Here is a 56,866-nt window from a genome sequence, read left to right on the forward strand (position 1 = left end):
CGCATCCGTTATTGTCCGCCGCTGGCCCGCTCGGGCGCGCCGCCGGTGGGGGGGCGGGCCGCTCCGTCGTGTCGGCGCCTACTTGACGCGCGCCTCCGCCTGCACGGGCGGCAGCGTGCCCTTGGGCTCGAAGAGCGCGCGGTGCAGGACGCCGGCGAGGAGACCTCCGACGATCGGGAAGACGATGAACACCCACAGCTGGAGCAGCGCATCCGGGCCGCCGTAGATCGCCGAGGCGATCGAGCGGGCCGGGTTCACCGACGTGTTGTCGATGGGGATCGAGATGAGGTGGATCAGGGTGAGCGTGAGGCCGATGGCGAGGGGTGCGAGCGGCGCCGTTCCGCGCGTGGGATTGGTGACCCCGAGGATGATGAGCACGAAGATCGCCGTCAGCACGATCTCCGCGACGATCGCCGCCCCCATGCCGAACCCGCCGGGCGAGCCGAACTCACCGGTGCCGAACCCATTGGCGGCGAAGCCGCCGTCCTGCGCGTTCGCCAGCCAGTCGTCTGTGCCGAACAGGCCGATCAGCACGATGACGGTGGTGCCCAGCGCGCCTCCGATCAGCTGCGCGACGATGTAGCCGATCGTCTTGTTCCATTCGAACCGCCCGGCCGCCGCGAGGCCGAGCGTGATGGCCGGGTTGAAGTGGCCGCCCGAGATCGGGCCCCACGCGTAGGCGCCCGCCACGACGGTGAGTCCGAACGCGAGGGAGACGCCGACGAAGGCGATGCCCAGCGGGTTGCTCTCCGACCCGGCCGGGAAGCTCGCCGCGAACAGCGCCGCGCCGACGCCGCCGAAGACGAGCAGAAACGTTCCCAGAGCCTCCGCGACGAGCCTGTTCACCGTGGTCGGCGGGATGGTGGTATCCGACATCTGCGGACTCCTTTCCTCGCCGCGAGGGTATCGGCATCCTCAGCGGATTCCCAGGATCGGTGCGGAGTTTCCGCTCAGAGGCGCCCCGCCGCCTTGAGGGCGAGGTAGCGGTCGGCGATCCGCGGCGGCAGGTCCTCGGGCGTCGCGGCGATGGCCTCGCCGCCGGCGCGCGCGACGGCGGCCGCGACGACGGCGGCGTCGTGCGCGCTCCGCTCGACCGCGGCGGCGCGGTACACGTCGGCGGCGTCCGGCCGCTCGGGAAGCTCGTCGGGCTCGTCCGTCACGGTGCCGACCAGCACGTGGGCTGCTCGCGAGAGTGCGGGCAGCGACCCGAGGAAGCCGCGGGCGGCCTCGGGGGCGTCCTGCGCGGTCAGGAGCACGACGAGCGACGGGCGCGAGGTGAGCGCGCGCACGTGTGCGAACGCCGCATCCCAGTCGGTGTCGATCAGCTGCGGCTCGACCGGCGCCATCGCGTCGACCATCGCGGGCAGGAGGGAGGGGCCGTCGACCCGCGTGACGCGGGCGCGGACGGTGCGGTCGAACATGAGCAGATGCACGTGGTCGCCCGCCCGCGTGGCGAGGGCGGCCAGCAGGAGAGCGGACTCCATCGCGGCGTCCATCCGCACGCCGTCCCCGACACGTGCGGCGGCGGTGCGTCCGGTGTCGATCACGATGACGACGTGGCGATCGCGCTCGGGTCGCCACGTGCGCAGCATCGTGGTGCTGGACCTCGCGGTCGCCCGCCAGTCGATCGATCGCACGTCGTCGCCGCGGACGTACTCCCTCAGGCTGTCGAACTCCGTGCCCTGTCCGCGCACCTGCACGCTGGTGTTGCCGTCGAGCTCGCGCAGCCGCGCGAGCCGTGACGGCAGGTGGCGCCTCGCGGTGAACGGCGGCAGCACGCGCACCGCGCCCGCGGAGTCCAGCCGCGTCTGACGCCCTGCGAGCCGCAGCGGACCGTCCGAGCGCACGACGACGAAGCGCGACCTCAGCTCGCCGCGCCGACGGGGGAGGAGCGGGATGCCGACGGTGCGGGCCTCGCCGGGAGGGATGGCGATCGTCGGTCGCTCGGGCGGTGCCCCCGCGGTCGGCTGCCACGCGTCACGCACGCGGCCCCGCACGGCTCGATCGCCGGTGTTGCGCAGCACCAGCTCCGAGAGCACCGGCTGCCCGAGCAGCACGCGTCGCGGCAGCAGCCTGGTCACGGCGATCCGGCGCGGATCGGGCGCGGCGGCGGCGTCGCCGAGGGCCGCTGCCAGGCACAGCACCACCCAGCCCGCCGCCGCGAGCCACGCGTCCATCCCCGCCGCCGAGAGCAGCACGACGGGCACGGCTCCGAGGGCTACGAGCAGCGGAAGGCGACCGGTGACGTACATCGGCGTCAGATCGGCACGCGCGTCTGCTGGACCACCGAGCCCAGCACCGCGTCGACCGAGACGCCCTCGAGCTCGGCGTCGGGGCGCAGGCGGATGCGGTGGCGCCACGTCGGCAGGAGCATCGTCTGCACGTGATCGGGCGTGATCGCGGGGTAGCCGCCGAGCCACGCCCACGCCTTGGCCGCCGCGAGCAGCGCGGTGGCGGCGCGCGGGCTCACGCCCAGCTGCACCGACGGGCTGCTCCGCGTGGCCTGGGCGAGGTCGACGACGTAGCCGAGGACGTCGTCCGAGACGGTGACGGATGCCGCGGCCCGCTGCGCTGCGCGGAGCTCGTCGGCCGTGGCGGCCCGTCGCAGGCCGGCGGCGGCGAGATCGCGCGGATCGAAGCCGCCGGCGTGCCGACGGAGGACTGCCAGCTCGGCCTCACGCGCCGGCACGTCCACGATGAGCTTGAGCAGGAACCGGTCCAGCTGCGCCTCGGGCAGCGTGTACGTGCCCTCGTGCTCGATCGGGTTCTGCGTCGCGGCGACGAGGAACGGATCGGGGAGGCGGCGCGTCACTCCGTCGGTCGAGACCTGACGCTCCTCCATCGCCTCCAGCAGCGCGGCCTGCGTCTTCGGCGGCGTCCGGTTGATCTCGTCGGCGAGCACGACATGAGTGAACACCGGCCCCTCGCGGAACTCGAACTCTCCCGTCCGCGCGTCGTACACCAGCGAGCCCGACACGTCTCCGGGCATGAGGTCGGGGGTGAACTGGATGCGCTTGGTGTCCAGGCCCAGCGCGGTCGAGAACGCCCGCACGAGGAGCGTCTTCGCGACGCCGGGCACCCCCTCCAGCAGCACGTGCCCGCGCGCGAGGAGCGCGATGAGCAGACCGGTGACGGTGCCGTCCTGGCCGACCACCGCCTTGCCGACCTCGAGGCGCACGCGGTTCATCGCCTCCCGCAGTGCGGCGTCGTCGAAGCCTGCAGGCTCGGGCGACGTGGGCCGCGTCTCGGCGGCGGTGTCGGCGGCGGGCGGCCGGGGGTGTGCGGGGGTGTCCGTCATCGGGGGCTCCTTTCGGGGCGGACGGCCGCGCGGACGGCGTCCTCGAGTTGTCGCAGTCGTGAGCTCAGCGCGACGAGCTCGGCGTCGCTGCGGGGGATGTCGTCGATCAGGATGCCGCGCACCGCCGCACGGTCCAGCCCCACGCGGCCCGCGGCCGCGTCGGCGATCTCGGGCGCGGCCGCGCTCGCCGCGAGGCCCAGCAGCCCGGCGAGGCGCCGCAGCGCCCCGATCCGGAGCCGGTCCGCGGCGTGCAGCGGGTCCCGGGCCCGCGCGTACAGGCGGGCGCGGCCCTCGGTGGTCTCGGAGGCGCGCACCGTCACGGGCAGCCGCTCGGCCACGAGCGGGCCGAAGCGCCGGCCCCGCCAGACGCCGGCCGCGATCCCTGCCACCAGCAGCAGCACGATGACGGGACTGACCCAGGGGGGCGTGAGCTCGCCGAGCGACGGATCGGCATCCGCGATGTCGGTGTCGCCGAGTCCCGGCACGTACCAGACGACGAGCGCATGCCGCCCCATCAGGTTCACGGCGAGGGCGGCGTTGCCGTCGTCGGCGAGCCGCTCGTTGGTGAAGAGCGCGCGGCCGTCGACGGCGGCGACGCGGCCGCGGTCGGTCTCGTGCACGAGCAGGCCGTAGCCGCCGGCGGACGGGTAGCAGGACGCCGTGTCCGCGCCCGGCGTGTACACGCCCCAGGGCCGCACGGCGCCGGCACGGACGGCGTCCTCGACGTCGCAGTCCGGGCGCGCGGTCTCGTCGGACGCGACGCCGGCGGGAGCCGACCCCGGCAGCAGCAGATCCAGCGTGCGGGCGCGCGGCTCGATCAGCACCACGTCGCCGGCGGCGCCCGCGAGGGTGTTCACCGCTTCGTCCGAGAGCGCCGGCGTGTCGGGGAGCACGAGCGTCCCGGCGGACCGCTCGAGCGCCTGGACGGCCGCCTCGCGGTTGCGCGCGACCTCGACCTCGACCCCGTGGGCGCGCAGGATCTGCACGAGTGCGCGCGCGCCGGTCGGGCCGGCCGAGGAGGGGTCGAGCGCGCCGCGCTGGGCCCACTGGTTCGCGGCCGAGACGGCCGCGCCCACCCCGCCGACGACGAGCAGCGCCAGGGCGATGGCGACCCACGCGCCCACGCGACGGCCGGGGCGGTGCCCGCCCGGGCTCTCGGCGTCCGCCGGGGGAGCGGCATCCGTCGTCCCCGGGCCGTCCGCGGCGCGGGCGGTGAGGGTCGCACTCACGCGGGGACCTCCTCGCGCAGCGCGGGACGTGCCGCGGTCACGGCGTCGTCGACGGACGCGACGAGACGGTAGAGGTCACCGGTCCCCGGCCGCCGGAGATAGCGGACGTCGTCGAACGCCGTCGCGGCGTCCTCGAGGCGATCGGCGAGCGAGGGGAACGCTCCCGCCGCCGCCCGCGCGAACGCGTGGACGGTCGCACCGGGCGGCGGGTCGACGACGCCGCGCTCGAGGCAGCCCCGTGCCAGCGCGCGGAAGCGCAGCACGATCGCGGCGTCCCAATCCGACGCGCGGGCGCGCTCCTCGGCGGCGGCCCGCAGCTCCGCGGCGCTGCGCTGCTCGCGCTCGCCGAACAGCATCGGCGCGCGCGGCGCTGCGCGGCGGGAGACGCGGGGCATGCCCCACACCAGGAATGCGGCGACGATGACGATCACGACGATCACCGCTGCCACGAGCGCGAAGGTCGTGCCCAGACCCCCCGTGAGGTCCGGGTTCAGCAGCGAGGCGATGAAGTCCCCGACGGCCCGCGCGATGCGGTCGATCGGCGTGGGTTCCGCGATGTCGTAGGCGGGGTCGGCGAGCTCGTCCTCGGCCCAGCGCCGCGCCTCGTCGCCGTCGGGGGTCAGCGGCGGCACGGCGTCGGCGAGGCGTGCGGACACGCGGAGCATCCCGGCGTTCAGGACCACGGCGACCCGCGGTCGGCGCCGTCCGGGGCGGCGCCGGGTGCGGTCCAGGTGGTCGGCGAGGCCTCCGGCTCGGCGGGCGTCCCGGGTCGTGCGGGATCCTGCCCGCCCGCACCGTCGGCGTCCGCGTCGGCGGGGCTCGCGGGAGCGTCGGAGAGCGCCACGGGCGGCGCCGGCTGCACGGGAGCCGCGGCGTACCCCGCGGGCTGCCCGTAGCCCGCGGGGGGCCCGTATACCGGGTGCGCCGGTGGGGGACCGTAGCCGGCGGGCGGGCCGTAGCCGGGCGCCGCGGCCCCGCGTGGTCCGAACACCGGCTGCGCGTAGCCGGGCGGGTATGCGGCGTAGCCGGGCGCGCCGTACGGTCCGGGCGCGATGCGCGGGGCGACGGTGCGCCCGACGTTCTCGCGGTAGGGATCCGGCAGACCGGCGGCCCCGGCATCCCGTCGCTCCACGTACGCCAGCAGATCGAGGTCGAGGCCCTCGCGGCGCATGCGGCAGTCGATGTAGATGAGCGCCGTCGCGGTGGACTGCACCACCACGGCGACGGACTGCAGCAGCAGGGTCAGCACCTGGGTCAGCAGCGTCGCCGCGAGGAAGCCGACGATGGCGGTCGGCTCGGGGTCGCCGGTCGGCGCGATGATCGTCGTGAGCCCCAGCGAGAGGAAGCTCATCGGGATGCTCACCACCTGCGCGACCGTGGCGAAGATGACGCTGATGACGAGGATGATCCCCAGCGCCGGCCAGAACCGGCCGCGCGTCAGCGTCCACGAGCGCGACAGCGCCTGCGGGATCGTGGCGTGCTCGACGATGATGGCGGCGGGCACGAGCAGCAGCTTGATCATGAGCCACCACGTGAGGGGGATCGCGGCGACGATCACGACGATCGTGAGCGCGATGGCCGCAGGCGGGGCCACGATCGCGACGCCGACGACCGCCAGCACCACGGCGGCGACGAGTGCGGCGACGGCCAGGACCACGAGCAGCGAGTAGCCGATGAGGCGCCACGCGATCGGCTTCACCTGCCGCCACAGCGCACCGAGGGTGAGCTTCTCGGCCACCGCCGCGTGCGTGACCTCCACCACGACGATGCCCTGCACGATCACGCTCAGCGCCCCGGCCGCCAGCGAGAGGACGATGCCCGCGACCGCGGTGAGCGCGATCGAGCCGGCCATCACGGTGTCGTACTCGTCGGTGCCCTCCTGCAGGGTGTCCAGGCGCGAGAACGACGCCCACATCACCAGCAGGACCCCGCCGAGCACCACGAGGTACGCGAGGGTCTGCACGACCAGTGCGAACCCGAGCAGCACCCGGGGATTCTGGCGCAGCGCGGCGAACGAGCGGCCCAGGATCGTCCCGAACGTCAGCGGGTGCAGCGGGATGATGCCGGGGCGGGACGCCGGCGTCCAAGCCGGGTACGCGGTCACGGTGGTCCTCTCTGGCATGGGCGCCGCGCCGAGGGCGGTGCGGGTCGCCGTTGCCCCTATCGTTCCACATCACCCGGACGCCGCATCCGCTCCCACGGCCGGCGCGGCGAGGGGTCCCGCAGCGGCTCTCGGCGGGCGCTCAGGCGAGGTTCGGGCGGTCCGCGGTCGCTGTCGACTACTCTGTGGGGAGCGCATGGGGTCGGCGCTCGCCGTGGCCCGTGCCTGGACAGAAGGAACGAACCCGCGCGATGACTTCACGCATCCTGGTGGTCGACGATGACACCGCCCTCGCCGAGATGATCGGCATCGTGCTGCGCACGGAAGGATTCGAGACGGTCTTCTGCGCAGACGGCGCCCAGGCCGTCGAGGCCTGGCGGACCGAGCGTCCCGAGCTCATCCTGCTCGACCTCATGCTCCCGGGCATGGACGGCATCGAGATCTGCACGCGCATCCGTGCCGAGTCCGGCATCCCGATCATCATGCTGACCGCGCGGACCGACACCGCCGACGTCGTGAAGGGGCTCGAGTCGGGCGCGGACGACTACATCGTCAAGCCCTTCAACCCCAAGGAGCTCGTCGCGCGCATCCGCACGCGCCTGCGTCCCGCGTCCCAGCCCGCGAACGACATGCTGCGCATCGGCGACCTCACCGTCGACGTGGCCGCGCACGAGGTGCGCCGCGGCGACGGGCCCATCGCGCTGACGCCGCTCGAGTTCGAGCTGCTGGTCGCGCTCGCCTCGAAGCCGCAGCAGGTGTTCTCGCGCGAGATGCTGCTGGAGCAGGTGTGGGGCTATCACTACAAGGCCGACACGCGCCTGGTGAACGTGCACGTGCAGCGACTGCGCGCGAAGGTCGAGAAGGACCCCGACAACCCCAAGATCGTCACGACGGTGCGCGGCGTCGGCTACCGCGCCGGTGCCGTCGTCTGAGGTTCCCGTGACAGCGCCGACGACGGGCGTGACGGCCACGATGGCCCCCCTGACAGGGTGGCGCCTGTGGCGCGCATGGCCGGGGAACATCGCGGCGCTGTGGCGGCGCTCGCTGCGCTTCCGGACGATCCTGGTCACCATCGGCCTCACCGCGCTGGCGGTGGTCGTGGCGTGCGTCTGGATGGCACTGGCCATCCAGAACGACCTCTTCGCCTCCCGCAGGGATCAGGTGCTCATCGACGCGGAGCAGGCCCGCGCGGCCGCGCAGCGGACCCTGGACGCCGCGGTGCAGAGCGACGCGGTGCAGATGCAGAACGTCATGACGCTGGCGTTCACCGCGCTGCGCGACCAGTCCTCCGCGGACATGGTCGCCGCCTATCGCATCGGCCCGCCCGTGCCCAACGCCCCCCAGGACTTCTCCACCGCCGAAGGCGTGATCGACGAGCTGCTGACGGTGCCGATGCGCACCCTCGTGCGCACCACCCCCGACCGGCAGATCTGGCAGCCGGTCTCGCTGCCCGACGGCGCCGAGACGAGTGCGCCCGGCATCGTCGTGGGGCAGCAGCTGAACATCGAGGGCGTCGCCTCGTACGAGCTCTACCTCGCCTACGACCTCGCCAACGCCCCGCAGACGCTCTCGTTCGTGCAGCGCACGCTGTGGATCGTCGGGATCGGCCTCGTGCTGCTCATCAGCGGCATCGCCTGGTTCGTCCTGCGCTCGGTCACGACCCCGATCAGCGAGGCGGCCGACACCAGCGCCAAGCTGGCCGCCGGTCAGCTGGACGTGAGGCTCGAGGTGCACGGCGAGGATGAGCTGGCCACGCTCGGCCGGTCGTTCAACGCGATGGCCGACAGCCTCGAGTCGCAGATCAAGGAGCTCGCCGAGCTGTCCCTCGTGCAGCAGCGGTTCGTCTCGGACGTGTCGCACGAGCTGCGCACGCCGATGACCACCATCCGGCTCGCGGCCGACATGATCAACGACCAGCGCGACGAGTTCGACCCCGCCACGGCCCGCGCGGCCGAGCTGCTGAACGCGCAGGTGCAGCGCTTCGAGACGCTCCTGACCGATCTCCTGGAGATCAGCCGCTACGACGCCGGCTCGGTGCAGCTCGAGCTCGAGCCGACGAGCCTGGCGCACCTCGCCGAGGACGTCATCGGCTCGATGCACCAGCTGGCCGAGCAGCACGGCAGCGACGTCCGACTGGTCGCGCCGGGCGGCTACTCGCCGGTCGACATGGATCCGCGCCGGGTGCGGCGCGTGGTGCGCAACCTGCTGGGCAACGCCATCGAGCACGGCGAGGGCCGCCCCATCGTCGTGACCGTCGACAGCAACCAGCAGGCGGTGGCCATCGGCGTGCGCGACTACGGGATGGGCATGAACCCCCAGGATGCCGAGCGGGTGTTCGACCGGTTCTGGCGCGCAGACCCGTCGCGCAAGCGGACGATCGGCGGAACGGGCCTCGGGCTGTCGATCGCGCTCGGTGACGCGAAGCTGCACGGCGGCGAGCTGGCGGTGTGGTCCGAGCCCGGCAAGGGCACTCACTTCGTGCTGACGCTGCCACGGAAGGACGCGGTGCTCGACGGGTCTTCGCCCATCCCCGTGGAGCCCGGCGACGACGCTGCGGCGCCCTTCGAGGACCTCGGCCTGACCGAGCCGATCGACCTGCCGCGGGCGGCGTCGCCGCGGCGCGCCGGCAGTGAAGCGGATGCCGCGACAACGGGAGGTCCGGCATGACCCGGGCACGCGGCATCCTGTCGCTGCTCCTCGCCGCCTGCGCGCTCGTCGTCACCGGCTGCGCGGGCTTCCCGATGAGCGGGCCGGTCGAGTACGGGCTGGAGACCGGCGACACCGGCGCCGGGTCGCAGAACGTGACCTTCATCCCCAACCGGCCGCAGCCCGGTGCGTCCCCGGCGCAGATCGTGGAGGGCTTCATCGACGCCGGCTCCGGTCCCGGCGTGGGGGGCAACTGGGCGGTCGCCCGCGAGTTCCTCGCGCCGGCGCTCCGGGACACCTGGAAGCCCGAGGCGGGCGTCATCGTCGACGAGCGCGCGGAGCGCGACTACGTCGAGACGGGCGAGGGCGTCGTGGGCTTCGCCTTCGACGTCGTGGCCACCGTCGACAACATCGGCGCCTACGAGCGGGCGGAGCTCGCCCCGGGCGAGCAGGTCTTCCGTCTCGCGCAGCGCAGCGACGGCGAGTGGCGCATCACCGAGGCGCCGGACGGCATCTGGCTCGACGAGGCGCAGTTCCCCACCGTGTTCCACCGCTATCCGCTGATGTACTTCGATCCGGCCTGGGAGTACCTCGTGCCCGACGTGCGCTGGTTCCCCGTCACGACGGCCGCCAGCAGCATCGCCGGGGCGCTCGTGAACGGGCCCCCGAGCGAGTGGCTCGCCGCTTCGGTGACGACGGCGTTCCCCGACGACGTCACGGCGGTGCCGTCGGTGCCGATCGACGAGAACGGCGTGGCCGAGGTCGAGCTCAGCGAAGGAATCGTCGGCGCGAGCACCACGGCCCTTGACCGCATGCTGACGCAGCTCGAGGCGAGCCTGAGCGCGGCCGGGGCATCCGATGTCGTCATGAGCGTCGATTCGACCCCTGTCGACGCGCAGCCCGTCGCGGTGCGCTCGACGCGCGTCCCGGCCGCACCGCTGGTGCTCACCGAGGACGGCTTCGGCTTCCTCACCGGCGACGAGCTCGACAAGATCCCGGGTCTGTCGGCAGCCGTCGAGAACGCGGCGCCGACGAGCGTCCAGGTGGACCCCGAGCGCAGCCTCGCGGCGGCGAAGCTGTCCTCGGGCGCCGTGGTGCGGCTCAGCGCGGCAGTGCCCGAGCCGGAGGTGCTCGACACGCGCGCCGACCTCGTCGACCCGACCATCGACCGGCTGGGGATCGTGTGGAGCGTGCCGCGCAGCGCGCCGGGTAAGGTGCGCGCCCACCTGCCCGGCGGCGACGTCGTCGAGGTCGCCGACGCCTGGGCCGAGGCGACCTCGATCGCCGGCATGGCCCTGTCCCGCGACGGCACGCGGATCGCTGCCACGGTGACCTCGGGCGGCCGCTCCATGCTGTGGGTGGCCGGGGTCCTGCGCAACGCGGACGGCGTGCCGGAAGCGCTCGGAACCCCGGTGCGGCTCGTCAGCGTGGGCGGCACGGGGCTCGGAGTCACCTGGATCGACGACGTCACGGTCGGCGTGCTGGGCGGCGGCGAGACGGAGTCCGTGGTGGTGGAGCAGGTCGTCGGTGCGCCGACCACGACCTCCACGGCGGCTGCGGGGATGAAGTCGATCGCCGGCGGCAGCGGGATCTCCAGCCTGCGCCTGCTCGCACTGGACGGCACGCTGTTCGTCAAGCGCGGCACGACCTGGCAGCCGACGGCGACCGGCATCCGCGTGCTCGCGACCCAGCAGGGCGCCCCCCAGTAGGGCTCCTCCCCAGGGCGCGGCTCGTGCGCGCCCTCCACCGGCCCCGGGATGGGCCGGTCGGGCCCGGCGCCGGCCCGCGAGGCTGATGCGGTGATGCGAGAGCTCTGGGTGCCGGTGCGGGCGGCATGCGCCGACGCGCTCGCCCTCGTGCTGCCGCTGTCGTGCGCCGGGTGCGACGAGCCCGACGTCGCGCTGTGCGAGCGCTGCCTCCTCGCCCTGACCCCCGACCCCCGCCGGCGCGTCGTCGAGGCGGACGGGGGCGACGTGCTCGTCTGGAGCGGATTGGCCTTCGAGGGCGTCGCGGCGCGCGTGCTGCGCGCGATCAAGGAGGACGGCCGCACCGGCCTCGCCCGGGCGCTGGTCCCCGCGCTGCAGGCGGCGCTGGTGCGCACCGGCGCTCCCGACGCCGTGCTCGTCCCCATGCCGACGTCGCGGGCGGCGTACCGCCGTCGCGGATTCCGGATGCCCGACGTCGTGGTCCGCCGCACCGGGCGGCGCGTGCGCAGGCTGCTCCGGGCGGTGCGCCGGACGGCCGATCAGCGCGGGCTCGATCGCGACCTGCGACGCCGCAACGTCGCGCACAGTCTGGCCGCGCACGACGCCGCCGGGCTGCGGGTGATCGTGGTCGACGACGTCGTGACGACGGGTGCGAGCGTGGCCGAAGCCGTGCGCGCACTGCGCGCGGCGGGCGCCGACGTGGTCGGTGCGGTGACCATCGCGGCGACCCCGCGGCGCCACCGCACGGGCGGATGAACGCGGCGTGGACGCATTCGAAACTCACAGGTGACAGACCCCCGACACCGGGATACCGTGGGGGCACAAGGCGACTGATGGTCCGCCCTTGGCCGGGTGGACCGGAACAAGGAGGTCAGGGATGGAAACCAGCATCGTCGGCGTGGGAGTGGGTATCACCGATCGCTTCCGCAGTGTCGTCGAAGAGAAGGCGGCCCGTATCCAGAACCTCGCGCCGCGCGCACAGCGCGTGGACGTCAAGGTCACCCACCGCGCCTACCACAACGGGCGCATGGAAGACGAGACCGTCGAGCTCACCGTCAACGGCAAAGGACCGGTGATCCGGGCCGAGGCGACGGACGGCGACAAGTTCACCGCTCTCGACCTCGCTGTCGACAAGCTGTGCGAGCAGCTCCGGCGGGCGAAGGACAAGCGCGTCGACGCACGCAACCACCCCCGCGGCGCCAAGTTCGAGAAGGGGAGCGGCGCCATCCAGGGAATCGATGTGCAGCCGGCATCCGTCGACGTGCTCCGCGCCGTCGCAACCGGCGAGATCCCGATCGTCACGGGCAACGAGGAGGAGGAGGGCTACACGCCCGTCGTCATCCGCACCAAGGAGTTCCACCCCGAATGGATGTCGGTCGAGGAGGCCGTCGACCGCATGGAGCTGGTCGGCCACGACTTCTTCCTCTTCATCGACGCGCGCACGGACCACCCGAGCGTGGTGTATCGGCGCAAGGGCTGGGACTACGGCGTGATCTCGCTGACAACGCAGGCGCAGCCGGAGGAGCTCGCCTCCTGACCGGCTGACGGACAATGGGGTGCGGCCTTCTCGGCCGCACCCCTTCTGCTGTCCCGGGTCGGACGCACTCGGCCCGGCGCGTCCGCAGCCGTTCCTCCGGAAGGACCACCGTGATCATCCGCAACGCCCGTCCGTGGGGCGCCGACGCCGCCGACGTCGTCATCGAAGGCGCCCGCATCGCCGCCATCCGACCGCACGACTCAGCCGCCGCGCCCGGTCCGCAGGACGTCGCCGGGCGCGGCCGACTGCTGCTGCCGTCGTTCAGCGACGTGCACGTGCACCTCGACTCGTCGCGTATCGGGCTGCCGTTCCGTCCGCACACGGGCGCGCCCGGGGTGTGGGGCATGATGCTCAACGATCGGCGGAACTGGCGGAACACCGACGTGCCGCACGCGGCGATCGTCGCGGGGACCCTCGAGCGGATGATCGCCAGGGGCACCACGCGGGTGCGCACGTACGCGCAGGTCGACGTGGACTGCAGGCTCGAGAAGTTCGACTCGGTGCTCGCGGCGAAGGAGAGGTTCCGCGACCACGCCGACGTCCAGATCATGACCTTCCCCCAGGCGGGGATCCTGCGTGAGGCCGGCACCGTGGAGTACCTCGAGGAGTCGCTCCGGCAGGGTGCCGACGTGATCGGCGGGATCGATCCGTGCCAGCTGGACCGCGACCCGGTCCGGCACCTCGACATCGTGTTCGGCCTGGCCGAGAGATACCAGGTCGAGGTCGACATCCACCTGCACGAGCCCGGCGAGCTCGGCGTGTTCAGCACCGAGCTGATCCTCGAGCGCACGCGCGCGCTGGGCATGCAGGGCAAGGTCACGCTCTCGCACGCCTACGGTCTCGGCTCGGTCTCGGAGGCGGTGAGCCGGCGCCTCATCGACGAGTTCGCCGAGCTCGACATCGCGATGGCGACGGTCGCACCGTCGACCACGGGGCACCTGTCGCTCGTGGACCTCGTCGAGGCGGGCGTGCGCGTGGGGCTCGGCGAGGACGGCCAGCGCGACTACTGGAGCCCGTACGGGAACTGCGACATGCTGGACCGCACGTGGCAGCTCGCGTTCGTCAACGGCTTCCGGCGCGACGATCTCATCGAGCTGGCGCTCGCCGTGGGCACGATGGGCGGCGCGTCGATCATGCGCGGCTCCTCACCCCGTGTGGCGGGCGTCGGCGACCGGCCGGGCGTCGCGCCCGGCGACCGCGCCGACCTCGTGCTGGTCGACGGCGAGACGCCGACGAGCGCCGTGATGGACCGCGGAGCGGACCGCACGGTGATCCACGACGGTCGCGTCGTCGCGGACGGGCTCGAGCTCGCCGCCTGAGAATCCGCGGGCCGTCGCCAGGGGGCGGCGTCAGTCGATGAAGCCGTCCAGGATGCTGCCGATGACGAGGCCGCCCAGGATGCCGCCCATGAGGTCGCCTCCGCCGCTGCGGCGGCCGCCGCCCCAGCCCTGCTGGCCGTACCCCGGCGCACCCCACTGCTCGGGCTGGGGCCTCGCGGAATCGATGTCGCGCTGAGCGAGCTGCAGTGCTTCACTGGCCAGGAACGCCGCACGGCGCGCCATCGCGAACGCCTGCTCCCGGTGGTCCTCGTCGATGGTCGTCACCGCCGACGCGGATGCGCCCAGGAGGCGATCGAGATCGAGGCGGATGCGCTCCGCCTCGGCGAACCGGGTGCGCGCGTCGGCGCCGATCCATCCGCGGTGCCCGGCGATGACGTCGCGGGAGACGGCGATCTGGCGGTCCGCGTCATCGATGGCGTGCCGCACGTGCTCGAGCGGCGGGATCGGGCGCGCGGCGCGCTCCCGCGCTGCGGCGATCGCGGCGTCGAGCCCGGCGTTCGCCTCCCGCAGTCGAGACAGCTGCTCGAACGGATCGGTGTTGACGCCTGCCGCCGGCAGTGCGGCCAGGGCGGCCTGCAGCTGGGCGATCGCGGCCTCCACGGCAGGCGAGTGCGGCTCCTTGAGCGCGGCGACGATGTCGCCCCGCGAGTCCTCGACGATCGCGGCGAGAGTGGACTCGGCGCGCAGCGCCTCCACCTCGAACGTCTCCACCGCGTCCAGCAGCGTCTCAGCGCGACGCACCGACTCGGTCGACGCCTCCAGGGCCATGTTGGCCTGCTCGCGCTGACCCGCCTCGCGGCGCCGCTCGGCGACGCTCGCGCTGTGCTCCGCGAACCCCAGCAGCTGCTCGGCCTCCGCCGGATTCGCCTCGATCTGGGCGAGTGCGTGCGAGGAGTACCGCACGGCGAGGCGCTCGACCGTCGACCGGGCGTCGGGGAGTCGCAGCCGCAGGCGCGCGGCATCCGCGCGCACCCGCGCGATGATCTCGGGTGCGCGGCGGGCGCGCTCGATGGACCCGGCGAGGGCTTCGGTGCGGTCGTCGAGCAGGTCTTCGGCCCACTCGCAGAGCTGCACGATGCGCGCATTGCGCGTGCGGAGCTCCTCCGGGGTGTCGGGGATCTCGTCGTGGTTCAGCTGGTGCAGATGGAAGGCCTCCTGCAGGTGCGTGCGCACCGACTCCAGCGCGTCGCGGAGCTCCTTGGTGGGGCCGGGGCCGAGCTCGGCATCGGCGAAGGCCAGCTCGTCCGTCGTCAGGCGGATGCGCTCGTCGGCGGCCACGAGGGCCTGCTGGGCGCGCCGCGCCAGATCGGCGTCCTGCGTGCTCAGTTCTTCCTGCTCGCGCTTGCGTCTGCCCCAGAATCCGGCCATGCAACGATCCTACGGGGGCGGCTGAGAGCGGGCCGAGGCGAGCGGCGCACGCGGGGGCATGTTCGCGCACAGCGTGCCGAACGGGGCCCGCCGCGGAGGGGCATCCGCTCACATTCTTGTATCACCGTCGCGGTGCCCGGCTCCAGCACTGCGGAGGGGTGCGTCCCTGCGCCCCCGGGGAAGGAAGAAACAGCATGATCCGCAAGATCTTCGGGGCCACCGCCCTGACCGCAGCACTCGTCTTCACCGGTGCGGGCGTCGCGTCCGCACACGAGTGCTACATCCCGGACAGGTCCGCGCAGGGCGACGCCGGAGCGACCCATTCGCAGAACTGGGTGGCCCTCGACATCTCCGAGCTGTACATGAGCGCGCACGAGTTCCTCGGCGGCGACCCGCTCACGCCCGAGCAGGTGCAGCAGGCCGTCGCGATGACGGCCGAGCGGGGCATCCCGACCACGCTGACGACATTCACCCGCGACACGCTGCCCAAGGGCAAGGCGCCTGAGGGGCACTCGACCGACGGGAAGGGCATCGACCACTACTTCCACGCCTACGAGGCGGACCTCGTCGAGATCTTCTTCACGGTGCAGGCCGGCGGCTGAGTCGCTGCGACGACGACGACGGCGGGCGGGGCGCAATCGCCCCGCCCGCCGTCACGTGCCGGATGCCGCTCCCACCCCGGGGGACGGCGCGTCGAAGATCAGTCGTCGCTGCGCTTGTGGCGCGGCTTGCGCTCCGGGCGGTCGCCGTACCCGCGGCCGGCGCCGCGCTCGCCGAAGCCGCGGTCGCCCGCACCCCGGTCGTCGCGACGGGGTCGGGACGCGGCATCCGTCCGCCGCTGAGGGCGCCCGGCGTCGGGGCGCAGCTCGATGAGCTGACCCGAGATGCGGGTGTCGGCGAGACGGTCGAGGGTCTCGCGTGAGAGGTTCGCCGGCAGCTCGACCAGCGAGAAGTCGGGCATGATCTTGATCGCGCCGAAGTCGTCGCGGCGCAGGCCGCCCTCGTTCGCCAGGGCGCCGACGATCTGGCGCGGCTCCACACGGTGGCGCTTGCCGACGGCGATGCGGTAGGTCGAGAGGCCCTCGCGGGGAGTCCGGCGCTCGCCGCGCTCGGGACGGTCGCCGAAGGCGGGCCGATCGCCGCGATCCGGGCGGTCGGCGCGTTCGCGGCGCGGCGCCGGCTCGGGGTCGGGCTCGAGCAGGAGCGGGGTCTCGCCCTGCGCGACCACCGCGAGCGCGGCGGCCACGTCGACCTCGGGCACGTCGTGGTTGCGGACGTAGTGGGCGACGATGTCGCGGAAGCGCTCGATCCGGTCGGCCTCGTCGAGCGCGGCGGTGATGCGGTCGTCGAAGCGCGACAGCCGGGTGACGTTCACCTCGTCGACGCTGGGGAGCGGCATCTCGGTGAGCTCCTGGCGGGTCGCGCGCTCGATCATCTTGACCAGGCCGCGCTCGCGCGGGGTGACGAAGCTGATCGCGTCGCCGGTGCGCCCGGCGCGGCCGGTGCGGCCGATGCGGTGGACGTAGGACTCGGCGTCCGTCGGGATGTCGTAGTTCACGACGTGCGAGACGCGCTCGACGTCGAGGCCGCGGGCCGCCACGTCCGTCGCCACGAGGATGTCCAGCTTGCCCGACTTCAGCTGGTTGACCGTCTTCTCGCGCTGCGGCTGCGCGATGTCGCCGTTGATCGCGGCGGCGGAGTAGCCGCGGGCGCGCAGCTTCTCGGCGATCTCCTCGGTGACGCTCCGGGTGCGGCCGAAGACGATCATGCCGTCGAAGTTCTCGACCTCGAGGATGCGGGTGAGCGCGTCCATCTTCTGCTGCCAGGCGGTGATCAGGTAGCGCTGCGAGATGTTCGCCGACGTCTGGGTCTTGGACTTGACCGTGATCTCTTCGGGGTCGTTCAGGTACTGCTTCGACATCCGGCGGATCTGCGGCGGCATGGTCGCCGAGAAGAGAGCGACCTGCTTGGTCTTGGGCGTCTCGGCGAGGATCGTCTCGACATCCTCGGCGAAGCCCATCTTGAGCATCTCGTCGGCCTCGTCGAGCACGAGATACTGCAGAGCCGAGAGGTCGAGCGTCCCCTTCTCGAGGTGGTCGATGATGCGGCCGGGCGTTCCGACGACGATGTGCACGCCGCGTCGGAGTGCCGAGAGCTGCACGCCGTACCCCTGGCCGCCGTAGACGGGAAGCACGTGCACGTCCTTCAGGTGGCCCGCGTACTTCTCGAACGCCTCGCACACCTGCAGCGCGAGCTCGCGCGTGGGGGCGAGCACGAGTGCCTGGGGACTCTTCTGCGAGAGGTCGAGCCGGTCGACGATCGGCAGCGCGAACGCGGCGGTCTTGCCGGTTCCGGTCTGCGCCATGCCGACGACGTCACGGCCCGCCAGCAGGGTCGGGATGGTCGCCGCCTGGATCGCCGAGGGGGTCTCGTAGCCGATCCCGCGCAGCGCCTTGAGGACGGGCTGACTCAGCCCGAGGTCGGAGAACGTCATCGCGGCGGGCTCGGTCTGAGCCTCGTCTTCGATCTGATCGGCGTCGGTGTGCACAGTTCAGCGTACCGGGGCGCTCCTGGGAGGGGCCAGCGAGAGGGATGCCGCGCCCGCGGCTCGCCGGCCGCCTCGGTCCACACGACGGCGGCAGGTCGCGGCATCCGCTGCGTCATCTCACGCGATCGCCGTGCGGCGGGTGAGATCCGGCTGCCGCGGCGGCACGAGCCACGCCGCGAGGGTGATGCCCACCGGCAGTCCGATGCCGAGCACGGCGAGCCACAGCCAGGGTGTGTCTGCCACATCGAACGCCGAGGCGTTCGCGGTCGCGAGTCCCCACACCGACAGGTAGCCCGTCGCTGTGCCCACCGCCGAGCCGATCCCCACGATCACGGCCGCCTGCCATGCGTTGACATTGCGGCGCAGCATCCGTCCCCCGCCGATCGCGGTGAGGGTGGCGTCGTCGGGGCGGCGCTCGAAGCGAGCGAGCCCGAGCGTCACCGCCGAGGCTCCGAGCACGAGCACGACCGTCACGCCGACGATGAGCCAGAGCCACGGCTCGACCGGGTCCGGCCCGTCCTCGACGGAGACCGACAGGCCGGCACTCGCCGACACGCGCAGGTCGCGGCTCTCGCCCGTGAGCTCGTCCACCGTGACCTGGTCGAGGGGCTCGTCGTAGACCGCGACGAGCTGTCCGGGCACGGTGACGATCCCCAGAGCAGCGGCCGTCTCGGGCGTGACGATGAGCTCGAAGGCCTGCTGCCACCCCAGGTCCACCACCGCGGCATCGAGCCGGTGCTGGGCCGACGGAGCCGCTGCGCTCGGCGGCGAGCCGGGCTCCGACCCGTTCCACGCCATGAGTGCCTGATACCCCTCGGGTGTCCATTCGGTGACGACGACCTCGCCCGAGCCGTCGACGTAGTCGGGCTCGGTGACGAGAATCCCGCCGTCTCGCACGACCTCGAGCGCCTCGGCGTCGACGCTCGTCCCGAGAATGGTGCCCAGATCGTCCGCCGCCACGATCCACAGTGATCCCGATGCCGCATCGTACGGCTGCAGGCAGTCGCCGGTGCACCCGTCGTACCCCTGCCGGGCGACCGCGAACTGCCGGGCATCGGGATCGACCGTCTCGCCGGTCGAGGGATCGACCTCGGGCCAGACGGTGCTGAAGGCCCACGCGACGGACGACGGGTCCGTCGGCGCCACGAGCTCCTCCGCCGCGTCGACGAGGCGGTCGGAATCGTCGGTGCCGTCCTGCCAGGTGTGCACGACGACGGCCCCCTCGGGCGCCATGTACCAGTGCCACCGCGCGTTGGAGGCGGCTGTGAGCGCGGTCATGGAGAGGACGAAGGATGCCGCGAACACGCACGCGCCGATCACCGCGAACGCCGGGACGACGCGGGAGGGAGTGGCGGCCGCGTCGCGGCTGGCGAGCCGAGGGGCCAGGCCCAGGCGCGACAGCGCCCGCGAGATCTGCACGAGGATCCAGTGCGACGGGATGAGGACGCCGATCTGGAAGACCAGCGGACCCAGGACGACCGCGTACAGCGCCGCGAAGAAGAGCGGGCTCTGCTGGTCGCCGTCCTCGCCGAGGGCGACGGTCGCCGCCACGTACACCCCACCGAAGACGAGCCCGGCCAGTCCCGTCGCCATCACGAGGATTCCCCACAACGGTCGCCGGGGGCGCAGGAGCGCCGGTCGCCGCGCCCCGCGCAATGCCGACAGGGCGTCGCCCTTCGTCGCCGCTCGCGCGGGTGCGACCGCGGCGACCGTGCCGACCAGCACGGCGAAGAGGGCGATCGGGACGATGAGCAGCCACGGCACCTGCAGGCCGAAGTTGCCCCAGGACGTGCCACGCGCGCCCCGGTCGGTGAAGGCGAGGGCCGCGGCGGCGCCCGCCACACCCACTGCGACGCCGACCGCGCCCCCGATCACGCCGAGCACGGTGCCCTGGAACACCACGATGCGGAACACGTCGGCGCGCGACGCGCCGACGCTCGAGGCCATGGCGAGCGCCCGCTGCTGCCGGCGCGCGGCGACCGAGAACGCCGCTCCCGCGAGCAGCACCACGATGTAGCCGCTGAGGACGGCGCCGATGCCGCCGACGAGGATGATGCTCCACAGCTCGGCCCCACCCGGGCGCCACTCGCTGCGGCGTGCGTCGGCGGGCGGGTCCATCACCAAGTCGCGGGCATAGGCGACGAAGCCCGCGTGGTTCAGCTCCTCCAGCTCGGCGACATCCGGCTGCCACCCCTCGACGTACCAGCGCACGAACGGATCGTCGCCGGCGACCGCCGCCGCGGCGGCCGGGAGGAAGAGCACCTCCACCGACGCCTGCGCGCTCGCCGGACGCATCGTGCCGGTGATCTCCATCGTGCGCTCCGCGTCGACGAAGACGACGTCATCGCCGATCCGCGCGCCGAGTCTCTCCAGCGCTCCCGGGCTCACCATGATCTGGTCGGCGGATGCCGGTGCCCGGCCCTCGAGCGGGATGTACACGCCCTCGAACACCGGATCCCACACGTCGCCGACGACCGTCTCGAGCCATCCGACGCCTCCCGCGGTCTCGACGGCGACGGACGACGACGGGACGACTTCTCGCACCGTCGCAACCGCGGGGATGAAGGCGCCGGGGTCGGTGGCGTTCGGCAGCACCTCGTTCACCGGCATCCCGGTCTCGGGATCGGTCTCGACGGTGTGGTCCCAGGGGACGTCCACCGCCTGCGACCGGGTCGGGTCCGGCCCGCCGACCGCTTCGATCCAGGCGTCGTTGCCGCCGAGCTCGAGCTCCGCGCTCTGAGCGGGACTGGGGACGTGACTCTGCCAGAAGACCGCGCCGCCGGTGAGCCCGGCCACCGGAAGCGCGACGAGCAGCAGGACGAGCGTGCTCGACCCCCTCGTCCGGCGCACCTGGCGCCGCGCGAGACGCAGGTCGGCGCGAAGGCTCGACCATCCGCGGCGCCGCGGGGGAGCGGCATCGGGCCCCTGACGTGGTGCGGCCTGGGGCGGGGCCTCGAGCAGCGTCACCGCGCGGCCAGCAGGGTCTCGGCGCCGTCGCGGCGGGATTCGTCGACGATCCGCCCGTCGCGGAGGAACACGATGCGGTCCGCCCACGCGGCGTGCCGGGCCTCGTGCGTGACGAGGATGCCGGCCGCGCCGGCATCCACCCGCGCCCGCAGCATCCGCAGCACCATCTCGCCCGTCACCGAGTCGAGCGCACCCGTCGGCTCGTCGGCGAGGATCAGCCGTCGCCCGCCGACGACGGCGCGCGCGATCGCGACGCGCTGCTGCTGACCGCCCGACAGATCGTCGGGGTAGGAGTGCAGCTTGTCGTCGAGGCCGACCGAGGCGAGAGCATCCCGACCCGCACGGCGCGCCGCCCTGGCCCGGAAGCCGTCGAGCTCGAGCGGCAGCGTCACGTTCTCGAGCGCCGTGAGGGTCGGGATGAGATTGAAGTCCTGGAACACGAAGCCGAGCGAGCGGCGGCGGAGCGCGGCGAGGCTGCGGGGCGACTGCTGGCTGAGGTAGGCCCCGTCCACGACGACCTCGCCCGTGGTGGGAGTGGCAAGGCCTCCGGCGATGGACAGCAGCGTCGACTTGCCCGATCCGGACGCTCCCATGATCGCGACGAGCTCGCCCGCGGCGACCTCGAGATCCACCCCGGAGAGCGCCGAGACGGCCGTCTCACCCGCGCCGTACTGCTGCGTGACGCCGATGAGGCGCAGCACCGCGGTCATCGGTTGACCTCGGCCGCAACGGCGGGCGACCCGGCTCCGCGTGTCGGCTCGCCCTCGGCCCGGTCGACGACCCGATCTTTCGCGGGCCGCCCGCGCTTGGGCCGATCGGTGGACAGCGCGAGGGCCATCGCGTGATCCGGATGCAGCGCCAGCCGCTGCTCGGTGTGGTCGAGCCAGCGCACCTCGGCCTCGGCGGCGAAGATCATCGAGTCCACCACGAGCGACCAGGCGAGCTCCTCCGGCGTGAACGGGGATGCGCCGTCGGCGGATGCCCCGGCGTACTTCGCGCGGTTGAGCTCCTGCAGCTGGCGCAGCGACGCGCGTCGCTGCGTCTGGATGATCGCGCCCACGTCGACCCCCGGCAGGGTGGCGGCGACGGCGAGCTTGATCGCGAGCTCGTCCCGCGTGCCCTGCCCGCGCTCGACCGGCGAGGCGAGCCAGTCGGAGACCTCGGCGGATCCGGCATCCGTGATCTGCCAGTAGACGTGCCCCTGCTCGTCGACGTCGTCCTTCTCGACGAGCCCGTCACGCTCGAGGCGGTCGAGCGTGTTGTAGATCTGGCCGACGTTGAGCGGCCAGGTCGAGCCGGTGCGGCGGTCGAACTCCGCCCGCAGCTGGTAGCCGTAGCACGGCCCCTGGTCGAGGATCGCCAACAGGCTCTGTCGCACCGACACCATCGTCTCCGATCTGCATACCGAGTATGTACATGCTGAGTATATGCATACTCGGAATGTGCCACGCCGGATGCCGCGCCACCCAGCGCACACCAAGGTCACGGGTGGATAACATAGGCAGGTATGCCTGGGGCCATGCACCCCGGGCGGCAACGGCGCCTGTGCGCCGCACCCCGAAGCCTGAAGATGGAGACACTCCGTGGCCAACCCCCTCGAGAAACTGCTTCGCGCCGGTGAGGGTCGCATCCTCCGGCGGCTCCAGCAGGTCGTGAAGGCCGTCGGCGCCCTCGAAGAGGACTACGAGCACCTCACCGACGAAGAGCTGCGGGGAGAGACGGCGGAGCTGCGCGCTCGCCACGAGGCCGGCGAGACGCTGGACCAGCTCATGCCCGAGGCGTTCGCCGCGGTGCGCGAGGCCGCCAAGCGCACGCTGGGCCAGCGCGCCTACGACGTCCAGATCATGGGCGGCGCCGCCCTCCACCTCGGCAACATCGCCGAGATGAAGACCGGTGAGGGCAAGACGCTCACCGCCGCCTTCCCGGTGTACCTCAACGCCATCGCCGGCAAGGGCGTGCACGTGGTCACCGTCAACGACTTCCTCGCCTCGTACCAGTCGGAGCTCATGGGCCGCATCTACCGCGCGCTCGGCATGACCACGGGCACGATCGTCGCCGGGCAGACCCCCGAGGTGCGCCGCCAGCAGTACGGCTGCGACATCACCTACGGCACGAACAACGAGTTCGGGTTCGACTACCTCCGCGACAACATGGCGTGGCGCAAAGAGGACCTCGTGCAGCGGGGCCACTTCTTCGCCATCGTCGACGAGGTCGACTCGATCCTCATCGACGAGGCCCGCACGCCGCTCATCATCTCCGGCCCCTCGTCGGGCGAGGCGAACCGCTGGTTCGTCGAGTTCGCGAAGATCGCCAAGACCCTCGACCCGGGCGTGGACTACGAGGTCGACGAGAAGAAGCGCACGATCGGCGTGCTCGAGCCCGGCATCGAGAAGGTCGAGGACTACCTCGGCATCGACAACCTCTACGAGTCCGCGAACACGCCGCTCATCTCGTTCCTGAACAACTCGATCAAGGCGCTGGCGCTCTTCAAGCGCGACACCGACTACGTCGTGATGAACGACGAGGTCATGATCGTCGACGAGCACACCGGGCGCATCCTGGTTGGCCGTCGCTACAACGAGGGCATCCACCAGGCAATCGAGGCGAAGGAGGGCGTGCCGGTCAAGGCCGAGAACCAGACGCTCGCGACCGTCACGCTGCAGAACTACTTCCGCCTCTACGACAAGCTCGCCGGCATGACCGGCACGGCCGAGACCGAAGCGGCCGAGTTCATGTCGACCTACCAGCTCGGCGTCGTGCAGATCCCCACGAACAAGCCGATGATCCGCAAGGACCAGCCCGACCTCGTCTACAAGAACGAGACGGCCAAGTTCGCCCAGGTCGTCGAGGACATCGCCGCACGCCACGAGCTCGGACAGCCCGTGCTCGTGGGCACGGTGAGTGTCGAGAAGAGCGAGTACCTCTCGCGCCTGCTGGCCAAGAAGGGGATCAAGCACGAGGTCCTCAACGCCAAGAACCACGCACGCGAGGCCGAGATCGTCGCCCGCGCCGGGCGCCTGGGCGCCGTGACGGTGGCGACGAACATGGCCGGCCGCGGCACCGACATCATGCTCGGCGGCAACGCCGAGTTCCTGGCGGTGCAGGAGATGAGGGCGAAGGGCCTGGACCCGGTCGAGACGCCGGACGACTACGAAGCCGAGTGGGACGCCGTGTACGAGGCCACCCGCGACCGCGTCGCGGAGGAGGGCACGAAGGTCGTCGAGGCCGGCGGCCTGTATGTCCTCGGCACCGAGCGTCACGAGTCGCGCCGCATCGACAACCAGCTGCGCGGCCGCTCCGGGCGTCAGGGCGACCCCGGCGAGAGCCGCTTCTACCTGTCGCTGACCGACGACCTGATGCGCCTGTTCCAGTCCGGGGCCGCCGAGGCGATCATCGCGCGCACGAACTTCCCCGACGACGTGGCGATCGAGTCGGGCATGGTCACGCGCGCGATCAAGTCCGCCCAGAGCCAGGTCGAGGCGCGCAACGCCGAGATCCGCAAGAACGTCCTCAAGTACGACGACGTGCTGAACCGTCAGCGCGAGGCCATCTACTCCGACCGCCGGCACATCCTGCAGGGCGACGACATCGCCGACCGCGTGCAGCACTTCATCGAGGACGCGATCAACGCCGTCATCGAGGACCACACCGGGTCCGGTCACAGCGAGAACTGGGACTTCGACGCGCTGTGGACCGAGCTGAAGACGCTGTACCCGGTGGGGGTGACGATCGACGAGGTCGTCGCCGAGGCCGCCGGGCGCAAGGGCGGCATCACCGCGGAGGGGCTGAAGCGCGAGATCCTCTCCGACGCCCGCATCGCGTACGACAAGCGCGAGCAGACCCTCGGCGAGGCCGCGACGCGCGAGCTCGAGCGCCGCGTGGTGCTGCAGGTGCTCGACCGCCGCTGGCGCGACCACCTGTACGAGATGGACTACCTCAAGGACGGCATCGGCCTGCGGGCCATGGCCCAGCGCGACCCGCTGATCGAGTACCAGCGCGAGGGCTACCAGATGTTCCAGGCGATGATGGGCCAGATCAAGGAGGAGTCGGTCGGCTACCTCTACAACCTCGAGGTCGAGGTGCGGCGTCAGGGCGAGGCCGGCGCCGAGCAGGTCACGCAGGTCGAGGCCAAGGGCCTCGGTGCGCAGCCGGTCGACAACCAGCGCCTGCAGTACTCGGCATCCAACGACGCCGGCGAGGTCGAGGTGCGCAACGACCGCGGACAGGTGCAGCAGGCCGCGACCAGCCGCCTGCGTCAGGCGGCCGCGGCCGCCGGTGCGCCCGGTCAGCAGGAGGCTCCCGCGGAGGCCCCGCGCGGGGCGTTCGGCCAGCGCACGGATGCCGCGGCCGCCGCGCCGCAGCAGGCGCCGCAGAACCGCGCGCAGCGCCGCGCCGCCGAGCAGCGCAAGAAGTAGGACCCGTCACGACCGCCGCGTGGCCCGTGGACCCCGGGCCACGCGGCGTCGATTGGCCCTCGTCGGCCGCGGATATCCTGGGGCGATGAGTCCCCTCCGTCGCCTCGACCAGTCGAGCAAGCTCCAGAACGTCCTCTACGAGATCCGGGGACAGGCACTGGCAGAGGCCGACCGGCTCGAGAACGAGGGTCACACGATCCTGAAGCTCAACACGGGCAACCCCGCGGTGTTCGGCTTCGAGGCGCCGTTCCAGATCGTCCGCGACATGATCGAGGCGGTGCCCCACGCGCACGGCTACAGCGACTCGAAGGGCATCATGTCCGCGCGCCGCGCCGTGGTGTCGCGCTACGAGCAGGTGCCGGGCTTCCCGCAGTTCGACCCCGACGACGTGTACCTCGGCAACGGCGTGTCCGAGCTCATCACCATGACGATGCAGGCGCTCCTCGACGAGGGCGACGAGGTCCTGATCCCCGCTCCCGACTATCCGCTGTGGACGGCGATGACGAGTCTGGCCGACGGCACACCGGTGCACTACCGGTGCGATCCCGACGACGAGTGGCAGCCGGACCTCGACGACATCCGGGCGAAGGTGACGCCCCGCACCAAGGCGATCGTCGTGATCAACCCGAACAATCCCACGGGCGCCGTCTACTCCCGCGAGGTGCTCGAGGGCATCGTCGAGATCGCGCGCGAGAACTCGCTGCTGCTGCTCTCCGACGAGATCTACGACCGGATCCTGTTCGACGACGCGCAGCACATCCCGCTCGCGACGCTGGCGCCCGACCTGCTGTGCCTGACGTTCAACGGTCTCTCCAAGACCTACCGCGTCGCCGGCTACCGCTCGGGCTGGCTCGTGATCACCGGTCCCAAGAAGCACGCGGCCGGATTCCTCGAGGGCATCCAGCTGCTCGCGTCGACCCGCCTGTGCCCGAACGTCCCCGCGCAGCACGCCGTGCAGGCGGCGCTGTCGGGTGTGCAGTCCATCGACGCGCTCATCGCGCCGGAGGGACGCCTCCACGAGCAGCGCGACGCCGCGTGGGAGGGACTGGAGCGGATCCCCGGCGTCACCTGCCTCAAGCCCAAGGGGGCACTCTACGCGTTCCCGAGGCTGGACCCGAACGTGCACGAGATCCACGACGACGCGCGCCTGGTCTACGACTTCCTCGTCGCCGAGCACGTGCTGCTGGTGCAGGGGACCGGGTTCAACTGGCCCACGCCCGACCACCTGCGCATCGTCACGCTCCCGGAGGCGCGCGTGCTCACCGAGGCCGTCGAGCGGCTGGGTAACTTCCTCGCGTCGTACAAGCAGTGAGCGGGAGACGGATGCCGCGGCCCGCGGCATCCGTCAACCCCCTGACCCGTGGCCCGCTCGTGTCGTAGCGTCCTGGGCATGTCCATCGAACTGAACCAGCCGGCGCTGCGCCACGCGCGTGCGCTGATCCGGGACGGCAAGGTCGTGCGCGACGAGCGGGACGACTGGTCCGAGGCGGCCCCCAGCGCCGAGGAGGAGAACGCCTTCATCGAGAAGGAGGGGTGGACCGAGTACTCGCACTGGCACCTCGGGGTCGATCGAAGCGAGAACCACGACACCAAGAAGGCCTACTCGTTCCCGTTCGGCGACTTCGCCAAGGTGCACCGCTCCGGTGTGATCTCCGCGGAGAGCCGCGCGGGCCAGTACGACCACGACGAGATCCGCGATGCGCTGAAGTCGCTCCTCGACCTCATCGACAAGGACGCCGAGGACTGAGCAGCGACCGGCCGCCCGCGCTCTGCGGGGGCGTCCGGTCTCACAGCAGGGCGAGGGACGTCGCGCGCCAGCGGCCGTCCATGCCCTCCAGGCGCACGGCGAGGGCACGGGTGCGCGCCGGGCCGCGCACGACGAGGACCGCCTCGACGATCCCGTCGGCGGGAGAGGACTCGTGCACCGACATGATCGTGTGGACGGGCCGACGCGCGGGCACGCCGCGCGCGCTGCGCGCACGCGCGGCCAGGTTCGCGCGGGTCACCAGCTTGCGGTAGGCGTCCTCGGTGAGCCAGCGGGCGAGCTGGTCCACCTCGCGCACGCCGGCGAAGACCTCCAGGACGCCGACCGTCAGGTTGCGCAGGAACGGCTCGGGGGAGGGCAGTGCGGTGGAGGGCGTGCGCTGCGGAGCGAAGAACTCCGCGAGCTCGGTGGTGCGGGATGCGAGGGGGAGGCGGGCACGACCCGCGGGCGACATTGCCATCGGTGCCTATCTGACATGGGGGATGTGTCTTTGCGATTAGAACATACGGCGAACTCCCAGGAAAACCCGGAAAGCCCAGGTTGTGGATAACTCATCCCTCGTGCGGGCGGATCTGCCCTACTCTCGCGGAGTGCGCTGGGACCGGTTCTTCGACGACCTCGAGGATCAGCTCGCCTCCGAATGGGAGGCCGAGCGCCATGCCCTGGACACCGAGGCGGAGCGGCTGCGTCTGTCCCGTGTGGCGCTCGCCGAACGGCTGACACTGCTGGCCGCGGATGCCGCCTCGGCGTACGGGTTCGACCTCGTCGACGGGACGACCCTGCGGGCGGCTGTCACCGGCGTCGGCGCCGGCTGGGCCGCACTGCGGCCCGCCGAGGGCGGCGGAGCCGTCATCGTGCCGTTCGCATCCATCCTCGCGATCGGGGCGCCGCACGCCGACCTGCTCCGCTCCGCGCGGCCGGGCCCCGCCCGCTCGGCGCTGGCCGACCGGCTGACCTTCGGCTTCGTCCTGCGCGACCTCGTGCGCCGGCGTGGCGGGGTCGCGGTGCACCTGACGAGCGGGCGCGTCCTGACGGGCACCATCGACAGAGCGGGCGCCGATCACCTCGACCTGGCCCTGCACGAGCCGGGGACGCCACGGCGTGCCGACGAGGTCTCGGGCTACCGCCTGATTCCCTTCGCCGCCGTGGCGTGGATCCGGGCGGACACGACTCCGGCGCTGCCCTGATCCTCCCGGGATCAGTCGGGGTTGCGGACGATCCCGCCGCCCCACAGCTCGGGGAAGCTGGCTGTCTGGGATTGGTGCCACAGGGCGATGCGGCGCGCTTCTTCGGCCTGGTCGTCCAGGTAGTCTCCCACGCTCGCAGCCTCGATGCGCCAGCGGGCCGGCGCGCCCACCCGCACGCCCCGCAGCCGTCCCTCGAGCACGAGCGCCATGACCTCGTCGACGGAGACGCCGAGCACCTCGCCCACCTGTGCGGGGGCGAGAAGACGCACGGCGGACGTCGGGTCATCGGACATGCCCCCATTATCGCCCCGTGGTGTCCGGGAGGGCCGGAGCGGGAAGACCCTGTGGATAACGATCGACGCCGTTTCGCCGGCTCGGCGACGATGGACGCATGACCGCCGCAAGCGATCCCGTCCGCACCCCGCGTCGAGCCTTCTGGGGCGATGCCCGGTTCTTCCTCGGCGTGCTGCTGGTGGCCGCCTCCGTCGCCGGCGTCTGGCTCGTCGTGACGGCGGCGCGGCAGACCGTCCCCGTCTACGCCGCCGCCCACACCCTCGTCCCCGGGCAGGTCATCGAGCCCGGCGACCTCGAGGTCGTCGATGTCGCCCTCGGCGCGCTCGCCGGCGCGTACCTCCCGGCCGAGCACTCCGCCGGCGCCCTCGTGGCGACACGCACCGTCGAGGCCGGCGAGCTCGTGCCGGCGGCATCCGTCGGCGAGGCCCGGTCGGCCCGCACCACCAACATCGTCGTCCGCAGCGCCGTGGACGTGCCCGCCTCCGTCGGGGCCGGCGCCGTCGTCGAGGTCTGGGCCGCACCGATCCGCGAGGACGGCGGGTACGACGAGCCACGGGTGCTCGTGGCCGACGCCACGGTCGTCTCGGTGACGCGGGACGACTCCATGATCGGCGGGGGAGCGGCCGCGCTCGAGCTCGTCATCCCGCGTGCCGACGTGTCGGCGACGCTCGCCGCGATGGCCGACGAGTCCGCGCTCTCCATCGTCCCGGCTACGGGGGCGGGCTCGTGAAGGTCGTCGTGGCCGTCGAGGACGCCGCCGCGCTCGTCGCAGGACTGCGTCGCGAGGGCGTCGACGTGATCGCGGAGCTTCCCGAGGACGCGCCGCTGCTGGCCGCCGCCGACGGCTTGCGGGGAGCCGAGGCGGAGGGCGTGCTGCGCGCGCTCGCGGAGGCCGACGCGCTGATCCTGGCGGTCTCACGTCGCACCATGTCACCCACGGTCGTGGCGCTCTGCGACCGCGCGGGCACGCGCGTCGTGCCGCTCGTCGTCGACGCCGCCGGTGAGCGTCTGGCCGCGGCGTGCGGGCTCGAAGCGCCGCTGGAGCGGCACATCGAGCCGTGGCGCATCGCCGACGCGCTGTCGGCCGCGCCCGTGGGCGCTGCGCCGGAGGCGCCGGAGCGGCCGCGGGTGATCGTGGTCTGGGGCGCCGCGGGCGCACCCGGACGGTCCACCGTCGCCACCGAGCTCGCCGTCGAGCTGGCGCGGGGCGGCCGCCACGTCGCGCTCGTCGACGCCGACACGCACGCGCCGTCGCTGGCTCTCACGCTCGGGCTGGCCGACGAGGGGCCCGGCTTCGCGGCCGCGTGCCGCCAGGCGGAGCTCGGCGGGCTCGACGCGAGCGAGCTCGAGCGCATCGCGACACCGCTCGGACGCTCGGGCGTCGACGTGCTCACCGGCATCAACCGCCCGTCCCGCTGGCCCGAGCTGAGCGAGCGTCGCGTGGCGGCGGCGCTGGCCGCCTGCCGAGAGTGGGCGGACTACACGGTGGTCGACGTCGCCTCATCGCTCGAGCGCGACGAGGAGATCGTGAGCGACCTCGACGGCCCGCGCCGCAACGCCGCAGCGCTCGCCGCGCTGCGCGCGGCCGATCTCGTCGTCGCGGTCGCCGCGGCCGACCCGGTCGGGATCGCGCGCTTCCTCCGCGGTCACTCCGACCTGCGCGCGACCGTCGGCGCCACCCCGATCGCCGTCGTCGCGAACCGGCTGCGCCCGGGCACGCTCGGGATCGACGCGCGCGGCCAGGTCCGCCGCACGCTCGACCGCTTCGCCGGAATCCGCGACGTCTGGTTCCTGCCCCAGGATCCGCGCTCGGCGGACGCGGCGATCCTCGCGGGCCGGCCGATCGCCGAGGTCGCACCGAAGTCGCCGCTGGTCCTCGGCCTGCGGCGATTCGCCGGAGAGGCCGTCGTGCCCACTCCCGCGGCCGAAGCGCCCGAGAGGACGCCGGGGCGCGGCATCCGTCGCTCCCGCGGCGCCGGCTCGGCGCGAGCTGCCGCGGCGCACCGACGGTCCGACGCGCGCGCTCTAGGCTAGGTCCGTGTCGACCCTCAGCGATCTCGTCTACGCCCAGGGCCGCTCCAGCGAGGACGACGTGGAGTGGCTTCATCGTCTCGCGGGGGACGGCCAGCTCCTCGCCGACCTGGCGTCGGCCGACATCGTGCTGTGGGTGCCCACGTCGGACGACTCGTTCGTCGCCGTCGCCCACACCCGCCCGAGCGGCGCGGCGACCCTCTTCTACCGCGACATCGTGGGCGACCGCGTGCGCCCGCAGTGGCGCACGCAGGTGCGGGAGGCGTTCCACAGCGGCCGCATCGTCGACTCCGCCTCGCCGGACTGGTTCGAGGAGACCCCCACCCGCGTGCGCGCCGTGCCGGTGGCCCGCCAGCAGGGCGGTCAGCTGAGCGTGGTGGGAGTGCTGACCCGTCACACCAACCTGGGCGAGGCGCGCACGCCCTCCCGCCAGCAGATCACGTTCAACGAATGCGCCGACGACCTGTTCGGCATGATCGCCTCGGGTGACTTCCCGGACCTGTCGGCGCCGACGTCGCCGCGCCGCGGCGCTCCGCGCGCCTCCGACGGTCTGATCCGTCTCGACGTCGACGGGGTCACGACTTTCGCGAGCCCGAACGCCCTGTCGGCGTTCAACCGGCTGGGCTTCGAGGACGAGCTCGAAGGCGAGTCGCTCGTGGAGGTCGTGACGCAGATCCTCCCCGGCAAGCGTCAGTTCGACGAGTCGCTCCCGGTCGTGGTGACCGGGCGCGCGCCCTGGCGCACCGACCTCGAGGCGCGCGGCGTCACCGTGTCGCTGCGCACGATCCCGCTGCGCGATCACGGCAAGCGAATCGGCGCCATCGTGCTCTGCCGCGACGTGACCGAGATCCGCCACCAGGAGCAGGAGCTCATCACCAAGGACGCGACGATCCGCGAGATCCACCACCGCGTCAAGAACAACCTGCAGACCGTCGCCTCGCTGCTGCGCATCCAGGCGCGCCGCTCGCACTCCGAGGAGGCGCGCGAGGCGCTCACCCAGGCGATGCGCCGCGTGTCGGCGATCGCGGTGGTGCACGACACCCTCTCGGAGGGACTGGCGCAGAACGTCGACTTCGACGAGGTGTTCGCGCGGGTGCTCAAGCTCGTCGCCGAGGTGGCCGCCGCTCCCAACACCCGTGCCAAGACCCATTCGTCCGGCCGGTTCGGAACGCTGCCGAGCGAGTACGCGACGCCGCTCGCGCTGGCGCTGACCGAGCTGGTGACGAACGCGGTCGAGCACGGCCTGGCAGGTCAGGAGGGCGACGTCGAGATCGTCGCCGAGCGCGACGAGGAGCGGCTCGAGGTGCGGGTGCGCGACACCGGGTCGGGGCTGCCCGAAGGGCAGGTCGGACGGGGCCTGGGCACCCAGATCGTCCGCACCCTCATCCAGGGCGAGCTCGGCGGCACCATCGACTGGCACACCATCATGGGCAGCGGCACCGAGGTGACGATCGAGATCCCGCTGCGGTACATCGTCGACGCGGGCCGGAGCAGTACGGGCGCCGGCGAGCGCTGACGCGGCTCCGGTCGCGACGGGGGCAGCGAGGTAGGAGCCGGACCGCCGGGCTTGGATGACCGAGCGCGCAAAGGAGAGCGGATGCCGCGGCTGCGGCATCCGCTCGATTCGGGCGCTGTGTCAGCTGGCGCGGCGCGCGCGGGCGGCCCGGCGCTTCAGGGCGCGGCGCTCGTCCTCGGAGAGACCGCCCCACACGCCCGAGTCCTGTCCGGTCTCGAGGGCGTACTGCAGGCAGATCTCGGTGACGGTGCAGCGTGCGCACACCGACTTGGCCTTCTCGATCTGATCGACGGCAGGTCCGGTGTTCCCGACGGGGAAGAACAGCTCGGGGTCGACGGTCAGGCAGGCGGCCTTGTCGCGCCAGTCCATGGTGGTGCTCCTTGTGAGAGGGGGTGGGGCTTGGGATCCGTTCGGGTCGGATACCCTGTGGGATGTGCGAGATCACTCGCCCCACGTCGCTGTGGGAGCACACGGCTTCACCAATCGTCCCATAGCGGTTTACCTGAATCAAGGGTTGATCGGCGGGTTTATGTGGAACCGGCTGAGTGTTCCCCCTCTGACCTGGAGGTTTCGCACAAACGCCTGACGTGTGGAAGAGGAGTCGACGGAGAATGCGGACAAACCTGTCCGGAAGGATCGCGGCGGTGCTCGTGGGTCTGGAGGGTCTCGGCATCGCGGCGCTGACCGTCGGGGAGATCGCGGCGATCGTCGGCGGCGACACCGGCTCGATCGAGAGCGCGATCGCGCTCGTCGTGCTCACCCTCGTCGGCGCCGTGGCGGTGCTGGCGTTCGCGGCCGCCATCTGGCGGGGGCAGTCGTGGGGGCGCTCCGGCGGCATCGTCACGCAGCTGCTGATCCTCGCCGTCGCGCTCGGCGCCGCGACCGGGGGGTTCGCGGTCCCCGGGCTCGCCCTGGCCCTCGCCGTGCCGGCCGTCGTGGTGCTGGTGCTGCTCGTGCTGGCCGTGCGGGATGCCGGACGCCAGGCGCGAGGCGCCGATGGAGCGGACGGCGACGCGCCGGGAGCGGCCTCGCGCTGATCCGCGATCGCGCCGATGCGCGTCGCGCTGATCCGGTCTCAGACTCCGAGCGTCGTCCGCAGGCGCGACACGTGCCCGGTGGCGCGTACGTTGTACAGCGCGTGCGCGATCCGGCCCTCCTCGTCGATGACGAACGTCGAGCGGATGACGCCCATGAACGTCTTGCCGTAGTTCACCTTCTCGCCCCACACCGCGTACTTCTCGTGCACCGCGTGGTCCGGGTCGCTCAGCAGGTCGTAGGTGAGGCCGTCGCGCTCGCGGAACCGCCGGAGCTTCTCGGGCTGGTCCCGCGAGACGCCGAGGACGGTGTAGCCGGCGGCCTGCAGCGGTGCGAGGCTGTCGCGGAAGTCGCACGCCTCCTTGGTGCAGCCGGGCGTCATCGCCTCGGGGTAGAAGAAGAGGATGACCCGGCCGCCGCGGAGGTCCTCGAGGTGCACGGCACGGTCGTCCTGGTCGACGAGGGTGAAGGCGGGGGCGAGGGAGCCGGGTTCGAGGCGCGTCGTGGTCACCTGTCCACTCTAGGCGGCGGCCCGTCGTGCCTCAGGCGCCGGGCTCCTGCGCCTTCTTCGCGAACGTCTCCAGCAGCCGCTGCAGCGAATCGAGCCGCGCCGGGCCGCCGGGACCGAGTCGCCCCTCCTCGACCGCTTCGACGATCGCGCAGTCGGGGGCATCCCGGAGGTGCGTGCAGCCGCGAGGACACTCCTCGGCCACCTCGGCGAGGTCGGTGAAGGCGCGGAGGATGTTCGCCGGGTCGACGTGCCCGAGTCCGAACGAGCGCACCCCGGGCGTGTCGATGACCCAGCCGCTGCCGCTCTCGCCGCGGTAGCGCAGCGACACCGTGGAGCTGGAGGTGTGGCGCCCGCGCCCGGTCACGACGTTGACGTGCCCGGTGGCGCGCCGCGCATCGGGGACGAGCGCGTTCACGAGCGTGGACTTGCCCACGCCGGAATGCCCGACGAACACGGTCGAGTGGCCGGCCAGGGCCGCGCCGATCCGGTCCAGCGGCATCTCCTCCTTGCCGCTGGCGAACACTTCGAGGTCGAGGCCCTCGAAGTGCGCGAGGAACGCGGCCGGGTCGGCGAGGTCGGTCTTGGTGACGACGAGGAGAGGGCGGATGCCGGCATCCAGCGCGGCCACCAGGTAGCGGTCGACGAGCCGCGGGCGGGGTTCGGGGTCGGCGGCGGCGACGACCACGAGCATCTGGTCGGCGTTGGCGACGACGACGCGCTCGACCTGGTCGGTGTCGTCGGCGCTGCGCCGCAGCAGCGACGTGCGCTCTTCGATGCCCACGATGCGCGCCAGGGTGCCGTCGTCGCCCGATGCGTCGCCCACCACGCGCGCGCGGTCGCCCGTGACGATCGGGGTCTTGCGCAGCTCGCGCGCACGGGTGGCGAGCACCGTGCGCTCGTCGGGCAGGTCCTCGTCGACGAGGACGGTGTACCTGCCGCGGTCCACGCCGAGCACGCGCGCGATCCGCGCGTCGCTGTGCGCCGGGCGCCGCTTGGTGCGCGGGCGGTTCGCCTTCGGGTTCGGGCGCACCCGCACGTCGGCCTCGTCGAACTCCGGCTCGTCGTCCTCGTCGAGGTCGTCGAGCCAGCTCATGCCGTCGTCCTGGGTCGGTTCACCGTGTCATCCCGATCGCTGTGCGGGCCATGCGCGCGCCGTCTCACGACGCGCGCATCGTCTCCTCCGGCCGGCCGCCGTCGGCGTGCCGGCCCTCGAGCATCCGCTGCCAGATGTGGGGGAACTCGGGCATCGTCTTGGCCGTCGTGCCGATGTCGTCGACCTCGACGCCCGGGACGGCGAGGCCGATGAGCGCTCCTGTGGTCGCCATGCGGTGGTCGTGGTACGCGTGCCAGGTGCCGCCGTGCAGCGGCCGCGGTGTGATGCGGATGCCGTCGGCGAGCTCCTCCGCCTCTCCGCCGAGGCGCCGCAGCTCGGACACGAGGGCCGCGATGCGATCGGTCTCATGGCCGCGGATGTGGCCGATCCCGTGCAGCGTGGACGGCGACTCCGCGAAGGCGGCGAGGCCGAAGATCGTCGGGGTGAGCTCGCCCGCGGCCGACAGGTCCAGATCGACGCCCTGGATGGCCGGGCCGGCGGTGACGGTCAGCGCGCCGCCGCGGCGGACGACGCGGGCACCCATGAGGGAGAGGATCTCGGTGAGCATCGCGCCGGGCTGCGTGGAGTGCGCCGGCCAGCCGGTGACCGACACCGAGCCGCCCGCGACCATCGCCGCCGCGAGGAACGGCGCCGCGTTGGAGAGGTCGGGCTCGATCGCCACGTCCTTGCCGCGGATCGGGCCCGCGGGCACGATCCACTCGCCCACGCCGGGGCGCTCGACGTGCACGCCGCGATGCCCGAGCGCCTCGACCGTCATGTCGATGTGGGGGATGCTGGGCAGGCGGCTGCCGGAGTGCTTGAGCTGGAGGCCGACGTCGAACCGGGGTGCCGCCAGCAGCAGCCCCGAGACGAACTGACTGGACGCGCCGGCGTCGATCGTCACCTCGCCGCCGCGCACGTGACCGTGCCCGCGCACGATGAAGGGCAGGGCCCAGCGTCCGCCGTCGTCGATGTCGACGCCGACGTCGCGCAGTGCGGTGATCATCGCCCCCATCGGCCGGTGCAGCGCGCTCTCGTGCGCGGTGAGGGTCACGTCGCCGCGCCCGAAGCCGGCGAGGCCGGCGACGAACCGCATGACGGTGCCCGCCTGCCCGCAATCCACCTCGGTGTCGCCGCGGAGCGGCCACACGGGCGTCACCTCGATGTCGGGGCCGTACATGCCCGTGCCCTCGACGCGCTCGATGCCGACGCCGAGCGAGCGCAGCGCGTCGATCATCCGGGCGGAGTCGTCGGAGTGCAGCGGTGCGATCAGCCGGCTCGGCGCGTCGGCGAGCGAGGCCAGCACGAGCTCGCGATTGGTCAGCGACTTGGACCCGGGAACGGTCACCGTCGCGTGCAGCGGACCGTCCGCGACGGGGGCACGCCAGTGGCCGCGCTCGATCGGCGCGGAGGTGGGGGAATACCCGTCGACTGTCATCGGGTTCTACCCTACTGAACGGCTTCTGATCCGCCGCGTAATGCGGGGCCAGCCGTCGTGAGTCCACCCACCGAGCGGAGCCGGATGTTCGCCACTCTCGACCGCCTCGACATCGAGGCACCCTCACCCGACGTCTCGGGCGGTCCGCAACCCGCCACCGTAGACTGGCGCGTGATGAGCGACTCGATCGACCACGCCGGTCAGACCGACCAGGTGCAGGACCCGCGCGCGCAGTTCGAAGAGCAGGCGCTGCCCTTCATGGACCAGCTGTACGCGGCGGCCATGCGCATGACACGCAACCCCGCGGATGCCGCCGACCTGGTGCAGGAGACCTTCGTCAAGGCGTTCGCGTCGTGGAAGACCTTCACCCAGGGCACCAACCTCAAGGCGTGGCTCTACCGCATCCTCACCAACACGTACATCAACACCTATCGCAAGAAGCAGCGCGAGCCCTACCAGGGCACGATCGACGAGCTCGAGGACTGGCAGCTCGGCGGCGCCGAGTCGACCACCGCGACGAGCACCCGCTCCGCCGAGGCGGAGGCGATCGACCGCATGCCGGCCTCGGTCGTCAAGGACGCGCTGCAGTCCATCCCGGAGGACTTCCGGCTGGCGGTGTACCTCGCAGACGTCGAGGGCTTCGCCTACCAGGAGATCGCCGACATCATGAAGACCCCGATCGGCACGGTCATGAGCCGCCTGCACCGCGGCAGGCGCATGCTTCGTGAGCTGCTGGCCGACTACGCAACAGAGCGCGGCATCACCACCGCCGCCACAAGGAGCACGAAATGACCGACTGCGGCTGCGAGAAGGCGCGGCGCGACCTCGAGGAGTACCTGCGCAACGAGGTCTGCAAGACCGAGCACAGCGACATCGCCGAGCACCTGGAGCACTGCGCGGGATGCCGCGACGAGGCGCTGGTCGCGCGCACGCTGACCGAGGTGGTCGCACGCGCCTGCAAGGAGACGGCTCCCGAGGAGCTGCGTGACCAGGTGCTGGCCCGGCTGCGGGCGGTCCAGGCCGCGCACTGACGGACGGCGCGAGCAGTTATCGCCCGAGGTCCGGTCAGGAGGCTGGTGCGGGCGTGAAGACCGTGAGCGCCGCCGGCACGACATCCACCGACAGCGGAAGAGCGCCGATCGGGTCGCCGTCCGCGTACGCGGTGACACCGGGCGACGACAGGCGCACCGACCTCGCGCGGCGTACCGAGACCTCCGGCACCGTGGTGTGCGTGCCGCGATACACGCGCGACAGGAGCCGGAGCAGGCGCAGCCGTCCGGCGGTGCGCACCAGCAGGACGTCGAGCAGACCGTCGGCGGGATCGGCGTCCGGGCAGATCGGGATGCCGCTGCCGTAGGTGCGACCGTTGCCGACGGTCGCCATCACGAGGTCGCCGCGGATCTGCTCGCGGGTGCCGTCGGCGAGTTCGACGTCGACCTCGTACGGGATGCCGGCGAGGGTGAGGAACTCGACGAGGATCGCGATGTCGTAGCGCGAGCCGCCTCTGGGCCAGCGCATCGCGTTGGCGCGGTCGTTGACCTTGGAGTCGAAGCCGCTCGCCAGGACTGTCCCGAAGTACTGCGTCGATCCGTCGCCGCGGGTCACGCGCGCGAGATCCACGCGCCGCGTGAGGCCGCCGGCGATCGCGTCGGCGGCCGCCCGCGCGTCGAGCTCGCGCAGCCCGAGCATCGCCGCGAAGTCGTTGCCCGTGCCCGAGGGCACGATGCCGAGCGGGACGCCGGTGCCGGCCACCTCCTGGATGGCGAGGTTGACGGTCCCGTCGCCCCCGACGACGGCGACCGCGTCGACGCCGGCGTCCAGGGCCGCCCGCAGCAGGGCGGATGACTCGGCGGCGCTGCCGCCGCTCAGGACCGTCGTCTGCACCCCGTGCGTGCGGAGGCGCTCGGCGGCGGTGCTCGTCGCGCCGGTGTGCGCGCCGGCGCGGGCCGCCGGGTTGACCAGGAGCGCGACCCTCATGCGCCGGTGTCGCTGCGCGGGGCGACGAGCGCGCCCGGGTTCATGATGCCGCGGGGGTCCAGTACGGCCTTGACGGCGCGCAGCAGCTCGACGCCGAGCGGGCCGATCTCCGTCGCGAGGTAGGGGCGATGGTCCCGGCCGACGGCGTGATGGTGCGTGATGGTGCCGTTCGCGTGGCCGATCGCCCGGGATGCGGCATCCTTCGCCGTCTTCCACTGCGCCTGGGGATCCTCGCCGAGCGCAGCGATGACGGTGAGGTAGAGCGACGCACCCGCCGGGTACACGTGCGAGATGTGGCACAGCACGACCGGCTTGGTGCCCGAGGCGGTGAGGCTCGCGGTCAGGGCATCGGTCACCGCCTGCTTGAGCGCCGGCAGGTTCGCCCACGTCGTCGCCGTCTCGAGCGTCTCGGCCAGCACGCCGGTGTCCATGAGCGTGTCGCGCAGCGCGGGGGAGGAGAAGCGCCCGCGCTCCCATGAGCGGGCCGGATCCTCGCCGCGCGAGGTCGCACCATGAGCGGCGAAGACCGTGTCCAGCGCATCGCGCGCGGCTTCCGCCTCTTCGAGGATCGCCCCCTCGAAGGTGGCGATGGCGAGGCATCCGCGCATCCGGGTGAGGTGCCCGCCCATCGCCGCGTTCACGCGCGTCTCGGTTGCATCGCTCAGCCGCAGCACGGTGGGTCGGATGCCGCGCTGCGTGGCTTCGCGGAGCGCCGCCGTCCCCGTCGCGAAGTCGGGGAACGACCACGCCCGGTACGCCGTGGCCCCCGGAAGCGGGCGGACGCGTACGGTGACCTCGGTGAGAACCCCGAAGGCCCCCTCGGATCCGAGGAAGAGCTCCCGCAGATCGGGACCGGCGGCGCTCGCCGGAGAGCGGCCCAGGTCGAGGTCGCCCGCCGGCGTCGCGATCCGCAGGGCGTGCACGAGATCGTCGAAGCGGCCGTAGCCGCGCGAGGCCTGACCGCTCGACCGCGTCGCCGCGAACCCGCCGAGCGAGGCGTACGGGAAGCTCTGCGGGAAGTGGCCGAGCGTGAAGCCGCGGGCACCGAGCAGCTCCTCCGCCTGCGGACCCGTGGTGCCCGCGCCGAAGGAGGCCAGCAGCGACACCTCGTCGAGAGCGAGGAGGGCGGCGGTGCGGGAGAGGTCGAGCGCGATGACGGCGGCGTGCTCGCCGCGCTCCGGCTCGACGCCTCCGACGACCGACGTGCCTCCGCCGAACGGGACGACGGCGATGCCGCGGTCGTCGCACACTCCCAGCACCGCGGCGATCTGGTCGTGATCGGCGGGGGATACGACGGCGTCGGGCGCGTTCTGCAGTCCGTCCATCCGGCGGTGGAGGAGGTCGGGTGTGCTCTTGCCGCCCAGGTGCAGCAGCCGCACGGCGTCGGCGCGCGACGCGTGATGCCCCCCCACCACGTCCGCGAGCGCGCCGAGGTCGGCGTCGGAGATGAGGGACGGGGTCAGCTCGGGGACCTGCCGACGGGGGACGGGGTGCGCCTTGCCGGGGAGCAGCGTCGCCACGATCGCCTTCGCCGCCGCGGGGAGCCGGGCGGGTTCGGAACCCCACGCGTCCCAGTCGCCGCGGGGGCGGGGCGCCGGACGGGCGATCGGGCTCGCGGGGGTCGCGGAGTCGGTGTGCGCCGTCGCAGCCATGGCGACAGTATGACACATTCTGTATGGTTGTCACATGGCCGACGGAGTGTCCGACACCGAGAGCGCGATCCTCGACGCCGCGCTGGCGGAAGTGCTGGAGCACGGGATCCGGCGGACGACGGCATCCGACATCGCCCGCCGCTGCGGGATCTCCCGTCAGACGCTCTACCGGTACTGGCCCGACGCCCAGGCGGTGTTCGCGGCGCTCGTGACCCGGGAGCTGTTGGCCGCACAGCCCGGCGGCCAGGAGCAGGCCGATGATCTCGAGGCTCTCGTGGCCCTGCTCGTCGGGACCGCCGACCGCGTCCGCCGGCTGCCGCTGGTGGACCGCCTGCGCGACACCGATCCCGAGCTGTTCGCGCGCTACATCCTCGACCGGCTCGGCACGAGCCAGCGCGCCATCCACGGCGAGACCGCGCGGCGCCTCGCCGACGGGCAGCGCCGCGGGTTCGTGCGCGACGGAGACCCGGATGGGCTGGCTGCGATGGTGCTCCTCATCGCGCAGTCCGCGGTGCAGTCGGCGCCGCTGGTGGCCGAGTGGCTTCCCGACGAGGCGTGGCGCACCGAGCTCGCGCACGCGGTGCACGGCTACCTCTCGCCCCGGGGTGCGCGATGACGCCGCTCATCCTCGGCCGGACGCCCTCCCCCTCGGCGCTCACGGCATCGCGCCGCGCGAAGGAGCTCGACGCGCTCGCCGGGAGTCGCGAGATCGACGTCCTGGTGATCGGCGGCGGCATCACCGGCGCCGGCATCGCCCTGGATGCCGCGAGCCGAGGGCTTCGCACGGTGCTGGTCGAGCGCGGTGACCTCGCCCACGGCACCAGCCGCTGGAGCTCGAAGCTCGTGCACGGGGGCCTCAGATACCTCGCGTCCGGTCAGATCGGCATCGCGCGCGAGAGCGCGCTGGAGCGGCACATCCTCATGACGCGGACCGCTCCCCACCTCACGCGCGCCCTCGCGCAGGTGGTGCCGCTGCACGAGCCGGGGCACCTTGCGCGCGGCGCTTACCTCGGACTCGGCTACGAACTCGGCAACGGGCTGCGGCGGACCGTCGGCACGCCGGGCGCCCTGCTGCCCGGGCCGGGAGCGATCGGGCCGGGGACGACGCGGCGACTGGCGCCGGCGGTCCGCGCCGATGGACTTCGCGGCGGCGTGCGCGGCTGGGACGGCCAGCTCATCGATGACGCACGGCTGGTCGTGGCGGTGGCGCGGACGGCCGCCGGGTACGGCGCATCCGTCCTCACCCGCGTCGAGGCGACCTCGGCGACCGGCGGCGACGCCCGCCTCCGCGACCTCGTGACCGGCACGGAGCTGACCCTGCGCGCGCGGGCCGTGGTGAGCGCGACCGGCGTGTGGGCGGGCGGGCTCGACCCCGACGTGCGCCTGCAACCCAGTCGTGGCACGCACCTCGTGGTGTCGACCGAGCGCCTGGGCGGCTCGGACGTCTCGCTCACGGTGCCCATCCCGGGCTCGACGAGCCGCTTCGTGTTCACGCTGCCCGCACCGCACGGACGCACCTACATCGGTCTCACCGACGTCCCGGTGGACGGGCCGGTTCCCGAGATCGCGCACGCCACCGACGCGGAGATCGAGATGCTCCTCGGCACGGTCAACACCGTCCTCGCCGACCCGCTCGAGCGCACCGACGTCCTCACGACGTTCGCGGGGCTGCGACCGCTTCTGGCAGGCGAGCCCGGCGACACCAGCGACCTCTCGCGCCGGCACGCCATCATCGAGTCCGCGACGGGGGTGCTGAGCATCGTCGGCGGCAAGCTCACCACGTACCGGCGCATGGCCGAGGACGCCGTCGACGCCGTCATCCGGCGTGACCCGTCCCTCCCCGCGCGGCCCTCGCGGACCGCTGCGATCCCTCTCGTCGGCGCGTGGCCGCGGCATCGGCTGGCGGAGATCGCGGCGCCGGCGCGCCTCGTGCGGCGGTATGGCGCCGAGGCGCCGTATGCGGCCGCGCTCCCGGACGGCCCCGGCGCGGCGCGCGGGGTGACGGCCCAGGAACTCCAGTGGGGCGTCATGGTCGAGGGTGCGATGAGCGTCGACGACGTGCTCGACCGACGCACGCGCCTGGGGCTCGTCGAGTCTGACCGGATCGAGTCGACGGATGCGGCAGCCGCCGCGTTCGCCCGCGCCGGCGTCGACCCGCTCTGACGGCACGCAGTCCGGCCCCGGACTCCCACAGTGGGGCGTGTCCAGGGCCGGTCGGCGCAGCCGGCCTTAGAGCGTCAGCGCCTTCTGCATGATCTTCGCCTGCTCGGCGGCGTGCACCTTCGGCGACCCGGTCGCCGTCGAGGCGGCGGACGAGCGGGAGACGCGGCTGATGGTGCGACCGCCGAGGTGCTTCACCAGCTCCAGCGCGATGAACGGCCACGCGCCCTGGTTCTCGGGCTCGTCCTGCACCCACACCAGCTCGGCGTCCGGGTAGGAGTCGATGACGGCGTTCAGCTCGGTGACGGGAGCGGGGTAGAACTGCTCGAGGCGCACGAGCGCGATCTCGGGATTGGGGTTCTTCTCGAGCTCCGCCCGCAGGTCCCAGTGGATCTTGCCGGCGTGCAGCAGCACCCGCTTCACGGCCGATTTGTCGATCCCGCGCTCGTCGTCCAGCACGGGCTCGAAGCGGCCGGTCAGGAAGTCGTCGACCGGGCTCGTCGCACCCCGCAGGCGCAGCATGGCCTTCGGCGTGAACACGACCAGCGGACGACGCGGGCGCGCGTACGCCTGGCGCCGCAGCAGGTGGAAGTACGAGGCCGGGGTCGACGGGCGGGCAACGGTCATGTTGTCCTGCGCGCACATCTGGAGGTAGCGCTCGATGCGCGCGGACGAGTGGTCGGGGCCCTGGCCCTCGTAGCCGTGGGGGAGCAGCAGCACGACGCTCGACTGCTGGCCCCACTTCTGCTCGGCCGAGGAGATGAACTCGTCGATCACCGACTGCGCCCCGTTGGCGAAGTCGCCGAACTGGGCCTCCCACAGCACGAGCGAGTCGGCGCGCTCCACGGAATACCCGTACTCGAACGCCATCGCCGCGTACTCGCTGAGGAACGAGTCGTAGACGTAGAACTTGCCCTGGTCGCCCGACAGATTGGCGAGCGGGATCCACTCCTGCCCGTTGGCCCGGTCGTGCAGGACGGCGTGGCGCTGCACGAACGTGCCGCGGCGGGAGTCCTGGCCGGCCAGGCGCACGTTCGTCTTCTCCAGCAGGAGCGACCCGAACGCCAGCAGCTCGCCGAAGCCCCAGTCGATCGAGCCGTTGCGGCTCATGTCGAGCCGCTTGTCGAGCAGCTGCTGGAGCTTGTTGTGGACGGTGAAGCCCTCCGGCTTGTTGACGAACGTGTCGCCGATGAGGTGCACGATCTCGCGCGCGACCCCGGTCGTCTCCGGCTCGCCGGCGACGGCGACGGTGACCTCGTCGGGGACGACGACGGGCGAGGAGCCGGTCTCCGCGGCGTGCGTCTCGGCGAAGGCGACCTCGAGGCGGCTCTGGAAGTCCTGCTTGGCCTTCTCGTACTCCTCCTCGGTGATGTCGCCGCGGCCGACGAGGGCCTCGGTGTACAGCCGGCGGACCGAGCGCTTCGCCTCGATGAGGTTCGTCATGAGCGGCTGCGTCATCGACGGGTCGTCGCCCTCGTTGTGACCGCGGCGGCGGTAGCAGACGAGGTCGATGACGACATCACGGTGGAACCGCTCGCGGTAGGCGAAGGCCAGCTGCGCGACCCGGGTGACGCCCTCGGGGTCGTCGCCGTTCACGTGGAAGATCGGCGCCTGGATCGTCTTGGCGACGTCGGTGGCGTAGACCGAGGTGCGGGCGTCGACCGGGGTGGTGGTGAAGCCGACCTGGTTGTTCACCACGACGTGCACGGTGCCGCCGGTGCGGTAGGCGCGCAGCTGCGACATCTGCAGGGTCTCGACCACGACGCCCTGGCCGGCGAAGGCCGCATCGCCGTGGACCAGGATCGGGAGCCAGGTGAAGCTGCCGATGGGCTTGCGGTCCTGCTTGGCCCGCACGATGCCTTCCAGCACGCCGTCGACGGTCTCGAGGTGCGACGGGTTGGCGGCGAGGTAGACGGGGAGCTCCGCCTGGTTGTCGGCGACGAAGGTGCCCTCGGTGCCGAGGTGGTACTTCACGTCGCCCGAGCCGCTCTTGGACCCGATGGCGACCGAGCCCTCGAACTCGCGGAACACCTGCCCGTAGGTCTTGCCGGCGATGTTGGTCAGGACGTTCAGGCGGCCGCGGTGCGCCATGCCGATCGCGGCGCCGTCCAGGCCCGCCTCGGCGGCGCCCTGGAGGATCTCGTCCAGGAGCGGGATCAGCGACTCGCCGCCCTCGAGGCTGAAGCGCTTCTGCCCGACGTACTTGGTCTGCAGGAACGTCTCGAACGCCTCGGCCTGGTTGAGCTTGTCGAGGATGCGCAGCTGCTCGTCGTGGCCCGGCTTCTGGTACTTGACCTCGACGTTCTGCTGGAACCACGCGCGCTGCACCGGGTCCTGGATGTGCATGTACTCGATGCCGATCGTGCGGCAGTACGAGTCGCGGAGCACGCCCAGGATGTCGCGCAGCTTCATCTGGCGCTTGCCGCCGAAGCCGCCCGTGACGAACTCGCGGTCGAGGTCCCAGAAGGTCAGTCCGTGGCTCTCGATCTCGAGGTCGGGGTGGGTGCGCTGGACGTACTCGAGCGGGTCGATGTCGGCCATCAGGTGACCGCGCACGCGGAAGGAGTTGATGAGCTCCTGGACGCGCGCCTGCTTGTCGACGCGCTCGGCGAGGTCGACGTTGATGTCGGGCGCCCAGTGGATCGGCGCATAGGGGATGCGCAGCGCCGAGAAGATGTCCTCGTAGAAGCCGCGCTGCCCGATGAGCAGCTCGTGCACCTTCTTGAGGAACTCGCCCGACCCGGCGCCCTGGATCACGCGGTGGTCGTAGGTGCTCGTGAGCGTGATCGTCTTGCCGATCGCGAGCTCGTTGAGCGTCTTGTCGCTCGCGCCCTGGAACTCGGCGGGGTACTCGAGGGCGCCGGCGCCCACGATGCAGCCCTGACCCTTCATCAGGCGCGGCACGGAGTGGACCGTGCCGATGCCGCCGGGGTTGGTCAGCGAGATCGTCGTCCCCTGGAAGTCGGCCGCGGTCAGCTTGTTGCCGCGAGCACGGCCGACCAGGTCCTCGTACGTGGTCAGGTACTCGTTGAACGAGAGCTGCTCGGCGCGCTTGATGCTGGGCACGAGCAGGGCACGGCTGCCGTCGGGACGGGGGAGGTCGATCGCGATGCCGAGGTTGATGTGCGCCGGCGCCACCACGGAGGGCTTGCCGTCGACTTCGGCGTAGAAGACGTTCTGGCTCGGGAACTCCTTGAGCGTCTGGATGATCGCCCAGCCGATGAGGTGGGTGAAGCTCACCTTGCCGCCGCGCGTGCGGGCCATGTGGTTGTTGATGACGATGCGGTTGTCGATCATCAGCTTCGCCGGGACGGTGCGCACGCTGGTGGCCGTGGGCACCGTGAGCGACTCGTCCATGTTCGCCGCAAGCGTCTTGGGCAGGCCCTTCAGCGCCGTGACGACGTCGGCCTCGGCCTCGCCGTCCGCCGACGACGGCTGCGCCTTGGGCGCCTGCGCCGGAATCGGCTGCGGGGCGGCGGGCCTCGCCGTCGTGCGCGCCACCGGCTGGTTGCCGATGACGGGGATGGGCGCCGTCACCGGGCGGGGCTCCGCCGCCGGCTGCGGCGCCGCGGGAGCGGCGGCAGGCGCCGGTGCCGCGGGTGCCGGAGCAGCAGCGGCCGCGGGTGCCGTGGCCGCCGCGGGTGCCGTGGCCGCCGCGGCCTGCGCGGGTGCGGCCGGCGCCGCAGCGGGGGCCGTCGGTGCCGCGCCGTCGGCGGGGTGGTAGGCCTCGAGAACGGGCCACCATGCCTTGTCGACGGAGTTCCGGTCGATCTTGAACTGTTCGTACAGCTCCTCGACGAGCCACTCGTTGGCTCCGAACTCACCCTCGTTCGAAACCCCGACGCCCGTCACCTGGCTCGACACGCTGAATCGCCTGCTTTCATCGGTGAAGTTCTGGGATACGCGTGGGGCTCAGAGCCGGCGCACGCGTGGGGTTAAGCCTAGCCCAGTCCGCGGGGGCGGTCCCGGTCCCCGCCCGTGCGGAAGCCGAAAGAATCCGAACGATTACCCGCACAGGAAGTGTCACTACCCTTGGCGGTCATGGAGTTCTACGGCGAAGCCCCCGACGTCGACCTGACCTATTCCGACGTCTTCCTCGTCCCGCGCCGGTCCGCCGTCGCCAGCAGGCTCGACGTCGACCTCGCCCCCCACGACGGGACGACCGCGACGATCCCGCTCGTCTCGTCCAACATGAACTCCGTCACCGGTGCGCGCCTGGCCGCCACGCTCGCGCGGCGGGGCGGACTCGGCGTGCTCCCGCAGGACATGCCGCTGCAGGAGCTGGACGCCGCTATCCGCTGGGTCAAGGCGCAGCCCGTCACCTGGGACACGCCGCTGGTCCTTCCGCCGGACGCGACCGTCGCCGACGCCGCGCGGCTGCTCCCGCCCACCGACGGGCACGGCATCGTGGTGGCAGAGGTCGCGGCCGGCCGGATCGACGCCGACGACGTCCTCGGCATCGTGCCGGCGGCGCGCCTGGGCACCGCGCTGCCCGATGCGCGTCTCGGCGACCTCGCGCGCGGGCGCGCCGCGTCCGTCGACGCCGATGACATCGAGAGCGCCCGCCACGCGTTCGACGTGATCGTCGCCGCGGACGCCGAGCTGGTGGCGGTCCTGCACCACGGACACCTCGTCGGCACGCTGTCGCGCCGCAGCGCCCTGCGCTCGACGCTCTACCGCCCGGCCGTGGACGCCTCCGGCCGCCTGATCGTCGCTGCGGCGGTCGGCATCAACGGAGACGTCGCGGCCAAGGCGCGAGCCCTGGCCGGCGCCGGCGTCGACGTCCTCGTGCTCGACACCGCCCACGGCCATCAGGAGGGGATGCTGCAGGCGCTGCGCACCGTCGCCGACCTCGACCTCGGCCTGCCGATCGCGGCGGGGAACATCGTCACCGCCGAGGGCGTCCACGACCTCGTGACCGCCGGCGCCACGATCCTGAAGGTCGGGGTGGGCCCGGGTGCCATGTGCACGACGCGGATGATGACCGCCGTCGGCCGCCCGCAGTTCTCGGCGGTCCTCGAGACGGCCGAGGCCGCCCGCATGTTGGGCGCGCACGTGTGGGCCGACGGCGGTGTGCGCTACCCCCGCGACGTCGCGCTGGCGCTCGCGGCGGGCGCGGCATCCGTCATGATCGGCTCGTGGTTCGCGGGCACCATCGAGGCGCCCGGCGAGCTTCAGGTCGATGAGGCCGGCCGCGCCTTCAAGGAGTCGTGGGGCATGGCGTCGACCAAGGCCGTGCATGAGCGCTTCGGACGCCTCGACCCGTACGAGCTGGCCCGCAAGGAGCTCTTCGCGGAGGGCATCTCGTCGTCGCGCATCTACCTGGACCCGCTGCGCCCGGGCCTGGAGGACCTGCTCGACATGATCACGTCGGGAGTGCGGTCGTCCTTCACCTACGCCGGCGCGGCGACGGTGGCGCAGTTCCACGAGCGCGCGCGGGTGGGACTCCAGTCGGCGGCGGGGTACGAGGAGGGCAAGGCGCTTCCCGTCAGCTGGTGAGGGATGACGGATGCCGCGGCCTGCGGCATCCGTCCCGGCCTCAGCGTTCGCCGCTGCTCCCGCCGGTGTGCGCCGGCTCGTCGTCGTCTTCGTCCGCGTGCTGCAGGCGGATGCGCCTGCCCTCCTCGACGTCCTTCTTCTCCTTCTGCGCGGCCTTGTCGCTCTTGCGGGTGTCGCGGGGCGGCAGCTGGATGTCCTCCTCCGCCTCGATCCCGGCCTGCAGCTGGCGCCCGCGTTCGAGCTCGGCATCGAACTCGGCTCCGAACAGCAGCGCGATGTTGGCGATCCACAGCCACAGCAGGAAGACGATCACCCCCGCGAGCGAGCCGTACGTGCGGTCGTAGTTCGAGAAGTTCGCCACGTAGATGCCGAACGCCGCCGACGCCACCACGAGGGTGAGGATCGCCAGCAGCGACCCCATGCTGATCCAGCGGAACTTCGGCTGCTTCGCGTTGGGCGTCGCGTAGTAGAGGATCGCCACCATCAGCACGACGATGAGTGCGAGCACCGGCCACTTCACGATCGACCACACCGTGGTGGCCACCTCACCGAGGCCCAGCGCCGAGCCCACCGCATCGGCCACGGGGCCGGAGACGACGAGGATCACGAGCGCCACCACGATCAGCGCCACCCCGATGACCGTGACCAGCAGCTGGGCCGGCTTCAGCTTCCAGAAGGGCCGGCCCTCCGGGATCTCGTAGATCCGGTTCATCGCGCGGCTGAACGCCCCGACGTAGCCCGATGCCGACCAGATCGCCAGCAGGAGGCCGAGCACGAGGCCCCATCCGGCGGCGGGGGACTCGGCCGCCTGCTCGAGCGGGCCGCGCAGCGCGTCGGCCGCCTCGGGCGACACGCTCTCGACCACGCCGATGATCGCGCCGGTCGCCTCACCGCTGCCGGCGAGGAGCCCGAAGATCGAGAAGACGGCGACGAGCCCGGGGAAGATCGCCAGGACCGAGTAGAACGTCAGCGCGGCGGCGATGTCGGTGCACTCGTCGGCCGAGAACTCCCTGGCCGTCTTGACGAAGACGTACTTCCAGGAGCGCTTCTCGATCTCGCGGGGCGTGTCGGGCTTGTCGGGGTGCTCGGGTGGCGGAGCGTTGCGGGGGTCCGTCTGCCGGTCGGCGCTCGTGTCGGTCATCCCCACAGCCTGCGCAGTCCCGCGCCCGGTCGCGGAGGGGGTTGACACCGGCGCCCGCCGACCGCAGGGCCCCTTCGTCGTGAGCGATCCGCGGCCGCGCCCGGACCCCTGTCGTAGACTTGGCGGCACGATGGACGACCCCCCCAGTTGCAGACGATCGCCCCACCGACCCGACTCCCGGATGCACCGGCCTGACTCCTGGCCGAACAGGGGGTGCGCGTGATGGATTACGTCATGTTGGGCGTGGGGCTCCTGCTCACCATCGGCACCGGACTGTTCGTCGCGAGCGAGTTCGCGCTGGTGAACCTCGACCGCGCCGACCTCGAGGCCCGTCAGGCGGCCGGCGAGTCGCGGCTCTCGATGACCATCGGCGCGCTGCGCATCACGTCGACGCATCTGTCCAGTGCGCAGCTGGGCATCACGCTGACGACGCTGCTCACCGGCTACACGATGGAGCCGGCGATCTCGAACCTGCTCGCTCCGGTCTTCGACACGTGGGGCATCCCCGAGGGCGTGTCGCGGCCCCTCGCCGCGGTCATCGGCGTCTCGATCGCGACCGTGTTCTCGATGATCATCGGCGAGCTGGTCCCCAAGAACTTCGCCCTGGCGATCCCGAGGCAGACCGCGAAGCTGGTCATGCCCTTCCAGGTGGGGTTCACGACGGTGTTCCGCCCGGCGATCGTCGTGCTCAACGGCAGCGCGAACGGCGTGCTGCGGGCGATGGGCGTCGAGCCCAAGGAGGAGCTCTCGGGCGCGCGGACGGCCGAGGAGCTGTCGAGCCTCGTGCGCCGCTCCGCCAGCGCCGGCGTGCTGGAGGAGGACACCGCGTCGCTGCTCGACCGCAGCCTCACCTTCGCGCGCCTGAGCGCGGCCGACGTCATGACGCCCCGCCCGAGCATCCATGCGCTGGCCGCGGACGACTCCGCGGAGGACGTCATCCAGCTCGCGCGCCGCACCGGGCACAGCCGCTTCCCCGTCTACGGCGAGTCGATGGACGACATCACCGGCATCGTGCACCTCAAGGCCGCCGTCGGCGTGCCGCGGGAGCGCCGCGCGGACGTGCCCGCCGCCGCGCTGGCGACCGAGCCGCTGCGGTTCCCCGAGGCGGTGCACCTCGACGTCCTCGTCGCCGAGCTGCGCGCTCGCGGCTACCAGATGGCCGTCGTGGTCGACGAGTACGGCGGCACCGCGGGCGTGGTGACGCTGGAGGACCTGGTCGAGGAGATCGTCGGCGAGGTGCTCGACGAGCACGACCGGCGCCGCGCGGGCATCGTCCGCGTCGATGACACCGTGGTGTTCCCCGGCGAGCTGCGCCCCGACGAGGTGCGCGATCGCACCGGCATCCGCATCCCCGAGGGCGACGTCTACGACACCGTGGGCGGCTACATCATGAGCGTCCTCGAGCGCATCCCCGCCGTCGGCGACACCGTCGAGATCGAGGACGGCACCCTCGAGGTGCAGCGCATGGCCGGACGCCGCGTGGAGCGGGTGCGGTTCGTCCCGACGCCGATGCCGCACGCGGCGGCGACGACGGAAGGGGGTGAGCGTCGATGAACGACTGGGCCGGAATCGCATGGCTCGTGGTGCTGCTCATCGCCAACGCCTTCTTCGTCGGCGCCGAGTTCGCCGTCATCTCCGCCCGCCGCTCGCAGATCGAGCCGTTGGCAGAGAAGGGCTCCCGCTCGGCCAAGACCGCGCTGTACGCGATGGAGCACGCGACGCTGATGCTCGCGACCAGCCAGCTGGGCATCACGATCTGCTCGCTGCTGATCCTGAACGTGTCCGAGCCCGCCATCCACCACCTGCTCGCCGAGCCGCTCGGGCTCACCGGCTGGTCGGAGGCCGTCGTCGACGGCGTCGCGTTCGCGATCGCCCTGCTGCTGGTGTCGTACCTGCACGTCGTGTTCGGCGAGATGGTGCCGAAGAACCTCGCGTTCTCGGTGCCCGACCGCGCCGTGCTCATGCTCGCCACGCCGCTCGTGTGGGTGTCCAAGCTCTTCCACCCGGTGATCGTGACCCTGAACTGGATCGCGAACCACATCGTGCGGCTGTTCCGCGTCGAGCCGAAGGATGAGGCCGCCTCGACGTTCACGCTCGAGGAGGTCGCGACGATCGTCAATCAGTCGCGCATCGAGGGCGTGCTGGACGACGCGGCCGGAACGGTCGCCGCCGCCGTCGAGTTCACCGACAAGAAGGCCGCCGAGGTGGCGGTGCCGCTGTCGCAGCTCGTGACGCTCCCCGAGCGGACGACGCCCGACGAGATCGAGCGCGCCGTGGCCAAGCACGGCTTCTCGCGCTACGTGATCGTCGACGACGAGGGTGCGCCGCTGGGCTACGTGCACCTGAAGGACATCCTGCGGGCGGCGGAGGGGCCGGATGCCGCCACCGACGTCGCGCGCCCCATCACGACCCGTCGCGTCCACCACATGGTGCCCGTGCTCGAGACCACCGACCTGGAGGACGCCCTCGCCGTCATGCGCCGGGCCGGCCGCCATCTCGCGCAGGTGCGCAACGAGGCCGGCGAGACCACGGCGGTGCTCTTCCTGGAGGACATCATCGAAGAGCTCATCGGCGAGGTGCAGGACGCGACCCGTCGTCGCGGCTTCTGACGCGCGGCGAAGCCCCGGGTATCCCGGGGCTTCGCCGTCGCCGTCAGGAGGCCGGCCGCGCCCGGAGGTACTGCGCCGGCCAGTACTCGATGTCGGCGCCGAGCTCGGTGGCGGCCCGCAGGCCGTAGTGCGGATCGCGGAGCCACTCGCGTCCGGCCATGACGGCGTCGGCCGCCCCCTCCTCCAGCACCCGCTCCGCATGGGCGGCGTCGTCGATCATGCCGACGGCGTTCACCGGCACACCCGCCTCGCGGCGCACGCGCGCCGCGAGGCCCACCTGGTAGCCGGGGCCCGTCGTGAGCCGCTGGTGCGAGACGAGGCCCCCGCTGGAGATGTCGAAGAAGTCCGCGCCGCGCTCGGCGGCCCAGCGCGCCACCGTGACGGTGTCGTCGGCGTCCCAGCCGCCGGGCGCCCAGTCGGTGGCGGAGAACCTCACGATGAGCGGAACGCCGGGCGCGGCATCCGTCACCGCCTCCAGCACGCGGAGGAGGAGCCGCGCGCGATTGCGCAGCGAGCCGCCGTACTCGTCGTCGCGGAGGTTGGACAGCGGCGAGAGGAACTGGTGCAGCAGGTAGCCGTGGGCCGCGTGCAGCTCGAGCACCTGGAATCCCGCGTCGACGGCGCGGCGGGCCGCCGAGGCGAAGGCGGCGACGATGCGGTCGATGCCCGCCAGGTCGAGGGCGACGGGCACCGCGTAGCCGTCGTAGGCGTCCGCCGAGGGTGCGACGGTGGTCCAGCCGCCCTCCTCGGCCGGCACCGAGCCGCGGCGTCCGGAGAACGGCGACCAGGTGGAGGCCTTGCGCCCCGCGTGCGCGAGCTGGACGCCGGCCACCGCCCCACGGCGACGGATGGCCGCCACGATCGGCGCCCACGCGTCGCGCTGCTCGTCCGTCCACAGTCCGACGTCCTCGGGCGAGATGCGCCCTTCGGGCGACACCGCGGTCGCCTCCGCCACGATCAGCCCCGCCCCTCCCGACGCGAACTGCGCGAGATGCGTGTGGTGCCATTCCTGCGGCACGCCGTCCACCGCGCTGTACTGGCACATGGGCGACACCCACAGGCGGTTGCGGATCGTGACGTCGCGGAGGGTGATCGGGGAGAACAGTCGGGGCATGGGGTCTTCCGGGCCGGGTTCGGGGGAGCGGTACTGTGACGGCATGGAGCGGTCTCACTCGCTGCGGGCATGGTCGCAGGCCGACGCCGCGCGGGCCCTGCGGCGGCCGACGGGCGCCGATGACAAGTATTCCCGAGGCGTGCTGGGCATGCGCACCGGGTCCGAGGCGTATCCCGGTGCCGCGGTGCTGGGCGTCGAGGCCGCCTGGCGCACCGGCCTCGGCATGGTGCGCTACCTCGGCCCCGAGCACCCGACGGCGCTCGTGCTCGCCCGCCGGCCCGAGACCGTGACCGCGGACGGCCGCGTGCAGGCGTGGGTGATCGGATCGGGGACGGATGCCGCCGTCCGCACCGAGTCCGACACCGCGGCGCTGCGCGGCCTGCTGTCCGACACCGATCCCGTCGTCGTCGACGCCGGGGCCCTCGATCTCGCCGCCGAGGCCACCGCGCCGCGCATCCTGACGCCGCACGACCGTGAGCACGCCCGGCTGCGTGCGGCCCTCGGACTCGGCCACACGCCGACGGACCGGGTCGTGGCTGCGCGTGAGACCGCGGCGGCGACCGGCGCCGTCGTGCTGCTCAAAGGGGCCGTGACCGTCGTGGCCGCTCCCGACGGGTGGGCGGCGACGGTCGAGGCCGGCACCCCGTGGCTCGCGACGGCGGGCACCGGCGACGTGCTCGCGGGCGTCATCGGGGCGCTCGTGGCGGGGGCGATGGCGCACGACCAGACGGCGGATGCCGCCTCCCTCGCCGCGCTCGCGGCCTCCGGCGCCTGGCTGCACGGCCGTGCGGGGGCGATCGCCGCCGCCGGCGCGGGCTCGACCGCCGGTGGCCCGGCGTCCCCGGGCGGCGGGCCGATCACGGCGCTCGACGTGGCCGAGGCGCTGCCGCGCGTGGTCGCCGAGGCGCTCGCGGCCTGACCCGCGCCCCGTTCGCGTGACGGGGCAGTCGTGGCGCGTCCCTAGGATGGAGGGCGTGTCTGGGCGGGCGGTGGTGTGGATCGCGTTCGTCCTGGTCCACGCCGTCGTGGTCTGGCTGGGGTTCGCCGACGATCGCGCCGCCTCGTGGGACGTCGATCAGCTGTACCGGTGGTGGGCAGGGCTCGCGCTCACCGGGGAGGCGTTCCCGGGGATCACCGCGGACTGGATCTACCCCGTCCTCGCCCAGCTGCCGATCCTGACCGCCGGCGCCGTCGCCGGGCTGCTCGACTACGTCTTCGCGTGGGGCCTGCTCGTCACGGCGCTCGACGCCGTCGCGTTCCGCGTCCTCGTCGGGCGCGGCCGCTCCCGCGGCCGGATGGCGGCCGCATGGTTCTGGCTGGCGGCGATCCTCGCCCTCGGCGGCGTCGGGATGTTCCGCCTGGACGCGGTCACGGTGCCCCTCGCGGTCGCCGGCTCGCTGTGGCTCGTCGGCCGCCCGTGGCTCGGATCGGCGCTGCTCGCCGTGGCCACGTGGATCAAGGTGTGGCCGGCCGCGCTGCTCGCCGCGGCCGTCATCGCGGTGCGGCGGCGGCTCGCGGTCCTCGGGGCGGCGGCGGCGGTGTCCGCCACCGTGGCGCTCGCCGTCTTCGTCGCGGGCGGCGGGGCACACCTTCTCGGCTTCGTCGGCGACCAGACGTCGCGCGGGCTGCAGATCGAGGCACCGGTGAGCACGGTGTACATGGTGATGGCCGCCGCGGGCGTGCCGGGCGTCGAGGTGGTCTACGATTTCGACCTCATCACCTTCCAGGTCGACGGCCCGGGCGTGGAGGGGGTCATCGCCGTGATGACGCCCATCCTCGTCGCGGGCACGCTCGCGATCGCGGCGGCGGGCGCGCTGAAGGCGTGGCGGGGCGCGAGCTTCGTCGCGCTGTTCCCCGCCCTCGCCGCGGCCCTGGTGCTCGGCTTGATCGTCCTCAACAAGGTCGGCTCGCCCCAGTACATGACGTGGCTGGTCGCACCGCTCGTCCTGGGCCTCGTGCTCGATCGCCGCCGCTGGTGGGCACCGGCTGCCCTCACGCTGGCGATCCTCGCCCTCACGCAGCTGATCTTCCCGTTCTGGTACGACGCGCTGCTCGTCCTCGCGCCGGCCGCGGTCGGGCTCCTCGTCGCGCGCAACCTGCTCCTGCTCGCGCTCTTCGCGTGGGTCGTGGTCCGACTCGTGCGGGTGCGCGTGCGGCCGGCCGTGCGCCGCCGCGTGACAGAGTAGACGTGGGCCGGCTGCGCCGGCCGTCGCCGGCGCAGCGCGCAGGCCGGCCTCGGCGCCTGCCGCCCGCCATCCTCATCCCCTGAACCGGAGGTCCCCATGCTCGTCGCCTTCTCCGTCGCCCCGAGCGGCACCGGCCGCGCCGACGGCTCGGTGCACGATGCGGTCGCCGCCGCGGTGCGCGTCGTCCGTGACAGCGGGCTGCCGCACCGCACGACGTCGATGTTCACCGAGATCGAGGGGGAGTGGGACGAGGTCTTCGGGGTCGTCAAGCGCGCCTGCGACGCGGTGGCGCCCTACGGCTCGCGCGTCTCGCTCGTGCTGAAGGCCGACATCCGCCCCGGGTACTCGGGAGAGCTGGACGGCAAGATCGAGCGCCTCGAGCGCGCGCTGCGGCGCGACGACGCCGACTGAGGCGATGGACCTCCCGCTCGGCGACCGGTCGCGACGCCCCGAGGACGCAACCGACCCCGCGATCCCCGTCGCCGCCACGGTCGTGCTGCTGCGCGACGGCGTGGAGCGCGCCGGCCTCGAGGTGCTCATGCTCGAGCGACCCGACCGCGGCTCGTTCGCGGGGGCGTGGGTGTTCCCGGGCGGCAAGCTCGAGGATGCCGACCGCGGACCCGACCCCGCCGAGCCCGAGGAGGCGGCGGCCCGGCGTGCGGGCGTGCGGGAGACGCGCGAAGAGACGGGGCTGTCGGTGGATCGCGACGCCCTCGTGACGCTCTCGTGCTGGGACCCGCCACCGGGTCTCGCACTGCGGATCCGCACGTGGTTCTTCGTGGCGACGGCCGCGACCGGCGTGCTGACACCCGCGGCGGACGAGGCCGTCGCGGCGGAGTGGATCCGCCCGTCCGAGGCGCTGGCCCGTCACGGGCGCGGGGCCTTCACGCTGTATCCGCCGACGTGGGTGACGCTCCACGGCCTGGCCGAGCACGACGACACCGCGTCGGTCGTCGGCGCGGCGCGCCTCGGCGGCGTGCAGCGCTTCGAGACGGTCGCGCGCCGCGGCGGCGACGGCCCCGTGCTGCTGTGGCAGGGCGACGACGACTACGATCCGGATGCCTCGGCCGAGGCATCCGGATCGCGTCATCGCCTCGAGATCGGGGCGCTGCCGTGGCGCTACCAGCGCACCGGCTGAGCGGTCGTCACGGCTCCAGCACCCCGGCGACGCGCACGAGGTCCGCGAACGTGAAGTCGCCGGCGACCGCGCTCGGAAGCGTCGGGGTGAAGCCGACGTTGAGCAGCGACAGGGCGTCGCGGCGGAGCATGGTCACGAACGTGTCCGCCACGATCTTCGCCCCCAACGGCCCGAGGTGCTCGCCGCCCGTCGCGACCATCGCCTCCCGCAGGATGTAGTACCACAGCGGCGTCTTCTCGAGCAGGAGTCCGCCCTGCTGCTGCAGGACGGCCACCTCGTCGGCGGGGAGCGCGCCCGTGAGCTCGGCCGCACTGAGCACGGGCACGCCGAGCGCCGCCGCCGTGGCCTGCCCGCTGGGGAGCCCGAGCACGAGACCGCGCAGCAGATTGCGCGTCGCGAGGATGCTCATGAGCGCGTTCGTGCCGCTGCCGTCGAGATCCTCGAGTGCGCTCGCGAGCACGCTGTCGATCTTGCGCGCGTTGTTGAACACCGGTACGGCGAAGCCCGTCTCGAAGAACGCGTTGAAGTCGACCACCCAGTTCGAGCGCACCGGCAGGTGCGGTTCGTGGATGAACGCGAACACGTCCGACATCGGCTTGGTGCGCAGCTCGAAGTTCAGCCAGTAGTCGTCGCGGATCATGCTGTGGCCGAACCGGTACGCGGCGACGGAGAACTCCACCGGCATCTGGAACGCGCCGCCGATCGGAGCCGACACTCCGGCGATCGCCGCGTCGACGGCCGCCTGGCCGCAGATGCGGGGCAGGAAGTCGTTGAGCACCGCCCACTGGTAGTGCAGCGTCGCCTGCCGCTTGGCCTCGACGAAGACGTCGCCGGGGAATCCGGACGCGACCAGGGAGTCGACGATCGCGTTGTGGAACCGCAGCATCGCGTGGTGCAGCTGCGACACGATGAGGTTCTCGTTGTTGCGCGGGTCGCCGATGATCGCTGTGAGGGCCGAGGTGCGGGGAACGTCGCAGTCGGTGTGCTCGACCATGCCGGCCGCGCCGGCAGCCCCGCCGGCACCGCCGACGCCGCTGGACAGGTTCGTGCCGATGAGCATGCGGAATGCGGAGGCCGGCTCGCCGGGCGCCGGTGCGGCGTACAGGAAGGCATCCACCGCCGGTCCTCGCCCGTACACGCTGTCGAGGTCGAGCATCGGCGAGCGCATGTTGTTGATGACGCCCGCGTCGACCAGCGTCGGCGAGTCGAGGGCCGACGACACGTCGAGGGTGATGTCGTGGTCGACGAACTGCCCGACGTAGGTGAAACCCGACGGGGTCGCGGAGTCGGACGCCGTCTCGCGTCCGCTGTTGGCCATCAGGTTGCCCAGCTGCGTCAGCAGATCCCGCGAGGTGTCGTCGAGGG

Annotated in this window: 49 protein-coding genes (1 of these 49 only partly in view); 26 read left to right on the forward strand and 23 right to left on the reverse strand. The window is 72.6% G+C overall.

Features of this window, described 5'->3' with window-relative positions:
• Positions 1-78 precede the first annotated feature (78 nt).
• The 6 genes from aqpZ to ACFRAL_RS10690 form a co-directional block, all read right to left on the reverse strand.
• The gene (gene aqpZ, locus ACFRAL_RS10665) at positions 79-876 is read right to left on the reverse strand and encodes an aquaporin Z (RefSeq protein ID WP_336398489.1); all 798 of its coding nucleotides are present in this window, start codon (positions 874-876) and stop codon (positions 79-81) included.
• A gap of 74 nt (positions 877-950) precedes the next feature.
• Positions 951-2,252 (reverse strand): DUF58 domain-containing protein, encoded by a 1,302-nt coding sequence (locus tag ACFRAL_RS10670; protein ID WP_378882564.1) that lies wholly within the window; start codon positions 2,250-2,252, stop codon positions 951-953.
• 5 nt (positions 2,253-2,257) lie between these two features.
• Positions 2,258-3,298: an AAA family ATPase gene (locus ACFRAL_RS10675; protein WP_378882567.1), complete on the reverse strand. Its 1,041-nt coding sequence runs from the start codon at positions 3,296-3,298 to the stop codon at positions 2,258-2,260.
• Complete coding sequence (locus ACFRAL_RS10680; protein WP_378882570.1) at positions 3,295-4,527, reverse strand: DUF4350 domain-containing protein; 1,233 nt, start codon at positions 4,525-4,527, stop codon at positions 3,295-3,297. The genes ACFRAL_RS10675 and ACFRAL_RS10680 overlap by 4 nt, the downstream gene beginning before the upstream one ends.
• A complete protein-coding gene (locus ACFRAL_RS10685) occupies positions 4,524-5,183 on the reverse strand; it encodes a DUF4129 domain-containing protein (protein WP_378882573.1) in 660 nt (219 codons plus the stop codon). The genes ACFRAL_RS10680 and ACFRAL_RS10685 overlap by 4 nt, the downstream gene beginning before the upstream one ends.
• Before the next feature lie 17 nt (positions 5,184-5,200).
• Positions 5,201-6,631 carry a glycerophosphoryl diester phosphodiesterase membrane domain-containing protein gene (locus ACFRAL_RS10690; protein ID WP_378882576.1) on the reverse strand — a complete coding sequence of 477 codons (1,431 nt, stop codon included), beginning with the start codon at positions 6,629-6,631 and terminating at the stop codon, positions 5,201-5,203.
• Between the two features lie 248 nt (positions 6,632-6,879).
• Between ACFRAL_RS10690 and mtrA the strand changes: the two genes are divergently transcribed.
• The 6 genes from mtrA (at position 6,880) to ACFRAL_RS10720 (ending at position 13,836) form a co-directional block, all read left to right on the forward strand.
• Positions 6,880-7,560 carry an MtrAB system response regulator MtrA gene (gene mtrA / locus ACFRAL_RS10695; RefSeq protein WP_378882578.1) on the forward strand — a complete coding sequence of 227 codons (681 nt, stop codon included), beginning with the start codon at positions 6,880-6,882 and terminating at the stop codon, positions 7,558-7,560.
• Positions 7,561-7,600: 40 nt separating this feature from the next.
• On the forward strand, positions 7,601-9,295 hold the full coding sequence (mtrB, locus tag ACFRAL_RS10700) for an MtrAB system histidine kinase MtrB (protein WP_378882817.1): 1,695 nt from the start codon (positions 7,601-7,603) through the stop codon (positions 9,293-9,295).
• The gene (locus ACFRAL_RS10705; protein ID WP_378882581.1) at positions 9,292-10,983 is read left to right on the forward strand and encodes an LpqB family beta-propeller domain-containing protein; all 1,692 of its coding nucleotides are present in this window, start codon (positions 9,292-9,294) and stop codon (positions 10,981-10,983) included. The genes mtrB and ACFRAL_RS10705 overlap by 4 nt, the downstream gene beginning before the upstream one ends.
• A gap of 93 nt (positions 10,984-11,076) precedes the next feature.
• Positions 11,077-11,736: a ComF family protein gene (locus ACFRAL_RS10710; RefSeq protein WP_378882820.1), complete on the forward strand. Its 660-nt coding sequence runs from the start codon at positions 11,077-11,079 to the stop codon at positions 11,734-11,736.
• A gap of 121 nt (positions 11,737-11,857) precedes the next feature.
• Entirely contained in the window at positions 11,858-12,517 is a 660-nt protein-coding gene (hpf, locus tag ACFRAL_RS10715) for a ribosome hibernation-promoting factor, HPF/YfiA family (RefSeq protein WP_336398496.1), read from the forward strand.
• A 110-nt stretch (positions 12,518-12,627) separates the two neighbouring features.
• On the forward strand, positions 12,628-13,836 hold the full coding sequence (locus ACFRAL_RS10720; protein ID WP_378882585.1) for an amidohydrolase family protein: 1,209 nt from the start codon (positions 12,628-12,630) through the stop codon (positions 13,834-13,836).
• Between the two features lie 30 nt (positions 13,837-13,866).
• Here the strand turns inward: ACFRAL_RS10720 and ACFRAL_RS10725 are convergent, their stop codons facing one another.
• Positions 13,867-15,225, reverse strand: coding sequence for a hypothetical protein (locus ACFRAL_RS10725; protein ID WP_336398498.1), 1,359 nt, complete (start codon positions 15,223-15,225; stop codon positions 13,867-13,869).
• Between the two features lie 194 nt (positions 15,226-15,419).
• Between ACFRAL_RS10725 and ACFRAL_RS10730 the strand changes: the two genes are divergently transcribed.
• Positions 15,420-15,827, forward strand: a complete 408-nt coding sequence (locus tag ACFRAL_RS10730) for a hypothetical protein (protein ID WP_378882588.1) — start codon at positions 15,420-15,422, stop codon at positions 15,825-15,827.
• Between the two features lie 98 nt (positions 15,828-15,925).
• Here the strand turns inward: ACFRAL_RS10730 and ACFRAL_RS10735 are convergent, their stop codons facing one another.
• The 4 genes from ACFRAL_RS10735 to ACFRAL_RS10750 form a co-directional block, all read right to left on the reverse strand.
• Positions 15,926-17,719, reverse strand: a complete 1,794-nt coding sequence (locus ACFRAL_RS10735; protein WP_378882823.1) for a DEAD/DEAH box helicase — start codon at positions 17,717-17,719, stop codon at positions 15,926-15,928.
• Between the two features lie 171 nt (positions 17,720-17,890).
• Complete coding sequence (locus ACFRAL_RS10740; RefSeq protein WP_378882591.1) at positions 17,891-20,740, reverse strand: FtsX-like permease family protein; 2,850 nt, start codon at positions 20,738-20,740, stop codon at positions 17,891-17,893.
• Positions 20,737-21,450, reverse strand: coding sequence for an ABC transporter ATP-binding protein (locus ACFRAL_RS10745; protein WP_378882594.1), 714 nt, complete (start codon positions 21,448-21,450; stop codon positions 20,737-20,739). Before ACFRAL_RS10745 ends, ACFRAL_RS10740 begins: the two co-directional genes overlap by 4 nt.
• On the reverse strand, positions 21,447-22,124 hold the full coding sequence (locus tag ACFRAL_RS10750) for a PadR family transcriptional regulator (protein ID WP_336398620.1): 678 nt from the start codon (positions 22,122-22,124) through the stop codon (positions 21,447-21,449). Before ACFRAL_RS10750 ends, ACFRAL_RS10745 begins: the two co-directional genes overlap by 4 nt.
• 199 nt (positions 22,125-22,323) lie before the next feature.
• Here ACFRAL_RS10750 and secA point away from each other — a divergent pair, with 199 nt between their 5' ends.
• The 3 genes from secA to ACFRAL_RS10765 all read left to right on the forward strand — a co-directional run bounded on the left by secA (position 22,324) and on the right by ACFRAL_RS10765 (position 26,902).
• Positions 22,324-25,155, forward strand: coding sequence for a preprotein translocase subunit SecA (gene secA / locus ACFRAL_RS10755; protein WP_336398502.1), 2,832 nt, complete (start codon positions 22,324-22,326; stop codon positions 25,153-25,155).
• Between the two features lie 85 nt (positions 25,156-25,240).
• Positions 25,241-26,467 (forward strand): pyridoxal phosphate-dependent aminotransferase, encoded by a 1,227-nt coding sequence (locus ACFRAL_RS10760; RefSeq protein ID WP_336398503.1) that lies wholly within the window; start codon positions 25,241-25,243, stop codon positions 26,465-26,467.
• 78 nt (positions 26,468-26,545) lie between these two features.
• Positions 26,546-26,902 (forward strand): hypothetical protein, encoded by a 357-nt coding sequence (locus ACFRAL_RS10765; protein ID WP_336398504.1) that lies wholly within the window; start codon positions 26,546-26,548, stop codon positions 26,900-26,902.
• Between the two features lie 40 nt (positions 26,903-26,942).
• On the opposite strand, the gene ACFRAL_RS10770 is transcribed toward ACFRAL_RS10765, so the two are convergent.
• Positions 26,943-27,380 (reverse strand): Rv3235 family protein, encoded by a 438-nt coding sequence (locus ACFRAL_RS10770; RefSeq protein ID WP_336398505.1) that lies wholly within the window; start codon positions 27,378-27,380, stop codon positions 26,943-26,945.
• Between the two features lie 130 nt (positions 27,381-27,510).
• Here ACFRAL_RS10770 and ACFRAL_RS10775 point away from each other — a divergent pair, with 130 nt between their 5' ends.
• Complete coding sequence (locus ACFRAL_RS10775) at positions 27,511-28,107, forward strand: hypothetical protein (protein WP_378882598.1); 597 nt, start codon at positions 27,511-27,513, stop codon at positions 28,105-28,107.
• An 11-nt stretch (positions 28,108-28,118) separates the two neighbouring features.
• On the opposite strand, the gene ACFRAL_RS10780 is transcribed toward ACFRAL_RS10775, so the two are convergent.
• Complete coding sequence (locus ACFRAL_RS10780; RefSeq protein ID WP_378882601.1) at positions 28,119-28,400, reverse strand: helix-turn-helix domain-containing protein; 282 nt, start codon at positions 28,398-28,400, stop codon at positions 28,119-28,121.
• A gap of 98 nt (positions 28,401-28,498) precedes the next feature.
• On the opposite strand from ACFRAL_RS10780, the gene ACFRAL_RS10785 reads away from it, so the two are divergent.
• From ACFRAL_RS10785 to ACFRAL_RS10795, 3 genes are read left to right on the forward strand one after another with little or no spacing between them, the layout of a single operon-like run.
• Complete coding sequence (locus tag ACFRAL_RS10785; protein ID WP_378882604.1) at positions 28,499-29,131, forward strand: SAF domain-containing protein; 633 nt, start codon at positions 28,499-28,501, stop codon at positions 29,129-29,131.
• Complete coding sequence (locus ACFRAL_RS10790) at positions 29,128-30,435, forward strand: CpaE family protein (RefSeq protein WP_378882607.1); 1,308 nt, start codon at positions 29,128-29,130, stop codon at positions 30,433-30,435. The genes ACFRAL_RS10785 and ACFRAL_RS10790 overlap by 4 nt, the downstream gene beginning before the upstream one ends.
• 4 nt (positions 30,436-30,439) lie before the next feature.
• Complete coding sequence (locus ACFRAL_RS10795) at positions 30,440-31,948, forward strand: sensor histidine kinase (RefSeq protein ID WP_378882610.1); 1,509 nt, start codon at positions 30,440-30,442, stop codon at positions 31,946-31,948.
• Positions 31,949-32,068: 120 nt separating this feature from the next.
• Here the strand turns inward: ACFRAL_RS10795 and ACFRAL_RS10800 are convergent, their stop codons facing one another.
• A complete protein-coding gene (locus ACFRAL_RS10800; RefSeq protein WP_018171995.1) occupies positions 32,069-32,317 on the reverse strand; it encodes a WhiB family transcriptional regulator in 249 nt (82 codons plus the stop codon).
• A gap of 275 nt (positions 32,318-32,592) precedes the next feature.
• Here ACFRAL_RS10800 and ACFRAL_RS10805 point away from each other — a divergent pair, with 275 nt between their 5' ends.
• Complete coding sequence (locus tag ACFRAL_RS10805) at positions 32,593-32,985, forward strand: histidine kinase (RefSeq protein WP_378882613.1); 393 nt, start codon at positions 32,593-32,595, stop codon at positions 32,983-32,985.
• A gap of 38 nt (positions 32,986-33,023) precedes the next feature.
• Here the strand turns inward: ACFRAL_RS10805 and bcp are convergent, their stop codons facing one another.
• From bcp to aroA, 3 genes are all read right to left on the reverse strand, one after another.
• The gene (gene bcp / locus ACFRAL_RS10810; RefSeq protein WP_336398512.1) at positions 33,024-33,494 is read right to left on the reverse strand and encodes a thioredoxin-dependent thiol peroxidase; all 471 of its coding nucleotides are present in this window, start codon (positions 33,492-33,494) and stop codon (positions 33,024-33,026) included.
• A 31-nt stretch (positions 33,495-33,525) separates the two neighbouring features.
• Positions 33,526-34,587, reverse strand: coding sequence for a ribosome small subunit-dependent GTPase A (rsgA, locus tag ACFRAL_RS10815; protein ID WP_336398513.1), 1,062 nt, complete (start codon positions 34,585-34,587; stop codon positions 33,526-33,528).
• Positions 34,588-34,651: 64 nt separating this feature from the next.
• Entirely contained in the window at positions 34,652-36,025 is a 1,374-nt protein-coding gene (aroA, locus tag ACFRAL_RS10820) for a 3-phosphoshikimate 1-carboxyvinyltransferase (protein WP_336398514.1), read from the reverse strand.
• Between the two features lie 84 nt (positions 36,026-36,109).
• On the opposite strand from aroA, the gene ACFRAL_RS10825 reads away from it, so the two are divergent.
• Both ACFRAL_RS10825 and ACFRAL_RS10830 read left to right on the forward strand, forming a co-directional pair.
• Positions 36,110-36,817 (forward strand): sigma-70 family RNA polymerase sigma factor, encoded by a 708-nt coding sequence (locus ACFRAL_RS10825; RefSeq protein WP_378882618.1) that lies wholly within the window; start codon positions 36,110-36,112, stop codon positions 36,815-36,817.
• Complete coding sequence (locus ACFRAL_RS10830; protein WP_194397840.1) at positions 36,814-37,056, forward strand: zf-HC2 domain-containing protein; 243 nt, start codon at positions 36,814-36,816, stop codon at positions 37,054-37,056. The genes ACFRAL_RS10825 and ACFRAL_RS10830 overlap by 4 nt, the downstream gene beginning before the upstream one ends.
• Positions 37,057-37,090: 34 nt before the next feature.
• Here ACFRAL_RS10830 and ACFRAL_RS10835 read toward each other — a convergent pair whose 3' ends face one another.
• Positions 37,091-38,002: a diacylglycerol kinase gene (locus ACFRAL_RS10835; protein ID WP_378882622.1), complete on the reverse strand. Its 912-nt coding sequence runs from the start codon at positions 38,000-38,002 to the stop codon at positions 37,091-37,093.
• Positions 37,999-39,654 carry an FAD-binding oxidoreductase gene (locus ACFRAL_RS10840; protein WP_378882625.1) on the reverse strand — a complete coding sequence of 552 codons (1,656 nt, stop codon included), beginning with the start codon at positions 39,652-39,654 and terminating at the stop codon, positions 37,999-38,001. The genes ACFRAL_RS10835 and ACFRAL_RS10840 overlap by 4 nt, the downstream gene beginning before the upstream one ends.
• Before the next feature lie 34 nt (positions 39,655-39,688).
• Between ACFRAL_RS10840 and ACFRAL_RS10845 the strand changes: the two genes are divergently transcribed.
• Both ACFRAL_RS10845 and ACFRAL_RS10850 read left to right on the forward strand, forming a co-directional pair.
• A complete protein-coding gene (locus tag ACFRAL_RS10845) occupies positions 39,689-40,270 on the forward strand; it encodes a TetR/AcrR family transcriptional regulator (RefSeq protein ID WP_378882628.1) in 582 nt (193 codons plus the stop codon).
• Positions 40,267-41,817 carry a glycerol-3-phosphate dehydrogenase/oxidase gene (locus ACFRAL_RS10850; RefSeq protein ID WP_378882630.1) on the forward strand — a complete coding sequence of 517 codons (1,551 nt, stop codon included), beginning with the start codon at positions 40,267-40,269 and terminating at the stop codon, positions 41,815-41,817. Before ACFRAL_RS10845 ends, ACFRAL_RS10850 begins: the two co-directional genes overlap by 4 nt.
• A 66-nt stretch (positions 41,818-41,883) precedes the next feature.
• Here the strand turns inward: ACFRAL_RS10850 and ACFRAL_RS10855 are convergent, their stop codons facing one another.
• Complete coding sequence (locus ACFRAL_RS10855; RefSeq protein WP_378882633.1) at positions 41,884-45,678, reverse strand: multifunctional oxoglutarate decarboxylase/oxoglutarate dehydrogenase thiamine pyrophosphate-binding subunit/dihydrolipoyllysine-residue succinyltransferase subunit; 3,795 nt, start codon at positions 45,676-45,678, stop codon at positions 41,884-41,886.
• A gap of 177 nt (positions 45,679-45,855) precedes the next feature.
• Between ACFRAL_RS10855 and ACFRAL_RS10860 the strand changes: the two genes are divergently transcribed.
• Entirely contained in the window at positions 45,856-47,313 is a 1,458-nt protein-coding gene (locus ACFRAL_RS10860) for a GuaB1 family IMP dehydrogenase-related protein (protein ID WP_378882636.1), read from the forward strand.
• Positions 47,314-47,353: 40 nt separating this feature from the next.
• On the opposite strand, the gene ACFRAL_RS10865 is transcribed toward ACFRAL_RS10860, so the two are convergent.
• The gene (locus ACFRAL_RS10865) at positions 47,354-48,454 is read right to left on the reverse strand and encodes a YihY/virulence factor BrkB family protein (RefSeq protein ID WP_378882638.1); all 1,101 of its coding nucleotides are present in this window, start codon (positions 48,452-48,454) and stop codon (positions 47,354-47,356) included.
• Between the two features lie 222 nt (positions 48,455-48,676).
• On the opposite strand from ACFRAL_RS10865, the gene ACFRAL_RS10870 reads away from it, so the two are divergent.
• The gene (locus ACFRAL_RS10870; RefSeq protein ID WP_378882826.1) at positions 48,677-50,008 is read left to right on the forward strand and encodes a hemolysin family protein; all 1,332 of its coding nucleotides are present in this window, start codon (positions 48,677-48,679) and stop codon (positions 50,006-50,008) included.
• Positions 50,005-51,063: a hemolysin family protein gene (locus ACFRAL_RS10875; RefSeq protein WP_336398523.1), complete on the forward strand. Its 1,059-nt coding sequence runs from the start codon at positions 50,005-50,007 to the stop codon at positions 51,061-51,063. Before ACFRAL_RS10870 ends, ACFRAL_RS10875 begins: the two co-directional genes overlap by 4 nt.
• Positions 51,064-51,106: 43 nt before the next feature.
• Here the strand turns inward: ACFRAL_RS10875 and ACFRAL_RS10880 are convergent, their stop codons facing one another.
• The gene (locus ACFRAL_RS10880) at positions 51,107-52,177 is read right to left on the reverse strand and encodes an NADH:flavin oxidoreductase/NADH oxidase (protein ID WP_378882641.1); all 1,071 of its coding nucleotides are present in this window, start codon (positions 52,175-52,177) and stop codon (positions 51,107-51,109) included.
• 43 nt (positions 52,178-52,220) lie between these two features.
• Between ACFRAL_RS10880 and ACFRAL_RS10885 the strand changes: the two genes are divergently transcribed.
• The 4 genes from ACFRAL_RS10885 to ACFRAL_RS10900 all read left to right on the forward strand — a co-directional run bounded on the left by ACFRAL_RS10885 (position 52,221) and on the right by ACFRAL_RS10900 (position 55,501).
• Positions 52,221-53,096 carry an NAD(P)H-hydrate dehydratase gene (locus tag ACFRAL_RS10885; protein WP_378882643.1) on the forward strand — a complete coding sequence of 292 codons (876 nt, stop codon included), beginning with the start codon at positions 52,221-52,223 and terminating at the stop codon, positions 53,094-53,096.
• A gap of 55 nt (positions 53,097-53,151) precedes the next feature.
• Positions 53,152-54,363, forward strand: a complete 1,212-nt coding sequence (locus tag ACFRAL_RS10890) for a hypothetical protein (RefSeq protein WP_378882646.1) — start codon at positions 53,152-53,154, stop codon at positions 54,361-54,363.
• A gap of 96 nt (positions 54,364-54,459) precedes the next feature.
• Entirely contained in the window at positions 54,460-54,774 is a 315-nt protein-coding gene (locus ACFRAL_RS10895) for a thiamine-binding protein (RefSeq protein WP_336398527.1), read from the forward strand.
• Positions 54,775-54,778: 4 nt separating this feature from the next.
• On the forward strand, positions 54,779-55,501 hold the full coding sequence (locus tag ACFRAL_RS10900) for an NUDIX domain-containing protein (protein ID WP_378882649.1): 723 nt from the start codon (positions 54,779-54,781) through the stop codon (positions 55,499-55,501).
• 7 nt (positions 55,502-55,508) lie between these two features.
• Here ACFRAL_RS10900 and ACFRAL_RS10905 read toward each other — a convergent pair whose 3' ends face one another.
• Positions 55,509-56,866, reverse strand: the 3' portion of a protein-coding gene (locus ACFRAL_RS10905; RefSeq protein ID WP_378882652.1) for a heme peroxidase family protein. It continues 298 nt past the right edge of the window; the window shows 1,358 of its 1,656 coding nt (coding positions 299-1,656); its start codon lies off the right edge, out of view; it ends in the stop codon at positions 55,509-55,511.

The sequence above is a fragment of the Microbacterium sp. NPDC056736 genome (assembly GCF_042790415.1).
In the GTDB taxonomy this organism is placed as follows: Bacteria; Actinomycetota; Actinomycetes; order Actinomycetales; family Microbacteriaceae; genus Microbacterium.

Coding starts and splice junctions, on each gene's coding strand:
- aqpZ (WP_336398489.1), bottom strand. CDS start 876: ATGTCGGATACCACCATCCCGCCGACCACGGTGAACAGGCTCGTCGCG.
- ACFRAL_RS10670 (WP_378882564.1), bottom strand. CDS start 2,252: ATGTACGTCACCGGTCGCCTTCCGCTGCTCGTAGCCCTCGGAGCCGTG.
- ACFRAL_RS10675 (WP_378882567.1), bottom strand. CDS start 3,298: ATGACGGACACCCCCGCACACCCCCGGCCGCCCGCCGCCGACACCGCC.
- mtrA (WP_378882578.1), top strand. CDS start 6,880: ATGACTTCACGCATCCTGGTGGTCGACGATGACACCGCCCTCGCCGAG.
- mtrB (WP_378882817.1), top strand. CDS start 7,601: ATGGCCCCCCTGACAGGGTGGCGCCTGTGGCGCGCATGGCCGGGGAAC.
- ACFRAL_RS10705 (WP_378882581.1), top strand. CDS start 9,292: ATGACCCGGGCACGCGGCATCCTGTCGCTGCTCCTCGCCGCCTGCGCG.
- ACFRAL_RS10710 (WP_378882820.1), top strand. CDS start 11,077: ATGCGAGAGCTCTGGGTGCCGGTGCGGGCGGCATGCGCCGACGCGCTC.
- hpf (WP_336398496.1), top strand. CDS start 11,858: ATGGAAACCAGCATCGTCGGCGTGGGAGTGGGTATCACCGATCGCTTC.
- ACFRAL_RS10725 (WP_336398498.1), bottom strand. CDS start 15,225: ATGGCCGGATTCTGGGGCAGACGCAAGCGCGAGCAGGAAGAACTGAGC.
- ACFRAL_RS10730 (WP_378882588.1), top strand. CDS start 15,420: ATGATCCGCAAGATCTTCGGGGCCACCGCCCTGACCGCAGCACTCGTC.
- ACFRAL_RS10735 (WP_378882823.1), bottom strand. CDS start 17,719: ATGACGTTCTCCGACCTCGGGCTGAGTCAGCCCGTCCTCAAGGCGCTG.
- ACFRAL_RS10745 (WP_378882594.1), bottom strand. CDS start 21,450: ATGACCGCGGTGCTGCGCCTCATCGGCGTCACGCAGCAGTACGGCGCG.
- ACFRAL_RS10760 (WP_336398503.1), top strand. CDS start 25,241: ATGAGTCCCCTCCGTCGCCTCGACCAGTCGAGCAAGCTCCAGAACGTC.
- ACFRAL_RS10765 (WP_336398504.1), top strand. CDS start 26,546: ATGTCCATCGAACTGAACCAGCCGGCGCTGCGCCACGCGCGTGCGCTG.
- ACFRAL_RS10770 (WP_336398505.1), bottom strand. CDS start 27,380: ATGGCAATGTCGCCCGCGGGTCGTGCCCGCCTCCCCCTCGCATCCCGC.
- ACFRAL_RS10780 (WP_378882601.1), bottom strand. CDS start 28,400: ATGTCCGATGACCCGACGTCCGCCGTGCGTCTTCTCGCCCCCGCACAG.
- ACFRAL_RS10785 (WP_378882604.1), top strand. CDS start 28,499: ATGACCGCCGCAAGCGATCCCGTCCGCACCCCGCGTCGAGCCTTCTGG.
- ACFRAL_RS10800 (WP_018171995.1), bottom strand. CDS start 32,317: ATGGACTGGCGCGACAAGGCCGCCTGCCTGACCGTCGACCCCGAGCTG.
- rsgA (WP_336398513.1), bottom strand. CDS start 34,587: ATGAGCTGGCTCGACGACCTCGACGAGGACGACGAGCCGGAGTTCGAC.
- aroA (WP_336398514.1), bottom strand. CDS start 36,025: ATGACAGTCGACGGGTATTCCCCCACCTCCGCGCCGATCGAGCGCGGC.
- ACFRAL_RS10825 (WP_378882618.1), top strand. CDS start 36,110: ATGTTCGCCACTCTCGACCGCCTCGACATCGAGGCACCCTCACCCGAC.
- ACFRAL_RS10830 (WP_194397840.1), top strand. CDS start 36,814: ATGACCGACTGCGGCTGCGAGAAGGCGCGGCGCGACCTCGAGGAGTAC.
- ACFRAL_RS10835 (WP_378882622.1), bottom strand. CDS start 38,002: ATGAGGGTCGCGCTCCTGGTCAACCCGGCGGCCCGCGCCGGCGCGCAC.
- ACFRAL_RS10840 (WP_378882625.1), bottom strand. CDS start 39,654: ATGGCTGCGACGGCGCACACCGACTCCGCGACCCCCGCGAGCCCGATC.
- ACFRAL_RS10845 (WP_378882628.1), top strand. CDS start 39,689: ATGGCCGACGGAGTGTCCGACACCGAGAGCGCGATCCTCGACGCCGCG.
- ACFRAL_RS10850 (WP_378882630.1), top strand. CDS start 40,267: ATGACGCCGCTCATCCTCGGCCGGACGCCCTCCCCCTCGGCGCTCACG.
- ACFRAL_RS10860 (WP_378882636.1), top strand. CDS start 45,856: ATGGAGTTCTACGGCGAAGCCCCCGACGTCGACCTGACCTATTCCGAC.
- ACFRAL_RS10865 (WP_378882638.1), bottom strand. CDS start 48,454: ATGACCGACACGAGCGCCGACCGGCAGACGGACCCCCGCAACGCTCCG.
- ACFRAL_RS10870 (WP_378882826.1), top strand. CDS start 48,677: ATGGATTACGTCATGTTGGGCGTGGGGCTCCTGCTCACCATCGGCACC.
- ACFRAL_RS10875 (WP_336398523.1), top strand. CDS start 50,005: ATGAACGACTGGGCCGGAATCGCATGGCTCGTGGTGCTGCTCATCGCC.
- ACFRAL_RS10880 (WP_378882641.1), bottom strand. CDS start 52,177: ATGCCCCGACTGTTCTCCCCGATCACCCTCCGCGACGTCACGATCCGC.
- ACFRAL_RS10885 (WP_378882643.1), top strand. CDS start 52,221: ATGGAGCGGTCTCACTCGCTGCGGGCATGGTCGCAGGCCGACGCCGCG.
- ACFRAL_RS10895 (WP_336398527.1), top strand. CDS start 54,460: ATGCTCGTCGCCTTCTCCGTCGCCCCGAGCGGCACCGGCCGCGCCGAC.
- ACFRAL_RS10900 (WP_378882649.1), top strand. CDS start 54,779: ATGGACCTCCCGCTCGGCGACCGGTCGCGACGCCCCGAGGACGCAACC.